48 protein-coding genes and 1 pseudogene (2 of these 49 cut by a window edge) are annotated in these 57671 nt (G+C 57.4%); 16 read left to right on the top strand and 33 right to left on the bottom strand.

Annotated features, from left to right (window positions below; translation table 11 throughout):
- Positions 1–1728, bottom strand: the 5' portion of a protein-coding gene (gene aegA / locus CWM54_RS18380; RefSeq protein WP_100698059.1) for a formate-dependent uric acid utilization protein AegA. 255 nt of this gene lie to the left of the window's left edge; the window shows 1728 of its 1983 coding nt (coding positions 1–1728); the start codon lies at positions 1726–1728; its stop codon lies beyond the left edge, outside the window.
- Positions 1729–2101: 373 nt separating this feature from the next.
- Here aegA and acrD point away from each other — a divergent pair, with 373 nt between their 5' ends.
- Positions 2102–5215: a multidrug efflux RND transporter permease AcrD gene (acrD, locus tag CWM54_RS18385; protein WP_100681089.1), complete on the top strand. Its 3114-nt coding sequence runs from the start codon at positions 2102–2104 to the stop codon at positions 5213–5215.
- A 127-nt stretch (positions 5216–5342) separates the two neighbouring features.
- Here the strand turns inward: acrD and ypfM are convergent, their stop codons facing one another.
- Positions 5343–5402: a protein YpfM gene (gene ypfM / locus CWM54_RS18390; RefSeq protein ID WP_100698121.1), complete on the bottom strand. Its 60-nt coding sequence runs from the start codon at positions 5400–5402 to the stop codon at positions 5343–5345.
- Between the two features lie 366 nt (positions 5403–5768).
- Here ypfM and CWM54_RS18395 point away from each other — a divergent pair, with 366 nt between their 5' ends.
- From CWM54_RS18395 to CWM54_RS18405, 3 genes are read left to right on the top strand one after another with little or no spacing between them, the layout of a single operon-like run.
- On the top strand, positions 5769–6122 hold the full coding sequence (locus CWM54_RS18395; RefSeq protein WP_008803838.1) for an ArsC family reductase: 354 nt from the start codon (positions 5769–5771) through the stop codon (positions 6120–6122).
- Positions 6123–6125: 3 nt separating this feature from the next.
- Positions 6126–7253: a succinyl-diaminopimelate desuccinylase gene (dapE, locus tag CWM54_RS18400; RefSeq protein ID WP_061153699.1), complete on the top strand. Its 1128-nt coding sequence runs from the start codon at positions 6126–6128 to the stop codon at positions 7251–7253.
- Between the two features lie 26 nt (positions 7254–7279).
- Positions 7280–7483 (top strand): YpfN family protein, encoded by a 204-nt coding sequence (locus CWM54_RS18405; protein WP_002913768.1) that lies wholly within the window; start codon positions 7280–7282, stop codon positions 7481–7483.
- Between the two features lie 48 nt (positions 7484–7531).
- Here the strand turns inward: CWM54_RS18405 and ypfH are convergent, their stop codons facing one another.
- From ypfH to dapA, 6 genes are all read right to left on the bottom strand, one after another.
- Entirely contained in the window at positions 7532–8227 is a 696-nt protein-coding gene (gene ypfH, locus CWM54_RS18410; RefSeq protein ID WP_061153698.1) for an esterase, read from the bottom strand.
- A 76-nt stretch (positions 8228–8303) separates the two neighbouring features.
- Positions 8304–10307: a tRNA(Met) cytidine acetyltransferase TmcA gene (locus CWM54_RS18415; RefSeq protein ID WP_100698061.1), complete on the bottom strand. Its 2004-nt coding sequence runs from the start codon at positions 10305–10307 to the stop codon at positions 8304–8306.
- Between the two features lie 9 nt (positions 10308–10316).
- Positions 10317–11192 carry a neutral zinc metallopeptidase gene (locus CWM54_RS18420; protein ID WP_061153696.1) on the bottom strand — a complete coding sequence of 292 codons (876 nt, stop codon included), beginning with the start codon at positions 11190–11192 and terminating at the stop codon, positions 10317–10319.
- Between the two features lie 121 nt (positions 11193–11313).
- Positions 11314–12027 (bottom strand): phosphoribosylaminoimidazolesuccinocarboxamide synthase, encoded by a 714-nt coding sequence (gene purC / locus CWM54_RS18425; RefSeq protein ID WP_061153695.1) that lies wholly within the window; start codon positions 12025–12027, stop codon positions 11314–11316.
- A 231-nt stretch (positions 12028–12258) separates the two neighbouring features.
- The gene (gene bamC / locus CWM54_RS18435) at positions 12259–13293 is read right to left on the bottom strand and encodes an outer membrane protein assembly factor BamC (protein ID WP_061153694.1); all 1035 of its coding nucleotides are present in this window, start codon (positions 13291–13293) and stop codon (positions 12259–12261) included.
- A 16-nt stretch (positions 13294–13309) separates the two neighbouring features.
- On the bottom strand, positions 13310–14188 hold the full coding sequence (gene dapA, locus CWM54_RS18440) for a 4-hydroxy-tetrahydrodipicolinate synthase (protein WP_002913803.1): 879 nt from the start codon (positions 14186–14188) through the stop codon (positions 13310–13312).
- Between the two features lie 153 nt (positions 14189–14341).
- Between dapA and CWM54_RS18445 the strand changes: the two genes are divergently transcribed.
- The gene (locus CWM54_RS18445; RefSeq protein ID WP_002913804.1) at positions 14342–14908 is read left to right on the top strand and encodes a glycine cleavage system transcriptional repressor; all 567 of its coding nucleotides are present in this window, start codon (positions 14342–14344) and stop codon (positions 14906–14908) included.
- Positions 14909–14911: 3 nt separating this feature from the next.
- Positions 14912–15382, top strand: a complete 471-nt coding sequence (gene bcp, locus CWM54_RS18450) for a thioredoxin-dependent thiol peroxidase (protein WP_100698063.1) — start codon at positions 14912–14914, stop codon at positions 15380–15382.
- 61 nt (positions 15383–15443) lie between these two features.
- On the opposite strand, the gene CWM54_RS18455 is transcribed toward bcp, so the two are convergent.
- Together CWM54_RS18455 and CWM54_RS28745 are read right to left on the bottom strand one after the other, a co-directional pair.
- Entirely contained in the window at positions 15444–16508 is a 1065-nt protein-coding gene (locus tag CWM54_RS18455) for an AI-2E family transporter (protein ID WP_012540911.1), read from the bottom strand.
- Positions 16509–16562: 54 nt separating this feature from the next.
- Entirely contained in the window at positions 16563–16679 is a 117-nt protein-coding gene (locus CWM54_RS28745) for a hypothetical protein (protein WP_012540910.1), read from the bottom strand.
- Positions 16680–16730: 51 nt separating this feature from the next.
- On the opposite strand from CWM54_RS28745, the gene bepA reads away from it, so the two are divergent.
- The 3 genes from bepA to CWM54_RS18470 all read left to right on the top strand — a co-directional run bounded on the left by bepA (position 16731) and on the right by CWM54_RS18470 (position 19614).
- Positions 16731–18194, top strand: a complete 1464-nt coding sequence (bepA, locus tag CWM54_RS18460; RefSeq protein ID WP_061153692.1) for a beta-barrel assembly-enhancing protease — start codon at positions 16731–16733, stop codon at positions 18192–18194.
- A 9-nt stretch (positions 18195–18203) separates the two neighbouring features.
- A complete protein-coding gene (arsC, locus tag CWM54_RS18465; protein WP_061153691.1) occupies positions 18204–18563 on the top strand; it encodes an arsenate reductase (glutaredoxin) in 360 nt (119 codons plus the stop codon).
- Positions 18564–18690: 127 nt separating this feature from the next.
- Complete coding sequence (locus CWM54_RS18470) at positions 18691–19614, top strand: Rpn family recombination-promoting nuclease/putative transposase (RefSeq protein ID WP_061153690.1); 924 nt, start codon at positions 18691–18693, stop codon at positions 19612–19614.
- Here the strand turns inward: CWM54_RS18470 and CWM54_RS18475 are convergent.
- The 5 genes from CWM54_RS18475 to bglK all read right to left on the bottom strand — a co-directional run bounded on the left by CWM54_RS18475 (position 19611) and on the right by bglK (position 24973).
- Positions 19611–20312 carry a DnaA inactivator Hda gene (locus CWM54_RS18475; protein WP_020947395.1) on the bottom strand — a complete coding sequence of 234 codons (702 nt, stop codon included), beginning with the start codon at positions 20310–20312 and terminating at the stop codon, positions 19611–19613. The genes CWM54_RS18470 and CWM54_RS18475 overlap by 4 nt on opposite strands.
- A gap of 98 nt (positions 20313–20410) precedes the next feature.
- Positions 20411–21697 carry a uracil permease gene (uraA, locus tag CWM54_RS18480; RefSeq protein ID WP_061153689.1) on the bottom strand — a complete coding sequence of 429 codons (1287 nt, stop codon included), beginning with the start codon at positions 21695–21697 and terminating at the stop codon, positions 20411–20413.
- Between the two features lie 95 nt (positions 21698–21792).
- On the bottom strand, positions 21793–22419 hold the full coding sequence (gene upp, locus CWM54_RS18485) for a uracil phosphoribosyltransferase (protein WP_061153688.1): 627 nt from the start codon (positions 22417–22419) through the stop codon (positions 21793–21795).
- Between the two features lie 217 nt (positions 22420–22636).
- Positions 22637–24070, bottom strand: coding sequence for a 6-phospho-beta-glucosidase (locus CWM54_RS18490; RefSeq protein ID WP_100681096.1), 1434 nt, complete (start codon positions 24068–24070; stop codon positions 22637–22639).
- A gap of 9 nt (positions 24071–24079) precedes the next feature.
- Positions 24080–24973 (bottom strand): beta-glucoside kinase BglK, encoded by an 894-nt coding sequence (bglK, locus tag CWM54_RS18495; RefSeq protein WP_100698065.1) that lies wholly within the window; start codon positions 24971–24973, stop codon positions 24080–24082.
- Positions 24974–25236: 263 nt separating this feature from the next.
- On the opposite strand from bglK, the gene purM reads away from it, so the two are divergent.
- From purM to ppx, 4 genes are all read left to right on the top strand, one after another.
- Positions 25237–26274, top strand: a complete 1038-nt coding sequence (purM, locus tag CWM54_RS18500; RefSeq protein WP_008803825.1) for a phosphoribosylformylglycinamidine cyclo-ligase — start codon at positions 25237–25239, stop codon at positions 26272–26274.
- Positions 26271–26912: a phosphoribosylglycinamide formyltransferase gene (gene purN / locus CWM54_RS18505; protein WP_012540904.1), complete on the top strand. Its 642-nt coding sequence runs from the start codon at positions 26271–26273 to the stop codon at positions 26910–26912. Before purM ends, purN begins: the two co-directional genes overlap by 4 nt.
- Positions 26913–27091: 179 nt before the next feature.
- Positions 27092–29152: a polyphosphate kinase 1 gene (gene ppk1 / locus CWM54_RS18510; protein ID WP_061153685.1), complete on the top strand. Its 2061-nt coding sequence runs from the start codon at positions 27092–27094 to the stop codon at positions 29150–29152.
- A 3-nt stretch (positions 29153–29155) separates the two neighbouring features.
- Positions 29156–30688, top strand: coding sequence for an exopolyphosphatase (gene ppx, locus CWM54_RS18515; RefSeq protein WP_008803823.1), 1533 nt, complete (start codon positions 29156–29158; stop codon positions 30686–30688).
- Positions 30689–30743: 55 nt separating this feature from the next.
- Here the strand turns inward: ppx and CWM54_RS18520 are convergent, their stop codons facing one another.
- On the bottom strand, positions 30744–32972 hold the full coding sequence (locus tag CWM54_RS18520; protein WP_100698067.1) for an EAL domain-containing protein: 2229 nt from the start codon (positions 32970–32972) through the stop codon (positions 30744–30746).
- A 370-nt stretch (positions 32973–33342) separates the two neighbouring features.
- On the opposite strand from CWM54_RS18520, the gene CWM54_RS18525 reads away from it, so the two are divergent.
- Complete coding sequence (locus tag CWM54_RS18525) at positions 33343–33516, top strand: YfgG family protein (protein ID WP_064774528.1); 174 nt, start codon at positions 33343–33345, stop codon at positions 33514–33516.
- 96 nt (positions 33517–33612) lie between these two features.
- Here CWM54_RS18525 and CWM54_RS18530 read toward each other — a convergent pair.
- Positions 33613–34525, bottom strand: a pseudogene (locus CWM54_RS18530) (LysR family transcriptional regulator).
- A 72-nt stretch (positions 34526–34597) separates the two neighbouring features.
- On the opposite strand from CWM54_RS18530, the gene CWM54_RS18535 reads away from it, so the two are divergent.
- Positions 34598–35827, top strand: a complete 1230-nt coding sequence (locus CWM54_RS18535) for an MFS transporter (RefSeq protein WP_100698123.1) — start codon at positions 34598–34600, stop codon at positions 35825–35827.
- Positions 35828–35950: 123 nt separating this feature from the next.
- Here CWM54_RS18535 and guaA read toward each other — a convergent pair whose 3' ends face one another.
- Positions 35951–37528, bottom strand: a complete 1578-nt coding sequence (gene guaA / locus CWM54_RS18540; RefSeq protein WP_016161630.1) for a glutamine-hydrolyzing GMP synthase — start codon at positions 37526–37528, stop codon at positions 35951–35953.
- 67 nt (positions 37529–37595) lie between these two features.
- The gene (gene guaB, locus CWM54_RS18545) at positions 37596–39062 is read right to left on the bottom strand and encodes an IMP dehydrogenase (protein WP_061153681.1); all 1467 of its coding nucleotides are present in this window, start codon (positions 39060–39062) and stop codon (positions 37596–37598) included.
- A gap of 158 nt (positions 39063–39220) precedes the next feature.
- Here guaB and xseA point away from each other — a divergent pair, with 158 nt between their 5' ends.
- On the top strand, positions 39221–40612 hold the full coding sequence (gene xseA / locus CWM54_RS18550; protein WP_100698071.1) for an exodeoxyribonuclease VII large subunit: 1392 nt from the start codon (positions 39221–39223) through the stop codon (positions 40610–40612).
- Here the strand turns inward: xseA and CWM54_RS18555 are convergent.
- The 14 genes from CWM54_RS18555 to CWM54_RS18630 all read right to left on the bottom strand — a co-directional run.
- Positions 40596–40814, bottom strand: coding sequence for a zinc ribbon domain-containing protein (locus tag CWM54_RS18555; RefSeq protein WP_004201901.1), 219 nt, complete (start codon positions 40812–40814; stop codon positions 40596–40598). The genes xseA and CWM54_RS18555 overlap by 17 nt on opposite strands.
- 49 nt (positions 40815–40863) lie before the next feature.
- Positions 40864–41901 (bottom strand): Gfo/Idh/MocA family oxidoreductase, encoded by a 1038-nt coding sequence (locus CWM54_RS18560; protein ID WP_100698073.1) that lies wholly within the window; start codon positions 41899–41901, stop codon positions 40864–40866.
- Between the two features lie 184 nt (positions 41902–42085).
- On the bottom strand, positions 42086–42565 hold the full coding sequence (locus tag CWM54_RS18565; RefSeq protein WP_020317242.1) for an Hcp family type VI secretion system effector: 480 nt from the start codon (positions 42563–42565) through the stop codon (positions 42086–42088).
- 221 nt (positions 42566–42786) lie between these two features.
- Complete coding sequence (locus CWM54_RS18575) at positions 42787–43479, bottom strand: hypothetical protein (protein ID WP_100698075.1); 693 nt, start codon at positions 43477–43479, stop codon at positions 42787–42789.
- A gap of 368 nt (positions 43480–43847) precedes the next feature.
- Positions 43848–45326 carry a ribosome biogenesis GTPase Der gene (gene der, locus CWM54_RS18585; protein ID WP_061153676.1) on the bottom strand — a complete coding sequence of 493 codons (1479 nt, stop codon included), beginning with the start codon at positions 45324–45326 and terminating at the stop codon, positions 43848–43850.
- A 113-nt stretch (positions 45327–45439) separates the two neighbouring features.
- Positions 45440–46618 carry an outer membrane protein assembly factor BamB gene (gene bamB / locus CWM54_RS18590; protein ID WP_002913889.1) on the bottom strand — a complete coding sequence of 393 codons (1179 nt, stop codon included), beginning with the start codon at positions 46616–46618 and terminating at the stop codon, positions 45440–45442.
- Between the two features lie 10 nt (positions 46619–46628).
- Positions 46629–47249 carry a YfgM family protein gene (locus CWM54_RS18595; RefSeq protein ID WP_061153675.1) on the bottom strand — a complete coding sequence of 207 codons (621 nt, stop codon included), beginning with the start codon at positions 47247–47249 and terminating at the stop codon, positions 46629–46631.
- A gap of 34 nt (positions 47250–47283) precedes the next feature.
- Complete coding sequence (gene hisS / locus CWM54_RS18600; protein ID WP_061153674.1) at positions 47284–48558, bottom strand: histidine--tRNA ligase; 1275 nt, start codon at positions 48556–48558, stop codon at positions 47284–47286.
- 91 nt (positions 48559–48649) lie between these two features.
- Positions 48650–49771, bottom strand: coding sequence for a flavodoxin-dependent (E)-4-hydroxy-3-methylbut-2-enyl-diphosphate synthase (gene ispG / locus CWM54_RS18605; RefSeq protein WP_061153673.1), 1122 nt, complete (start codon positions 49769–49771; stop codon positions 48650–48652).
- A gap of 26 nt (positions 49772–49797) precedes the next feature.
- Entirely contained in the window at positions 49798–50778 is a 981-nt protein-coding gene (gene rodZ, locus CWM54_RS18610; RefSeq protein WP_100681103.1) for a cytoskeleton protein RodZ, read from the bottom strand.
- 276 nt (positions 50779–51054) lie between these two features.
- A complete protein-coding gene (locus tag CWM54_RS18615; protein WP_008803802.1) occupies positions 51055–52221 on the bottom strand; it encodes a bifunctional tRNA (adenosine(37)-C2)-methyltransferase TrmG/ribosomal RNA large subunit methyltransferase RlmN in 1167 nt (388 codons plus the stop codon).
- A 289-nt stretch (positions 52222–52510) separates the two neighbouring features.
- Positions 52511–52942 (bottom strand): nucleoside-diphosphate kinase, encoded by a 432-nt coding sequence (ndk, locus tag CWM54_RS18620; RefSeq protein WP_004114414.1) that lies wholly within the window; start codon positions 52940–52942, stop codon positions 52511–52513.
- A 160-nt stretch (positions 52943–53102) separates the two neighbouring features.
- Positions 53103–55427: a peptidoglycan glycosyltransferase PbpC gene (gene pbpC, locus CWM54_RS18625; RefSeq protein WP_100698077.1), complete on the bottom strand. Its 2325-nt coding sequence runs from the start codon at positions 55425–55427 to the stop codon at positions 53103–53105.
- Positions 55428–57671, bottom strand: the 3' portion of a protein-coding gene (locus tag CWM54_RS18630) for an alpha-2-macroglobulin family protein (RefSeq protein ID WP_100698079.1). Its footprint extends 2706 nt past the window's final position; 2244 of the gene's 4950 nt are visible here — the last part of the coding sequence; its start codon lies off the right edge, out of view; it ends in the stop codon at positions 55428–55430.

Here is a 57671-nt window from a genome sequence, read left to right on the forward strand (position 1 = left end):
CGCATCTGCCGGCATAACAAACTCACTGCCGGGGATCGGCGTCGGGCGGCGTCTTCCTCCCGCGTCCGGGGCGCCCAGTTCGGTGCGCAGAAAACGTACCCCATTCACCCGCCCGCTCTCGTCCAGCTCCAGGGTCACCGGCTGGACGTTAAATTCAAAGACCGCCCCCTCTTCGCGGGCATTTTTGACCTCTTTTTTCGAGCCCGGCATGTTGGCTTCATCCCGCCGATAGGCGCAGGTCACCTGGCGGGCGCCGTGGCGCAGCGCGGTGCGCACGCAGTCCATCGCTGTATCGCCACCACCCAGCACGACGACGTTCAGCCCGGCGGTGTTGATATAGGGCTCCTGAGCCGATGCCGCCAGCCCCATCACCTGTTTGGTGTTGGCGATAAGAAACGGCAGCGCATCGTAGACGCCGGGGGCCTCTTCGTTCGGCAGCCCCGCCTTCATGGAGCGATAAGTTCCGGCGCCAACGAACACCGCGTCATAATCGGCCAGCAGCGTCGCCATGGGGATATCTTTCCCCACCTCGCAATTGAGCTCAAAGCGGATACCCATCTCGCTGAAAATCCCCCGCCGCCGGGCCAGCAGCGATTTATCCAGCTTGAACGCCGGGATGCCGAAGGTCAGCAGGCCGCCGATCTCCGGATGACGGTCAAAGACCACCGGCTGGACGCCGTGACGCACCAACACATCGGCGCAGGCCAGCCCGGCCGGCCCGGCGCCGATAATCGCCACCCGCTTACCGCTCGGCGTAATCTGCGAGAGGTCCGGACGCCAGCCGCTGGCCAGCGCCTGGTCGGAAATATAGCGCTCAATGTTGCCGATGGTGACTGCGCCGCTTTCATCGCGCAGGGTGCAGGCACCTTCACACAGCCGGTCCTGGGGGCAGACGCGACCGGTGATCTCCGGCAGGCAGTTGGTCTGATGGGAAAGCGCGACCGCGGCGGCGATATCCCCCGCCTTAACCAGCTCGACCCACTGCGGAATATGGTTATGCAGCGGGCAGGTCCATTCGCAAATACTGTGTTCCCCACATGTGAGGCAGCGGGCGGCCTGCTGCTGCGCCTGCGTCGGGGTGAACGGCTGATAGATCTCCTCAAAGTGGCTCTTACGCACCTCCGCCGCCAGCTTATCCGGCTCCCCGCGCGGCGGCGTCATCGCCATTTGCCTGGCCTTCGCGCCAGCATTGGGCTGGCTGCAGGGCGGCGTACCGCGCTGCCACGGCTGCGCCTCCTGGCATGCCGAGCGCAAACGCCGCTGCTTCGCCAGCGTGGTCAATGTCTCATCGTCGGCGAGGGTCAGCGCCTGCGCGGGACAGTTTTCCACACAGGCCGGTCCCGCCTCGCGGCCCTGGCACAGATCGCACTTCTGCGCGCTGGCCTTTACCTGACCTGCAGCCTGCGGCGTCACCACCACCTGCATCACCCCGAACGGGCAGGCCACCATGCAGGATTTACAGCCAATGCATTTCTCCTGACTGACCTGAACGCTGTCGCCGGACTGGGCGATAGCGTCGTTGGGACAACTGCGGACGCAGGGGGCGTCTTCACAGTGGCGGCAGGTGATAGCGTTACGCTGGCCCTCCGCTTTGATGACGGTGATACGTGGCAAAAAGCGCTGCGGGGTCAGCACGTGTTGCTCCTCGTTATGCGCCATTACGCAGGCCACTTCGCAGGCCTGGCAGCCGATACATTTTCGACTATCGCTCAAAATAAAGTGGTTCATGGCTTCCTTTTGTCTTATTGGTGAATAACCCCTCAATACGCATGCCTATTTATTACCCGACAAGACGGCGCCGGAACAATGTCCAAATGCCCAGGATAAACTTTTTCTGGAGAGAATCCGTTTTGGATCAATTTTTTTGACTTAACTGAAATGAGGTTTCACACCGGCAAGGGATAATGCGCCCCGGCTGCGGCAGAGAAGCTGAATGTCTGCCTGCTGACAGGAAAGTTCGATGTTTCTTTACGATACGGCAAAAGCAACATGATAAATTACACTATCTCCTTAATTTCTCCACGATTGCCGGAGGCGCTGGCGCTAAAGTGGCACAGGCTGTGCAATAACAAAAAAATGTGCATATGAGGTCTTTATTCTGATGGCGAATTTCTTTATCGATCGCCCCATTTTTGCGTGGGTACTGGCAATCCTGTTATGTCTGACGGGCACCCTTGCCATTTTGTCGCTTCCGGTTGAACAGTACCCCGACCTGGCCCCGCCGAACGTGCGGATCACCGCTAACTATCCCGGCGCCTCCGCGCAAACCCTGGAAAATACCGTCACCCAGGTTATCGAGCAGAATATGACCGGCCTCGATAATCTGATGTATATGTCATCCCAGAGCAGCGCCACTGGCCAGGCGACGATCACGCTCAGCTTTACCGCCGGTACCGACCCGGATGAAGCCGTGCAGCAGGTTCAGAACCAGCTGCAGTCGGCGATGCGTAAACTGCCGCAGGCGGTGCAAAACCAGGGGGTGACTGTGCGCAAGACCGGCGACACCAATATCCTGACCCTCGCCTTCGTCTCCACCGACGGCAGCATGGATAAACAAGATATTGCCGACTACGTCGCCAGTAACATCCAGGATCCGCTCAGCCGCGTCAACGGCGTGGGGGATATCGACGCTTACGGCTCGCAATACTCAATGCGCATCTGGCTCGACCCGGCGAAGCTCAACAGCTACCAGATGACCACCAAGGATGTGACCGACGCCATCAGTTCGCAGAACGCCCAGATTGCCGTCGGCCAACTAGGCGGGACGCCTTCGGTCGATAAGCAGGCGCTAAACGCCACCATTAACTCGCAATCGCTGCTGCAAACCCCGGAGCAATTCCGTGATATCACCCTGCGCGTCAATCAGGATGGTTCAGAGGTGACGCTGGGCGATGTCGCCACCGTCGAGATGGGGGCAGAAAAGTACGACTACCTCAGCCGCTACAACCGGCAGGCCGCTTCGGGCCTGGGAATTAAGCTTGCTTCCGGCGCCAACGAAATGGCCACGGCGGAGCGCGTGATCAATCGCCTCAATGAGCTGTCGCAGTATTTTCCTCACGGTCTGGAATATAAAGTTGCCTACGAGACCACCTCCTTTGTGAAAGCCTCTATCACCGACGTGGTCAAAACGCTGCTGGAGGCGATCCTGCTGGTCTTCCTCGTGATGTATCTGTTCCTGCAGAACTTCCGCGCGACCCTGATCCCTACTATTGCCGTACCGGTGGTGCTGATGGGTACTTTCGCGGTGCTGTATGCCTGTGGCTACAGCATCAATACCCTGACGATGTTCGCAATGGTGCTGGCAATCGGCCTGCTGGTGGATGACGCCATCGTGGTAGTGGAGAACGTCGAGCGCATCATGAGCGAGGAAGGCCTGTCGCCCCGCGAGGCGACCCGCAAATCGATGGGGCAAATTCAAGGCGCGCTGGTGGGGATCGCCATGGTGCTGTCGGCGGTGTTTGTGCCGATGGCCTTCTTCGGCGGCACCACCGGGGCCATCTATCGCCAGTTCTCGATCACGATCGTCGCGGCGATGGTCCTTTCAGTGCTGGTGGCCATGATCCTCACCCCGGCCCTCTGCGCGACGCTGCTCAAGCCGGTTAAGCCTGGTGAATCCCATGAAAGAAAAGGCTTCTTCGGCTGGTTCAACCGCACCTTCAACCGCAGCGCCAGCCGCTATGAAACCTTTGTCGGCAAAATTCTTCACCGCTCGCTGCGCTGGATGCTGATTTACGTTGTCCTGCTCGGCGGGATGGTATTCCTGTTCCTGCATCTGCCCACCTCGTTCCTGCCGCTGGAAGATCGCGGGATGTTCACCACCTCGGTCCAGTTGCCGAGCGGCGCTACTCAACAGCAGACGCTGAAAGTAGTGCAAAAAGCGGAAGATTACTTCCTCAATAACGAGAAGCAGAACGTCGAGTCGGTATTTGCCACCGTCGGTTCCGGCCCCGGCGGCAACGGGCAGAACGTGGCCCGCATGTTTGTGCGTCTCAAAGACTGGGACCAGCGCGACCCGGAAACCGGCTCCTCCTTTGCCATTATTGAACGCGCCACCAAAGCGTTTAATCAGATCAACGAAGCGCGAGTCATCGCCAGCAGCCCGCCGGCCATCAGCGGCCTCGGCAGTTCGGCAGGCTTCGATATGGAGCTGGAGGATCACGCCGGTAAGGGGCACGACGCGCTGATGGCGGCACGCGATACGCTGCTTGAACTGGCCGGCAAAAACCCGCTGTTGACCCGCGTCCGCCATAACGGGCTCGACGACAGCCCGCAGCTGCAGGTCGATATCGATCAGCGTAAAGCGCAGGCGCTGGGCGTCTCCATTGACGACATCAACGATACGCTGCAAACCGCGTGGGGGTCGAGCTACGTCAACGACTTTATGGATCGCGGCCGGGTGAAGAAAGTCTACGTCCAGGCAGCGGCGAAATACCGGATGCTGCCTGACGATATTAATCTCTGGTATGTCCGCAACAGCAGTGGCACGATGGTGCCGTTCTCGGCCTTCGCCACCTCACGCTGGGAGACAGGCTCACCGCGTCTGGAACGCTACAATGGCTACTCGGCGGTGGAGATCGTCGGTGAGGCGGCGCCAGGTATCAGTACCGGCACCGCGATGGACATGATGGAGAAGCTGGCCGCGCAGTTGCCAACCGGCTTTGGCCTCGAATGGACCGCCATGTCCTACCAGGAACGCCTCTCTGGTGCTCAGGCGCCGGCACTGTACGCGATTTCGCTGCTGGTGGTGTTCCTGTGCCTGGCGGCGCTGTACGAGAGCTGGTCGGTGCCGTTCTCGGTGATGCTGGTGGTCCCGCTCGGGGTGATTGGCGCCCTGCTGGCGACCTGGATGCGTGGCCTGGAGAATGATGTTTACTTCCAGGTGGGCCTGTTGACGGTGATCGGCCTGTCGGCGAAAAACGCCATTCTGATCGTTGAGTTCGCCAACGAGCTGAACGAGAAAGGCCAGGATCTGCTCAGCGCCACGCTGTCGGCCTGCCGTCAGCGTCTGCGCCCCATCCTGATGACCTCGCTGGCGTTTATCTTCGGCGTGCTGCCGATGGCGACCAGCACCGGTGCCGGCTCCGGCAGCCAGCATGCGGTCGGTACCGGGGTGATGGGCGGGATGATCTCTGCTACCGTACTGGCCATCTTTTTCGTGCCGCTGTTCTTTGTGCTGGTACGCCGTCGCTTTCCGCTGAAAGAGCGTGCGCAATAAAACGTCGGGCGTTGGCGGCGAGGTGTAATAACAGAAAAGGCGACCCTTAAGGTCGCCTTCTTTATGTGTTCAGAACCATGACGCGCTTATTTACTTCGCGTTATTCCCCTGCTCACATTGCGGAAATTTAATTACGAAGCATGCCTTCAATAAAATCTTTCCAGTTCCCCAGTTCATGTTCAATCATAATAGCCTCTCTTATTATTATGGTCGATTCTATATAACTTCATTGCTGATGGGAAGTTGTGCTCCCCTATTGCTCTGATTGTCTAGTGGACCGCTGACAGAGATAAAACCTCTGGATGCCGTCACTATGCCGCCTCGCATGTAAAAATTATGTGACACAGAGCACCCTCAAACCACATTTTTGCAATATTGTTAATGTCCTCACATCACGCCCGTGAGTGGGTAAAATGTCATCACCTGAGTCCATTGTCTGAGATACCCGGTAAAAAGTTATATTTATTCATCTGAATCACGTATTATTTCATTAAGACTTATATATTCGGAAATATCTGAGTTAACCGCTTAATTGAATGTAAAAGGGTTATCTATGCTCACCATGTACGGAATTAAAAATTGCGATACCATTAAAAAAGCCCGTCGCTGGCTGGAAGCGCATCAGATTGCGTATCAGTTTCATGACTACCGCGCCGATGGCCTTGACCGCGCGCAACTGGATACTTTTATTGCCGAACTAGGCTGGCAGGCGCTGCTGAATACCCGCGGCACCACCTGGCGCAAACTCGACGAGTCGCTGCGCAACAGCATCGATAATGCCGACGCTGCCGCCGCATTGATGCTGGAAATGCCGGCGATTATCAAACGCCCATTGCTCTGCGCGCCCGGTCGTCCTATGCTGCTGGGTTTTAGTGAAGCAAGTTATCAGCAGTTTAACGAGGTATAGTCTATGTCTTGCCCGGTCATTGAGCTGGCTCAGCAGCTTATTCGCCGCCCTTCCCTTAGCCCCGATGATGCGGGATGCCAGGCGTTAATGATTGAACGCCTGCGTGCGATCGGCTTTACCGTTGAACCGATGGATTTCGGCGATACACAGAATTTCTGGGCCTGGCGCGGCCACGGTGAAACGCTGGCCTTCGCCGGCCACACCGACGTGGTTCCGCCGGGCGACGCCGACCGCTGGATCAACCCCCCGTTCGAACCGACCATCCGCGACGGCATGCTGTTCGGCCGCGGCGCGGCAGATATGAAAGGCTCGCTGGCGGCGATGGTGGTGGCGGCGGAACGTTTTGTCGCGCAGTACCCGAATCATCGCGGCAGACTGGCGTTCTTGATCACCTCAGATGAAGAGGCCAGCGCCAAAAACGGCACCGTCAAAGTGGTGGAAACGCTGATGGCGCGTAATGAGCGTCTGGACTACTGTCTGGTCGGCGAACCCTCCAGTACCGAGGTGGTCGGCGATGTGGTGAAAAACGGCCGCCGCGGCTCGCTGACCTGCAACCTGACCATTCACGGCGTGCAGGGCCATGTCGCCTATCCGCACCTTGCCGATAACCCTGTCCATCGCGCGGCGCCGATGCTGGCGGAGCTGGTCAATATCGAGTGGGATAAAGGCAATGAATTTTTCCCGCCAACCAGCATGCAGATTGCCAACGTGCAGTCCGGTACCGGTAGCAACAACGTGATCCCCGGCGATATGTTCGTCCAGTTCAACTTCCGCTTCAGTACGGAACTGACGGACGAGATGATCAAAGCCCGCGTGGTCGCCCTGCTGGAAAAATACCAGCTGCGTTACAGCGTGGAGTGGTGGCTCTCCGGCCAACCGTTCCTCACCGGGCGCGGCAAGCTGGTGGATGCGGTGGTGAGCGCAATTGAGCACTATAATGAGATCAAACCGCAGCTGTTGACCAACGGCGGCACCTCTGACGGACGGTTTATCGCCCGCATGGGGGCGCAGGTGGTTGAGCTGGGCCCCGTGAACGCAACCATTCACAAAATTAATGAATGTGTGAACGCCGCCGACCTGCAACTGCTGGCACGGATGTATCAACGCGTAATGGAACAGCTGGTCGCCTGACGAATTGACGTAAAGAGGAAGCGCGCATGGAATGGCTTATTAAACACTGGTGGATTCTGGTTCTGGTCTTTTTGGTGGGGGTGATTATCAACGTGATCAAAGATCTGAACCGCGTTGACCACAAAAAATTCCTTAACAACAAACCCGATCTGCCGCCGCACCGCGATTTTAACGATAAATGGGACGATGACGACGACTGGCCGAAGCACGACCAGTCGAAGAAACCGTAAGTTTGCCTTTATCGCGGTACTGCCCGCCTGTAACCCCGTCCGCCGGGGTTACAGCATTTCGATGATATCGTCCCCTTTTGGCGTACTGCCGCTCAGCGCCTCATCAAAATAGTGCTTCGGCACGGTATAACGCAGACGTTCGATCGCGAACTGCATGCTGCGATCGTCAATGGCATGCCCCAGATCGTCAACAATATCTAACGTCACGTCGCCGCCCGCCTGCTGTAATGCCTCCTGAGCCGACACCGCCCACGCCAGATCGATAACCCGATCTTCGCCCCCGTGGATCAGGTGAATAGTGGTGGCTGTCGTTGCCGTCACCGGCAGCGTCGCGTAGCGGCCATTAAAGGCAATCACTCTTGAAGCCAGAGCCGGCGCCGCTTTGATACTCTCCAGCGACATAATCGCCCCCTGAGAGAAACCGATCAGCGCGGTGGCCAGTGGGCTGACGCCGCTTTTCTCCTGCCAGTAGCGCACAATTTCAATGAAGGTCGGCATAATGGCATCAATACGCTGCTGACGATTCTCTTCCGTCACTCCCTGCACCGAAAACCACTGCCGACCGTTGGGACCGCAAGGTTCGACCCCGCCGATGCTGACAATTAGCGCATCGGGAAACTGCGGCGCGAACCAGCTGCCGATTTGCCCCATAGAGACCGGGTTATCACCCACACCATGAAACAGCAGCAACAGCTGTTGCGCAGGCGTCGCAGGGCTTTGAACAATAAAATGATCGTGTTTCATGGCTGTCTCCTTAGTATATGCGGGCAGTTTACGCCGCTCGCCAGATATGACCATGTCATTTAACTGAATGAGTTAGTTAAAAAAATTGCAGATGTGCCACCTGCTGACGCAGTGCCTCAGCACGCGCTGCATCGAGGAAGCATAAGGCGTCAGCGGCCTCCTGACGCCATCTCGCCAGCAGGGCTTTACGCCCCGTCAGCTGTAGCGCAGCGCACAGTGCGGTTTCCTCTTCTCCCTGCAGACGCCCGCGCAGGGCCGGTAACGGCATGTCGACCTGCATCAGCAGGCGGTTGAGGCAGCCCAGCGCCGCGGCCAGCGGGCGATGGGCGAAAGCAAAGCTCGCCGCTTCCAGCCAGTCCTCATCACTAAGCATAGCGTCTGCGACGGCCGGCAGCGGCGCGGATTCCTCCCGCCACGGGCGAAGCCAGTATTCATCACGCTGCAGCCGTTGCGCCTCCCGCTGCGCGAGCTGGTGCCCCGCCGCGGTCAGTGGGAACAGAGCCATCGCGGTATAGCAGCCGCTGCTGGCCTCGCGATGGGTTCCCAGCCGCACGAGGATAAACCCGCAGCGTTGCCAGAAGCGCCACAGCTCATGGGTATAGCCGAAGCTGACGGACAGATAGTCATAGCCTGCGGCAGCGGCGGCGATATCGGCGATCATCTTCTGCCCGAGACCTTCGCGCTGACGGGCAGGATGGACAGCGATCCGACTGACCCGCAGCCCGGACAGCGTCGCCGCCAGGGGACTGCCGCCATGGGCCGCCAGCGACTGGGCGACCAGATTACCGCGCGGCCGGCGAAACCCTGCCCACACCGCCCGGCTGAGTTCGGGAGAAAGTCCCCCCTCGGCCACCAGCCACAGCGCGCCCGCCACCGCGCCGCCGGCGCGAGCACAGTGAAAAGCCTGGCCCGGGGCATCCATCATGCGCCGCAGATCGAGCGGGGAAGTCCGGTAATGCGCCCCGGACAATAGCTGATACATCGCCTCCGGTAGCGCAGGCAGCGATTGCCAGCAGGACTGATTGACCGCCTCCAGCACCACCTCCCCCGTCGGCGCGTCGCGAAATGCCTCATCATTAAAGATCAGCAGCTGACGGATGGCTGACTCCAGCGGACAGCCCGCCGCCCAGCGGATCGGGGCGCTCAGGCTGAATGACTGCAGATGGGGCAAGCTGGCGCAAAATTTCAGCAGGAATCCGCGACCGGTGCCTTCATAACCCTGTACCGTCGTGGTGAGCAGCGTGCGGGGAAAACGGCTTACCAGCTGCCGGAGAAGCGGAGCCGGGATCGACGCGGCCTCATCGACAATCAGCCAGGCCGCCGTTTCTTTCGACGCCAACAGCGCATCAGGCGCCATAAAGCGAAACGCCTCGCCGGCAAAGCTCGCCAGCACATCAACGGCGCTACGCGTTGGGGCGGTGACGATAGCCTCGCCCTCAAGCTGGCGCAGCAGCATGCCCGCGAGAGCGGATTTCCCTCGCCCGCGCTCTGCGGTCACCGCTGCGATACCGGGCGGCAGCCGCAACAGTTGCTCAAGGATTAGCGCCTGCTCGGCCTGGGGGTGGCCATCGGCAGGATGCCAGTCAGGGCGCGGGGCGGCCAGCGGGAAGCGCGGCCGGTCCGACTGCTGCCAGAGCAGCACCTCCGGATCGGCGATAAACTGCCGGCAGCAGCGATGAACAAAGTTGGGGGTAACGATAGGATCGGGAGTATCGCTCCAGCGCAGGGAGTCCTCATCCGCCCGGGTCGGCCAGTCGGCGAAGGGGGGCGTCAGCAGCACCAGCCAGCTTCCCGCCCGCAGCGTACCGCTCAGGGCCGCCAGGGCCGCCACGTCACACCCGCGCCGGGCATCGAAAAAGGCGTGCATCACTTCCCGCCCCAGCAGCGTCTTCAGGGCGCCAGGCGCCACGCAGGACGCAGAAACCGGATCGGGGCCTACCCACAGACCATCGCCGCCGATCCGCTCCCGTAGCGCCTGCGCCTGCTGCAGCGTCCAGGTCTCATCGCCGCTGAGCACCAGCAGGCGACGGATCCCCTCCCGCGCCATCTGCGCGGTGAGGTTAAGTAGCGTGTCCATCATGGGCGAGGATTACAGCGCGCTGCCGAAAGTATTGCACTGCGCCGGATCGCCACTATCGAAACCGCGTTTGAACCAGGTATAACGCTGTTTTGACGTGCCATGAGTAAAGCTGTCCGGCACCACGCGCCCCTGGCTCTGCTGCTGCAGACGGTCATCACCGATGGCCTCGGCGGCGTTCAGCGCCTCCTGCAGATCGCCGGTTTCCAGAATATCCTGCCGCTGCATGTTATGACCCCAGACGCCGGCGAAGCAGTCTGCCTGAAGCTCCATCTTAACCGACAGGCGGTTGGCTTCGGCCTGAGTGGCATGCTGCTGTTGCTGGCGAACTTTCGGCTCAATGCCCAGCAGTTTTTGCACATGGTGACCCACCTCATGGGCAATAACGTACCCCTGGGCAAAGTCGCCGTCGGCGCCCAGTTTATTTTTCATCTCATCGTAGAAGGACAGATCGATATAGACCGTGCTGTCGGCAGGACAATAGAACGGCCCCATCACCGACTGGCCGGTGCCGCAACCGGTACGGGTCGCGCCGCGGTAGAGCACCAGTTTTGGCTGCGGGTACTGGCGGCCCATCTTTTCAAAGATCGGTCCCCAGGTATCTTCGGTGGTGGCCAGAATCACGGAAGTAAACTTCGCTGCTTCATCGTCTTTCGGACTGATGGAGCGCTGCGTGGAGGTCTGCTGCTGCGGCATCGGCTCCCCGGTCAGCATACCGGTCAAATCCACGCCGTAGTAGCCCGCAACCAGTACGATAATCAGCAGCACAATGCCGCCCTTCCCGCTCGGCAGACGGAAGCCACCGCCTCCACCACCGCCAAACGGCGAGCCTGATTGACCACGTCGATCTTCAACATTGTCGCTTTCGCGACGCCCTTGCCAGCGCATAAGCACCTCATTCCCTGTTATGTATCAATAGCAGAGATCGTAGGCGGTTCAGCGCAGGATTACCACAGGAAACAGCAGGAAGCGCGCCAGAAGATGAAGCTATCTTCTGGCGGCGGGCGGGTTAGTCGAGCTTAACACCCAGGCGGTGAGCCACTTCTTCGTAGGCTTCAATCAGGCCGCCAAGACTCTGGCGGAAGCGGTCTTTGTCCATTTTATCGAGGGTGTTTTTGTCCCACAGGCGGCTGCCGTCCGGCGAAAACTCATCGCCCAGCACCACTTCGCCTTTGAACAGACCAAACTCCAGCTTAAAGTCCACCAGAATCAGACCGGCGTCATCGAACAGCTTTTTCAGCACGTCGTTGGCTTTGTAGGTCAGCTCGCGCATCCGCGCCAGATTCTCTTTGCTCACCCAGCCGAAGGTTTCGCAGTAGGAGTCGTTGACCATCGGATCGTGCATAGCATCGTTTTTCAGGAACAGGTCGAACAGCGGCGGGTTCAGCTCGATACCTTCTTCAATACCTAAACGTTTTACCAGCGAGCCTGCCGCACGGTTACGCACCACGCACTCTACCGGCACCATATCCAGTTTTTTCACCAGACATTCGGTATCGGAAAGCAGCGCTTCCATCTGGGTAGGGATGCCCGCTTCTGCCAGTTTGCTCATAATGAAATGGTTGAACTTGTTATTCACCATGCCTTTACGATCGAACTGCTCGATGCGCGCGCCATCACCTGCTGACGTATCGTTACGGAATTCCAGTACCAGCAGGTCCGGATTATCGGTGCTGTAAACGGTCTTCGCTTTACCACGATACAACTCAGCTAGCTTTTTCATCTTTCACCACTCCAGTGATATTAAGCCCAAAAAAATACGTCGCAGCCTATACACAAAAGCATTCAAAGTGCATCGAGGCGGCAACTGAGCGAATCCCCGGGAGCTTACAGAAGTAAGTGACTGGGGTGAACGAAGGCAGCCAACAAAGAGGCGATTTGAAGGATAATGCGTATACGCACACGTTTGCGTCACTATACATTAAAAAGGGCCGGATTGCTCCAGCCCTTTTGATTACTTGTTAAATGCGGCCTGGAATACGGCTACCAGGGCGTCATTTTGCGACTGCGTCAGGGTGTGACCTTTCGGGTCGATGAACTGCAGGCTACTGCGGTTATCGAGGTCGCCGACCTGCAGTTTGTAGTCACCGGAAACCAGCTGCGGATCGCGTGCGCCCAGCTCCTGCCAGCTGCTGTCAGACAGCGGCTTATAGGTCAGCGCCATGCTGCCCTGAGAGCGTGTGCTGTCGGTCACTTTCATCCCCACTTTCTCGAGAGCGCCCGGCAGACGTTGCCATACCATGTTAAACGGTGCGCGAACGACAAGCATCGGCAGGCCGGTATCGTCGGCAGCGCTCTGCACGTCGAAGGTGGCGCCAGCACTGCGCTGGGCCGCGTTCTGGGCGCTGGTGGCGCTCGCATCAAGGCCTTCCGAAATGACGTTCAGCATGGCGGTGCTGTAGCGCTGCAGGGACGCCGGATCGGCAACCGGTTTACCCGCCTGCTCCAGATTCACCAGCTTGACGACTACCGCTTGCTGATAGCCCTGCGGTTTGACGGAGATTTGATAACGACCGCGATACTGCTGATCTTCATCAAGGCGGTTCCACTCAACCCAGTCGGTGTTCAGCGTCTGGCTCGCATCATCGCGTTTCGCGATAACGTAGTTCTTCGACTGAAGGATACTGGTGACCTGCGCCCACAGCGAACCGCTGCGGCCGTTCTCAACCATCAGCGTCGCGGTATCGCCGTTAAACTGGGTCCGCGCACCGCTGACCAGCGCCAGCGGTTGCGCCGGTGGGCGAATGTCCAGCGCTTTACCCACCGCGCCGGTGCTGTTGGCCACCGGAATGTTGTAATCACCCACCTGAATCGGCAGGATCATCCCCGCCGGCGCGTGAAGTTCGCTCAACGGTGATGCCTGTAAATAGGCCTCATCACCGCTCACCTGACGCTTATAGCGCGAGTCGGAACTACAGGCCGCGAGGAGTAGAACCAGCGAAACACCCGCAACCTTCGCCAGGCGCGACTTCTGTACTGAGTAAGCCATCAAATCTCCCTAAACTTTACAGCAAACCGGCATGCTTCAGCGCGGCGGTGACGGCTTCACGACCGTGGTCAGTGATGGGCGTCATCGGCAAGCGCAGCGTATCGGTCGCCACAAGACCCAACGCCTTGCATCCCCATTTCACCGGGATAGGATTGGGTTCGACAAATAATTTTGTATGCAGTGGCATCAGACGCTGATTAATCGCACGCGCTTCGGCAAATTGACCCGCCAGCGCCAGACGGCACATGTCGGCCATTTCGCGCGCCGCCACGTTGGCCGTAACGGAAATCACGCCCACACCGCCGAGCTGCATGAAGTCCATACCGGTCGCATCGTCACCGCTCAGCAGGATAAAGTCGTCTGAAACCAGCTCTTTGATCTGGTGAACTCGACTTAAGTTCCCTGTTGCTTCCTTAATACCGACAATATTTTTAATTTCCGCCAGACGGCCAACGGTTTCCGGCAGCATATCGCAACCGGTACGGGACGGCACATTATACAGAATTTGCGGCAGGTCAGTATGTTCAGCGATAGCTTTAAAGTGTTGGAACAGGCCTTCCTGGGTCGGACGGTTATAGTAAGGAGTGACCGTCAGGCAGCCGACAACACCGCTGTCGTTAAAACGTTTGGTCAGGCTAATCGCCTCTGCGGTTGCATTGGCTCCCGTTCCAGCGATAACCGGGATACGCCCGTCAGCCAGTTCCAGCGTCATCATCACCACGTCGCCATGCTCTTCATGGCTCAGCGTTGCGGATTCACCGGTAGTCCCTACCGAAACGATCGCCGAGGTTCCGTTGGCGACATGGTAATCAATCAGTTTTTTCAGGCTTGTCCGGCAGACATTACCGTTTTCATCCATCGGCGTGACAAGCGCTACAATACTTCCCGTGAACATGGGCCATCCTCAGAGCAGAAGTGCGACAAGATTCTCAATGTTACGTTTGGAGCTGCAATAAAAGCAAGAGACCCGACGCCATCAGGGATGTTGTATGGCGGTTTTTTTTATGCTTTCCTAATGTTACCTCACCTTTTTAAAGGAAGAACAGGTTTGACAGCCTCATTACAACACTATCTGGTTATTACCGCCCTGGGGGCTGACCGTCCCGGCATCGTGAATACGATCACTCGCCACGTCAGCAGCTGCGGTTGTAATATCGAAGACAGCCGGCTGGCCATGCTCGGTGATGAGTTTACGTTTATCATGCTGCTTTCCGGGTCGTGGAATGCGATTAACCTGATCGAATCAACCCTGCCGCTGAAAGGTGCGGAGCTGGAACTGTTGATCGTGATGAAACGCACCACCGCGCGCCCGCCGCAGGCTATGCCAAACACCGTTTGGGTCCAGGTTGAGGTGCCGGACTCACCGCATATCATCGAGCGCTTTACTGCCCTGTGCGATACATGGAATATGAATATCGCGGAACTGGTGTCCCGCACTCAGCCGGGAGACGGCGATTCCGCGCAGCTTTTTATCCAGATAACTGCCCACAGTCCTGCGACGCAAAATGCAGCAAATATCGAACAAGCGTTCAAAGCCCTATGTACAGAACTCAACGCACAAGGCAGTATTAACATCGTTAATTATTCACAGCATGATGAACAGGATGGAGTTTAACCCATGACCCCACTGAAAGCCGGTGATATCGCACCGAAATTTAGCTTACCGGACCAGGACGGCGAGGAAGTAAATTTAACCGACTTCCAGGGACAACGTGTCCTGGTTTATTTTTACCCGAAAGCCATGACCCCGGGCTGCACCGTACAGGCGTGCGGCTTGCGCGATAATATGGACGACCTGAAGAAAGCCGGTGTAGAAGTGCTGGGTATCAGCACCGATAAACCGGAAAAGCTTTCGCGTTTCGCCGAAAAAGAGTTACTGAACTTCACGCTGCTGTCTGATGAAAACCATCAGGTGTGCGAGCAGTTTGGCGTCTGGGGCGAAAAATCCTTTATGGGGAAAACCTACGACGGTATTCACCGTATTACTTTCCTCATCGATGCCGATGGCAAAATCGAACATGTCTTTGATGACTTCAAAACCAGCAATCACCACGACGTGGTGCTGAACTGGCTGAAAGAAAACGCCTGATGCAAAGCAAGACGCCGGGGGAGGAAATCCTCGCCCGGCGTCTTTTTTTATCCCGACCCCGTCAGTCGTCGTCAACCACCAGACCATCCGGCCAGGCATGCACCACCGCTTTAATCAGCGTGGCCAGCGGAATGGCGAAGAAGACGCCCCAGAACCCCCACAGTCCGCCAAAGATCACCACCGACAGGATAATCACCAGCGGGTGTAAATTGACCGCCTCAGAGAACAGCACCGGAACCAGCAGGTTGCCATCCAGTCCCTGAATAATCAGATAGACCGCGAACAGGCTCCAGAACTCGGTGCCAGCGCCAAACTGAAACAGCGCCACGCCCACCACCGGGATGGTCACCACAAACGCGCCAATATAGGGGATCAGCACCGAGAAGCCCACCAGCACAGCCAGCAGCAGCGAGTAGTTGAGGCCAAACAGAATAAAGCCTATCCAGGTGGCGACGCTGACGACAATCATCTCCAGCACCTTACCGCGAATGTAGTTGGTGATTTGCTGATTCATCTCCTTCCACACCTGCCCGGCAAGCCCGCGGTTGCGCGGCAGCACACGGCGCACCGCGTTGAGCATTTGCTCTTTATCCTTCAACAGGAAGAAGACCATCAGCGGCACCAGCACCAGATAGACCGCCAGGGTGAGCAGCCCAACCAGCGAGGCCAGGGAGTACTTCACTACCGAGTCGCCCACCGTCAACATCCGATTGCGCATATTTTCCGCCATCGCATCGATGATGCCGGCATCCATTAACGCCGGATAGCGCCGCGGCAGCGTGGCAGCGAAATCAGAGAGTTTGTTGAGCATACCCGGCATATCGCGGATAAGATAGATCCCCTGCTGCCAGGCCACCGGCATCACCACAAAGGCCAGCAACAGCAGGATGCCCACGAACAGGATCAGCACCAGCGAGGTCGCCCAGGTGCGCGACAGGCCAATCCGCTCCAGACGAACCGTCGGCCACTCCAGCAGATAGGCCAGTACGATAGCCACCAGTAACGGGGCTAACAGACCGCTGAAAAAGAACATGATGCCGAAACCGGCAAGCAAAATAACCAGCAGCGCTATCGCCTCAGGGTCGCTGAATCGACGGCGGTACCACTGCATTAACATCTCAAGCATAAAACCTTCCCTGAAGGGCCAAGCGGCGACAATCCGGGGAATTGTATCGAAATGTCACAAAAAAGACTTCGCTTTTTGATGCGCCGCAGACAAACCGTTCTCCGCCGTGAAGATCATATTTTCAAGGCGGCCAACGCCAGCTAAACTCGCTGGGATGCGGCCAGGGAACATTGCGTCGCACAATCGGTCAAACTGGCACACCCACATTACAGGACAGAGGTTATGTTCAGGCAGTTGAAGAAAACGCTGGTGGCGACCGTCATCGCCTCGCTGACGCTGGGTTCGATAGGCCCTGCTTTTGCTGACTCCGCAGATACGCTGCCGGACATGGGGACCTCTGCAGGAAGCACGCTGTCGATTGGTCAGGAAATGCAGATGGGGGATTACTATGTGCGCCAGCTGCGCGGCAGCGCGCCGCTGATTAACGATCCCCTGCTGGTGCAATATATCAACGGGCTGGGCATGCGTCTGGTGGCACACGCCAACTCAGTACGCACCCCGTTCCATTTCTATTTGATTAATAACGACCAAATCAACGCCTTCGCCTTCTTTGGCGGCAACGTGGTCCTCCACTCCGCCCTGTTCCGCTACTCTGATAATGAGAGCGAACTGGCCTCTGTCATGGCGCACGAAATCTCCCACGTTACGCAGCGGCACCTCGCCCGCGCGATGGAAGATCAGAAGCGCAATGCGCCGCTCACCTGGGTCGGTGCCCTGGGTTCGATTCTGCTGGCGATGGCCAGTCCACAGGCCGGAATGGCGGCGCTGACCGGGACGCTGGCCGGGACCCAACAGGGCATGATCAGCTTCACCCGCCAGAACGAAGAAGAGGCCGACCGGATTGGCATTCAGGTCCTGCAGCGCTCGGGATTCGACCCGCAGGCCATGCCGATGTTTATGGGTAAACTGCTTGATGAGTCGCGCTACTCGACACGGCCGCCGGAAATGCTGCTCACCCACCCCCTGCCGGAAAGCCGACTGGCCGATGCCCGTAACCGCGCCAATCAGATGCGTCCGGTGGTCGTGCAGTCCTCGGCAGACTTCTATCTGGCGAAGGCGCGTACCCTTGGGATGTACACCAATGGCGACAATAAACTGGGCACCGATCTGCTTAACGCCTGGGATAAGGGTAATATCCGCCAACAGCATGCCGCGCAGTACGGCCGCGCTCTGCTGGCGATGGAAAGCAACAACTTTGACCAGGCACGCAAAACGCTGCAGCCTCTGCTCAGCGCCGACCCGCAAAACGCCTGGTATCTCGACCTGGCCACGGATATCGACCTCGGGCAGAAGAAAACCAGCGACGCCATCAACCGTCTTAAAAACGCCCGCGAGCTACGCACGAGTCCGGTGTTGCAGCTGAACCTGGCCAACGCCTTGCTGCAGGGCGGACAGCCCGGGGAAGCGGCGACCATTCTGAACCGGTATACCTTTACCAATAAAGAGGATGGCAACGGCTGGGACCTGCTGGCGCAGGCGGAAGGCGCGCTGGGCAATCGCGATCAGGAGCTGGCGGCGCGGGCAGAAAGCATGGCGCTGGTCGGTCAGTTGGATCAAGCCATTTCCCTGCTCAGCAGCGCCAGCTCGCAGGTGAAACTTGGTAGCCTGCAGCAGGCGCGTTACGATGCCCGTATCGACCAGCTACGCGATCTGCAGGCCCGCTTCCGCCCCTATCAAAAAATGTAAGGAGACCCCATGACCGACGCGGTAAAAATTTACCATAACCCACGCTGCTCGAAGAGCCGCGAAACGCTGAGCCTGCTGCAGAGCCGCGGCATCGATCCAGAGGTGGTACTCTATCTCGACACACCGCCGGATGCCGATACGCTGCGTCAGCTGCTGCAGCTGCTGGGTATGGAGAGCCCCCGCGAGCTCATGCGCCAGAAGGAGGATCTGTACAAATCGCTCAATCTTGCCGACCAGGCGCTTAGCGACGCGGCGCTGATTCAGGCGATGGTCGACAATCCTAAGCTCATCGAACGCCCTATCGTCGTCAGCCATGGCCAGGCGCGTATTGGCCGCCCGCCGGAGCAGGTCCTTGAGATCGTAAGCTAACCCATCTGCGCCGCGCTTTCGCGGCGCTTTTTTTACGTGGCCGATTCCAGATCTTCCGCGCCAATCCCTCCCGCCCGCCGGGTAGTGCTACTGTTCATCTATCGCTCAATCCACTGGACGGATGAACATGAAAAAACCAACCTCCACGCCCCATGACGCGGTGTTTAAGACCTACCTCTCCCATCCCGATACCGCCCGCGATTTCCTGCAACTGTATCTGCCCGAAACGCTGCTTAAAGTATGCGATCTGCGCACGCTGCATCTCGAGTCGGGGCATTTTGTCGAAGACGATCTGCGTCCCTTTTATGCCGACATTTTGTATTCCCTGAAAACCACGGCGGGAGACGGCTATATTTATGCGCTTATCGAACACCAGAGCACGCCCGACCGGCATATGGCCTTTCGTCTGATGCGCTATGCCATCGCCGCCATGCAGCGTCATCTCGATGCCGGTCACGATCGTCTGCCGTTGGTGATCCCTGTCCTCTTCTATCATGGTCTGGTAAGCCCCTATCCGTTCTCACTGCGCTGGCTCGATGAATTCGCCGCCCCGGAGCTGGCCAGCCGTCTTTATCACGAAGCGTTTCCGCTGGCGGACATTACCGTCATTCCGGATGACGACATTGCCACCCACCAGCGCATGGCAACGCTGGAGTTACTGCAAAAACATATTCGACAACGCGATCTGGCGCAGCTCCTCGACAAACTGGGCGAATTATTATTGACTGGACTGGCGACGGAATCGCAGGTACAAGCCCTGATGCACTATCTGGTACAGGCAGGCAATACGCGCGAGCCGGTCAAGTTCATTCGCGAACTGGCGTTACGTACGCCGCAGCATAAGGAGACGTTGATGACGATTGCGGAATATCTCGAGCAACAGGGACTGGAGCGGGGACTGGCGCAGGGACGACAGGAAGGCCGACAGGAAGGCCGTAAAGAAGAGGCACAGCGTATCGCCGCCGCCATGCTACACAGTGGCCTGGCGCGCGATCTGGTCGCTCACCTGACCGGACTGACGGAGCAGGAGCTGGCCCCACTGGCGGACTAGAGCTTAAGGATCTCTTTCACGAAGGGGATCGTCAGCTTGCGCTGGGCGGTAATCGAGGCATGATCCAGCTGATCGAGGGTCATAAACAGCGAGCGCATCTCGCGATCCAGCCGCTTCAGCAGGAAGCGGCACACGTCTTCCGGCATCTCGAAGCCGCGTAATCTGGCGCGCAGCTGCAGCGCCTGCAGTTTGTCTTCATCCGACAGCGGCTGCAGCTTATAGATCTGCCCCCAGTCCAGCCGCGAGGCGAGATCCGGCAGACCAAGATTTAACTGCCGCGGTGGCCGATCGCCGGTGATCAGCAGTCGGGTTTTGCCTGATTCAAGGATCCGGTTGTAGAGATTAAAGATAGCCATTTCCCAGGGCTCATCCCCGGCAACGCATTCAATATTATCAATGCAGACCAGCGCCAGCTGTTCCATCCCCTCCAGCACCTCCGGCACAAACCACGTCCGTTTATCCAGCGGCACGTAGCCCACCGCATCCCCGCGCTGGGAAAGCTCGGCGCAGGCGGCGTGTAACAGGTGGCTGCGACCTGCCCCTTCACGTGACCAGATATAAATGTACCCGCTGTGTTCCTGCCGCAATACGTTCTGGAGGGCAGCAAGTAGGGAAGGATTATCACCCGGCCAGAAACTCGCGAAGGTTTCGTCGTCAGGAAGATACAGTGGCAAAGAGAGCTGTGCCGGTGCGTTCAGATGGACCTCAACATAGGCTTACAGAAAAACGCGGAGAGTTTACCACAGATTTAGGTCAGGAGAGAACCGGGCGGGATCGCCGCCCGGTCAGGAGATCGTTATTTAGCCTCTTCGCTATCAGCGGCGTCGAGGACCACCTCTTCCGGACGCAGGACGCTGATAAGCTTGAAAATCAGGCTGAGCGCGATGCCCACGATGGTCGCCAGCGCCATCCCTTTCAGCTCAGCAGCACCGATGTGCACTTTAGCACCGCTGACGCCGATGATCAGGATCACGGAGGTGAGGATCAGATTCTGCGCTTTGCTGTAATCCACCTTCGATTCAATCAGTACACGGATCCCCGAGGCGCCGATCACCCCGTACAGCAGCAGCGAAACGCCCCCCATCACCGGTACCGGGATGATCTGGATAGCCGCCGCCAGTTTGCCAACGCAGGAGAGCAGAATCGCAATGATCGCCGCGCCGCCGATAACCCAGGTACTGTAGACCCGGGTAATCGCCATCACGCCGATATTTTCACCGTAGGTGGTGTTGGGCGTCGAACCGAAGAAACCGGAGATGATCGTCGACAGGCCATTGGCAAACATCGAACGATGCAGGCCCGGGTCGCGGATCAGATCGCGTTTAACGATATTGGCGGTCACCACCAGGTGCCCCACGTGCTCGGCAATCACCACCAGCGCGGCAGGCAGAATGGTGAAGATGGCGAACCACTCAAAGCGCGGCGTGTAGAAGGTTGGCAGGGCGAACCAGTGCGCTTCGGCAATCGGGGTGGTATCGACCACGCCCATCACAAACGACAGCGCATAGCCCACCAGCACGCCGATCAGGATCGGGATAATCGCCAGGAAGCCGCGGAACAGCACGGAACCAAACACCGTCACCCCCAGCGTCACCATCGAAATAATGATGGTTTTGCTGTCAGGTGATTGGCCATCCGCCGGCAGCAGCCCGGCCATATTGGCCGCCACGCCCGCCAGTTCGAGGCCGATAACCGCCACAATGGCGCCCATCGCCGCCGGCGGGAACATCACATCCAGCCAGCCGGTACCGGCTTTTTTGACAATAAAGGAGACGATGCAGAACAGCACGCCGCACATAATAAAACCGCCCAGCGCCACTTCGTAGCCCAGCGGCAACAGCAGCAGCACCGGGGAGATAAAAGCGAAGCTCGATCCCAGATAAGCGGGAATTTTGCCTTTACAAATAAAGAGGTACAACAGCGTACCGATGCCGTTGAACAGCAGGACGGTGGCCGGGTTAATGTGGAACAGAATAGGCACCAGTACCGTTGCGCCAAACATGGCGAACAGATGTTGCAAACTAAGCGGGATTGTCTGTAAAAGCGGCGGTCTTTCACTCACCCCGATGGCACGGCGCGTCATAGTGTATTCCTCTGAGAGTCGTCTGTTATTTGCTGTGGATTACTTTTATTCAAAAAAAAGCCGACTCTCAAAGTCGGCTTTTTTCGCGGTATGTTTTATTTCGTTCCAAAAATCTTGTCGCCGGCATCGCCGAGACCGGGAATGATATACCCGTGTTCGTTCAGCCCCTTATCGACAGAGGCGGTATACAGCTCAACGTCCGGGTGGGCTTTCTCCAGCGCGGCAATCCCTTCCGGCGCCGCTACCAGTACCAGCACCTTAATACTGGTGCAGCCGGCGTTTTTCAGCAGATCGATAGTGGCGATCATCGACCCACCGGTTGCCAGCATCGGGTCAACCACCAGCGCCATACGCTCATCGATGTTGGACACCAGCTTCTGGAAGTAAGGTACCGGCTCGAGAGTCTCTTCATTACGATAGATACCGACCACGCTAATGCGCGCGCTGGGGACATGCTCCAGCACCCCTTCCATCATGCCAAGGCCTGCGCGGAGGATAGGCACAACGGTAATTTTCTTGCCCTTGATCTGCTCAACTTCCACCGGGCCATTCCAGCCTTCGATGGTCACTCTCTCGGTCGCCAGATCGGCGGTGGCTTCATAAGTCAGTAAGCTGCCCACTTCTGAGGCGAGTTCACGGAAGCGTTTGGTGCTGATGTCGTGCTCGCGCATCAGGCCCAGCTTGTGTTTGACGAGTGGGTGTTTGACTTCCACAATCTTCATTCTCTTTCTCCTCTGAGGGGCGGCCACAAAAAAAATCGCGGGATTATACCGCTTTTTGCGGATTGTGCCATACCCATCTTGCTTGACGTATATCAAGCAAAGTGATTTAGAGACAAAAAAACCGGAGGCAAGGCTCCGGCTTGGGTGCGGGGTGCAGTCCATACGCTTACGCGGGCCTACGTGTATTGTAGGTCGGTTAAGCGTTAGCGCCACCCGACTACGACAGGTTCTCCCCGTTGCTGGCAATCACCTGTTGATACCAGGCAAAGGACTTTTTCCGGCTGCGAGCCAGCGAGCCATTGCCTTCATTATCTTTATCGACATAAATGAAGCCGTAGCGTTTTTTCATTTCCCCTGTGCCGGCGGAAACCAGATCGATACAGCCCCACGGGGTGTAGCCCATCAGATCAACGCCATCCTCGACTACTGCCTTTTTCATCTCCGCGATATGAGCGGAGAGATAATCGATACGATATTGGTCATTGACGCTGCCGTCCGCTTCACGGACATCGATCGCGCCAAAACCGTTTTCGACAATAAACAGCGGCAGTTGGTAGTGGTCCCAGAACCAGTTCAGCGAATAGCGCAGGCCGACCGGATCAATCTGCCAGCCCCAGTCCGACTTTTTGACGTACGGGTTGGAGACCAGGCTGGTGGTTTCATCATAATCAAGCAAGGGGTTGTCTTCAGTGGCTTTGGTAGCGAACGACATATAGTAGCTAAAGCCAATGTAGTCGACACAGCCCTCGGTTAACGCCTGACGATCAGCTTCGGTGATATCCAGGGTAAAGCCGCGGCGGGCAAAATAGTTGAGCAGATGCTGCGGATAGTGGCCGCGCACGTGAACGTCGGTAAACCAGTAACGGCGGTGCATGGCGTTCATCGCCATCATCATATCGTCCGGCGCGCAGGTCAGCGGATAGATGGGGCACATAGCGATCATGCAGCCAATCTGCAGTGCAGGGTTAATCTCGCGCGCCGCTTTCACCGCCAGGGCGCTGGCCACCAGCTCATAGTGCGCAGCCTGGTACATCACCGGCTCCCGGTCTTCACCCGGCAAATATCTCAGACCAGAGTTGGTGAAGGGAGCAAAGTCCTCATGGAAGTTGGCCTGGTTGTTGATCTCGTTAAAGGTCATCCAGTACTTCACTTTATGTTGATAGCGGGTGAAAACGACCCTGGCAAAGCGCACGAAAAAGTCGATCAGCTTCCGGTTGCGCCAGCCGCCGTACTCAGTGACCAGGTGATAAGGCATTTCAAAATGCGACAGCGTAATCACGGGCTCAATGCCGTGTTTCAGGCATTCGTCGAACAGGTCATCGTAAAACTGCAGGCCAGCCTCGTTGGGCTCCAGCTCATCACCCTGCGGGAAAATACGCGTCCAGGCAATCGAGGTGCGAAAACATTTGAAGCCCATCTCGGCAAACAGCGCCAGGTCCTCCGGATAGCGATGATAAAAATCGATCGCCTCATGGTTCGGGTAGTTTTTCCCCGCCACCACGCCGTCGGTAATTTCCCGCGGCACGCCGTGGGCACCGGCGGTCATCACGTCCGCCACGCTGATCCCCTTGCCGCCCTCCTGCCAGCCGCCCTCTAACTGATGCGCCGCGACCGCGCCGCCCCACAGAAAACCTTCTTTAAATCCGGACATAGTCTCTCCCTAATGTCGATCGTCGCCAGGCGAACGATAGTGCTGATTGAAATGGTAAACCGCGCCAATCAGGCCGGCATCGTTGCCGTGACTGACGGTATCGAGATAGTCGGCAATGCCGAACCAGGCCAGATGCTCCTGTAGCAGCGCCAGAAATCCTGGACGTTCCACAATGCCGCCACCGATAAAGATGGCCTGCGGATCGAAGATATTGACGAGGTTATAAAGGCCATGACCCAGGCCATTGAAGAACTCAGCGACCAGACGCTGACAAACCGGGTCGCCGGCATCATAGCGGTCAAAAATCATTTCGCCTGTCACGCTGTCCAGCGGCGCACCGATATGTTCCGCATAGCGATAGCGTAGCACTCGCAGGGTGCAGTTCTCATTCATCGAATAGCGACGAGAATCGCGCCCGCCGGGACGGTCGGTGAGCATGTAACCGAACTCACCGGCGCGAAAACGCGCCCCGTGAACCAACTGATGATGGCAATAAATCGCCCCGCCAATGCCAGTGCCAATGGTGAGTACCAGAAAATGGGCCATTTCCGCCGCTTTGCCCTGCCAGCGCTCGGCCAGCAACACACAGTTGGCATCATTTTCAACTGAGACCGGCAGTCCGGTCCGGGCTTCAAGCCATGCTTTCATGGCGAAGTTATCAAATCGACGAATAGCGCCGCCCATGGTGATAAAGCCGCTGTGCGGATCAACATAACCCGGCGCGCTGATGGCTACCCCTTCACACGACGGGTGGGCCGCCAGCCACGACAGCATTGCCTGTAAAATATGATCGCCATCGCTGTCATTGATCGACTGCTTCGCGCTTTCCAGCAGCCTGCCGTCGCGGGTCATCACGCCCATCTTTAATGCGGTGCCACCAATATCGAATGCCGCAATTTTCATTCATCCCTCTCCTGACCAGCGTCAATCACCGGAAAAATGCATGGCAAACCAACACAGAAACCGGTTTCAGTCGTATGATGAGGATTCCTTTACGCTGAGGCAAGCACAAGACTGTACCCGGTTTCATTTTCGTGAGCAGTATCAAATCTGACCATCCATCCGCTGTTTCACGCCGACTGTAAAGCAGGCTCGCAAACGTTTGCTTTCCCTGTTAGAATTGCGCCGATTTTTCTTGCTTACCGCAAACGCGTGGAGACTTCGCAGTGACCGACAAAACCTCTCTCAGCTATAAAGATGCCGGCGTGGATATTGATGCAGGCAACGCTCTCGTCGACCGTATTAAGGGCGTGGTGAAGAAAACCCGTCGCCCGGAAGTGATGGGGGGACTGGGCGGATTCGGCGCGCTGTGCGCACTGCCGCAGAAATACCGCGAGCCGGTACTGGTCTCCGGCACCGACGGCGTCGGTACCAAGCTGCGTCTGGCAATGGATCTGAAGCGTCACGACACCATCGGCATCGACCTGGTCGCCATGTGCGTGAACGACCTGGTGGTTCAGGGTGCTGAGCCGCTGTTTTTCCTGGATTATTACGCCACCGGTAAACTGGACGTCGATACCGCGGCCAGCGTCATTAACGGCATCGCCGAAGGCTGCCTGCAGTCCGGTTGCGCGCTGGTGGGCGGTGAAACCGCAGAAATGCCGGGGATGTACCACGGTGAAGATTACGACGTAGCGGGTTTCTGCGTCGGGGTGGTGGAAAAATCAGAAATCATCGACGGCAGCAAAGTGGCCGACGGCGATGTGCTGGTGGCGCTGGCCTCCAGTGGCCCGCACTCTAACGGTTATTCTCTGGTGCGTAAGATTATTGAAGTCAGCGGTGTCGACCCGCAGACTACCGACCTTGACGGCAAACCACTGGCCGACCATCTGCTGGCACCAACCCGCATCTATGTGAAATCGGTGCTCGATCTGATCGCCAGCGTTGACGTTCACGCCATCGCCCACCTGACCGGCGGCGGTTTCTGGGAAAATATTCCGCGCGTGCTGCCGGATAACACCCAGGCGATCATTGATGAGTCCTCCTGGCAGTGGCCGTCCGTCTTCAACTGGCTGCAAACCGCCGGTAACGTCAGCCAGCATGAAATGTACCGTACCTTTAACTGCGGCGTGGGGATGGTTATCGCCCTGCCGGCTGCAGAAGCAGACAAGGCCATTGCCCTGCTGAACGAGAAAGGTGAAAACGCGTGGAAAATCGGTTATATCAAAGCTTCCGATTCCGAACAGCGTGTGGTCATTGCATGAAAAACATCGTGGTGCTGATTTCCGGTAGCGGCAGCAATTTGCAGGCGATCATCGACGCCTGCGGCCGTAAACAGATAAACGGTACCCTGCGTGCGGTATTCAGTAATAAGGCCGATGCGTTCGGTCTTGAGCGCGCGCGCGCGGCCGGCATCCCGGCCCACGCGCTGGCGCAAAGTCAGTTTGCCGACCGGGAAGCTTTCGATCGTCAGCTGATGCATGAAATCGACGCCTACGCCCCGGATCTGGTGGTGCTGGCGGGTTATATGCGTATCCTTAGCCCGGCGTTCGTCAGCCACTATCAGGGACGTCTGCTGAACATCCATCCCTCATTACTGCCGAAGTATCCTGGCCTGCATACTCATCGTCAGGTGCTGGAAAACGGTGATGAGGAGCATGGGACCTCGGTGCACTTCGTCACCGATGAGCTGGACGGTGGTCCGGTTATCCTGCAGGCCAAGGTGCCGGTCTTCGCTGGCGACAGCGAAGATGAGGTGACGGCGCGGGTTCAGGCCCAGGAACATGCCATTTATCCGCTGGTCATTAGTTGGTTCGTCGATGGGCGTCTGCGCATGGCAGGTAACCACGCCTGGCTGGATGAACGACAACTTCCGCCTCAGGGCTATGCCGCCGAAGAATGAACAACAGCCCCGCCTGTCCCTGTCGCGGGGCTTTTTTTTAATTAAAATTGTTTATTAATCAAACATCTCACAGAAATAATTCTTCTTACTGTCATATAGTTGTGACACAGTAAATCGCTATGCAGAAAAATTCGTCATAATAGTCTACGTCCTGTGAGTAAAACGGAGTGTGAGCGGTAATGGGCCAGGAAAAGCTATACATCGAAAAAGAACTCAGCTGGTTGTCTTTTAACGAGCGCGTGCTGCAGGAAGCGGCGGACAAGAGTAACCCGCTGATTGAGCGCATGCGCTTTCTGGGGATCTACTCCAACAACCTTGATGAATTTTACAAAGTGCGCTTCGCTGAACTTAAGCGGCGGATTATTATCAGTGAAGAACAAGGCAGTACCGCCCATTCTCGCCACCTGTTAGGCAAAATTCAGGCCCGCGTTCTGAAGGCCGATCAGGAATTCGATAGTCTGTACAACGAGCTGCTGCTGGAGATGGCGCGTAACCAGATCTTCCTGATCAACGAGCGCCAGCTGTCCGTCAATCAGCAGGCCTGGCTGCGCAACTACTTCAAACAGTATTTGCGTCAGCATATCTCGCCGATCCTGATTAACCGCGAAACGGACCTTGTGCAGTTCCTGAAAGATGATTACACCTATCTGGCGGTGGAGATTATCCGCGGGGAAAACATCAACTATGCCCTGCTGGAAATTCCGTCAGACAAAGTGCCGCGCTTCGTAAACCTGCCGCCGGAAGCGCCTCGCCGCCGTAAGCCAATGATCCTGTTGGATAACATCCTGCGTTACTGCCTGGATGATATCTTTAAAGGCTTCTTTGATTACGATGCGCTGAACGCCTACTCGATGAAAATGACCCGTGACGCCGAGTACGATCTGGTGCATGAGATGGAGTCGAGCCTGATGGAGCTGATGTCTTCCAGCCTCAAGCAGCGTCTGACCGCCGAGCCGGTTCGCTTCGTCTACCAGCGCGATATGCCGGATGCGATGGTCGAAATGCTGCGCGATAAGCTCTCCATCTCCAACTACGACTCAATGCTGCCGGGTGGCCGCTATCACAACTTTAAAGACTTTATCAGCTTCCCGAACGTAGGTAAGGCCAATCTGGTCAATAAGCCGATGCCGCGCCTGCGTCATCTGTGGTTTGATAAATTCCGCAACGGCTTCGACGCCATTCGCGAACGCGACGTGCTGCTTTACTATCCCTATCATACTTTTGAACATGTGCTGGAGCTACTGCGTCAGGCCTCGTTCGACCCCAGCGTACTGGCGATCAAAATCAACATCTACCGCGTGGCCAAGGATTCGCGCATCATTGACGCAATGATCCACGCCGCCCACAACGGTAAAAAAGTCACCGTGGTGGTAGAGCTGCAGGCGCGCTTCGATGAAGAGGCGAACATTCACTGGGCGAAACGCCTGACGGAAGCGGGTGTCCACGTTATCTTCTCCGCGCCGGGTCTGAAGATCCACGCCAAGCTGTTCCTTATCTCGCGTAAAGAAGGCGATGAGGTGGTGCGCTACGCCCACATCGGTACCGGTAACTTTAACGAGAAGACCGCGCGGATCTACACCGACTATTCGCTGTTAACCGCCGATGCGCGTATTACCAATGAAGTTCGCCGCGTGTTTAACTTTATTGAAAACCCCTACCGCCCGGTCAGCTTCGATTACCTGCTGGTGTCGCCGCAGAACTCGCGCCGCCTGCTGTATGAGATGATCGATCGCGAGATCGCCAATGCGCAGAACGGGCAGCCCTCCGGGATTACGCTGAAGCTGAACAACCTGGTGGATAAAGGGCTGGTGGACAGACTGTACGCCGCCTCCAGCTCCGGCGTGCCGGTCAATCTGTTGATCCGCGGCATGTGCTCGCTGATCCCTGGACTGGAAGGTATCAGCGAGAATATCCGCGTCATTAGCATCGTTGACCGTTTCCTCGAGCACGACCGGGTCTATTGTTTTGAAAACGGTGGCGATAAACAGGTCTGGCTCTCCTCTGCCGACTGGATGACGCGTAACATCGATTACCGTATTGAAGTTGCTGCCCCGCTGCTCGACCCGCGTCTGAAACAGCGAGTGCTGGATATTTTTGATATCTTGTTCAACGATACGGTAAAAGCACGCTATCTTGATAAAGAACTGAGTAATCGCTATGTGCCGCGCGGCAATCGCCGTAAAGTACGCGCACAGATGGCGATTTACGATTATCTCAAATCACTCGAACAACCCGACTAACCTATGCCAATAAACGAAATAACCCCTCGGCCGCAGGAATTCGCTGCGGTCGACCTTGGTTCGAACAGTTTTCATATGGTGATCGCCCGTGTCGTCGATGGCGCCATGCAGATCATTGGACGCCTGAAACAGCGCGTGCATCTGGCCGATGGCCTTGATGAAAACTCGGTGTTGAGCGAAGAAGCGATGACCCGCGGGCTGAACTGCCTGTCGCTGTTTGCTGAACGTCTGCAAGGGTTCTCCCCTTCCAGCGTCTGCATCGTCGGGACGCATACGCTGCGTCAGGCGACCAACGCGGCGGAGTTTCTTAAACGCGCGGAAAAAGTGATCCCCTACCCGATCGAGATCATCTCCGGCAATGAAGAAGCGCGCCTGATTTTTATGGGCGTTGAGCATACACAGCCGGAGCGCGGCCGTAAGCTGGTGATTGATATCGGCGGCGGTTCGACCGAGCTGGTCATCGGTGAAGATTTTGAACCCCGCCTGGTGGAAAGCCGTCGCATGGGCTGCGTGAGCTTCTCGCAAGCCTACTTCCCTGGCGGGACAATCAATAAAGAAAATTTCCAGCGTGCTCGCCTGGCGGCGGTACAAAAACTGGAAACCCTGGCCTGGCAGTTCCGTATTCAGGGCTGGACCGTGGCGCTGGGCGCCTCCGGCACCATTAAAGCCGCGCAGGAAGTGCTGGTGGCCATGGGTGAGAAGGATGGGTTTATTACGCCGGAACGCCTCGAAATGCTGGTCAGTGAACTGCTGAAGCATAAAAACTTCGACGCGCTCAGTCTGCCTGGTCTTTCTGAAGATCGTAAAGCGGTCTTTGCCCCGGGGCTGGCGATTCTGTGCGGCGTGTTTGACGCGCTAGCCATTAAAGAGCTTCGTCTGTCCGATGGCGCCCTGCGTGAAGGCGTGCTGTACGAGATGGAAGGCCGCTTCCGCCACCAGGATATTCGTAGCCGCACAGCGCAGAGTCTGGCGAATCAGTACAATATCGATCGCGAACAGGCACGCCGGGTGCTGGAAACCACCACCCATATGCTGGAACAGTGGCAGGAACAGAACCCCAAGCTGGCCAATCCGCACCTTGCGGCGCTGTTGAAGTGGGCGGTGATGCTCCATGAGGTAGGGCTGAATATCAACCATAGCGGTATGCATCGCCACTCGGCCTACATTCTGCAGAACAGCGACCTGCCGGGCTTCAACCAGGAGCAGCAGATGCTGATGGCCACCCTGGTGCGCTATCATCGCAAAGCGATAAAACTCGACGACCTGCCGCGCTTTACGCTGTTCAGGAAAAAGCAGTTTCTGCCGCTGATCCAGCTGCTGCGCCTGGGCGTGCTGCTGAATAACCAGCGTCAGGCCACCACCACGCCGCCGACCCTGCGGCTGCAGACGGAAGCTCACCACTGGACGCTGACCTTCCCGCACAACTGGTTTAGCCAGAATGCGCTGGTGCTGTTAGATCTGGAAAAAGAGCAGCAGTACTGGGAAGGTGTGCCGGAATGGCTGCTGAAGATTGCTGAAGAAGAGCCAGACGCCTGAGCCGCGCTCCTGAATATTCTCCAGGCCGGGCCATCACGCCCGGCTTTTTTCCGCTTCAGGCAGTCATCCCCTCCGCCAGCTGCGCCAGTGGCACCGGTACACCGATATCGTAGCCCTGCAAATAATCGATCCCCAGCGCGATAACCGCCTGGCGTATCTCCGGCGACTCGACATATTCAGCCACCACCTGCATGTTCTTCATGCGCGCCAGACGACAAATAGAGTCCACGACCTGATAATCGAGGCTGCTGGCAAGCAGATTGCGAATAAAGCTGCCGTCGATTTTAAGAATGTCGACGTTCATCGTTTTTAACCGGGCGTAGCTGGCGTAGCCAGTACCAAAATCATCGATCGCCACCCGGCAGCCCAGCGCCCGCAGATGCTCTAATGTCTGACAGACCAGCTCAGGGTTACTGAGCGCATAGTTCTCGGTCAATTCGAAAATAATCTGCCATGGCTCAATGTTGTACGTCTGCAGCAGCGCTTCGACCTCCTGAGGAAACTGGCTGCGGCTCAGCGAGACCGGAGAGAGATTGATCGCCAGCCGCAGACCGGGCAGTGCCTCGCGGTGGGTATCCATAAAGGCCAGCGTGTGCTCGATGACCCACTGATCCACACGCGAGGAGAGTCCAAACTCGTGCGCCACTGGCAGGAACGCGTTTGGCCCCGTCAGTTCGCCTGATACCCCTTCCATCCTCAGCAATACTTCATGGTAGTTATCGCCGCGGATGCCCTGAATAGGTTGCGCCATCAGGACAAAATGGTCTTGCTCCAGCGCCTTCAGGATACGGTTCATCATCACCACTTTATCTTTCAGATCCTGCTGGACATGGCCGGCGCCACGGCGCTGCATATTCTCTGGATGGCCGCTGGCCAGCGACATGTCGGCAATCGTGTTTAGTTCGCCAAGCAGCAAATACAGATGCTTGACCGGTGAGCGAACGTTGCAATAGCTCATGCCGATCCGCGGCTGCAGCGGGACGCCATCCCAGTGAAAACGGAACTGTCGGAGCGAGCGGTCGATTAAATGAATGCGGGCCTGATGCCCTTCGCTGTTAAGGCGAAAAACCAAATCATGGCCGGCAAGGTGATACACCGCTTCGTTGGGCTGCAGCAACGCACTCAGGTGGTTCGCCAGCATTTGCTTATACTGAATGCGTAACAAAACCCCGTAGTGGCGCCCCAGTAGTTCAAGTTCAGGAATGCGCAGAAAACAGAGCGTCGACCAGCTCGTGCCATTTAGCGCCCGACTCAGCGCCCGCAGATTAGGCATATGTACGACCGGGTCGAGGAAAGCCATCTGCCGGACGCGAGCGTAGATCAGACGCTGCTGTGTTGCCAGCATCGCCGTGTAGGCGACAATAAACGAGAACACCAGATAGCTTGACGAGGTGATCGCCAGTTGGGTGTTATAGCTCGGATAAACCGGTAAGTAACGGTAATGAAAATGGATCACAGCGATCAGCACCGGCGTCCAGATCAGCGAGATAAAACGATAGCCAAAACGCATGGCTCCCCAGAGCATGACCGGCATAAGTAATGATAACGTATAATTCGTGCTAAATATGGTGCTGGTATCATTAAGTGGCATCAATAATAGCCCCAGCAGCAGGATTAATATCGCTGCCCAGCAAATGATTTCAATTGTTTTTATTTTTGGATCAATTTGTAAGCGAACCTGAGAAATAAATCCGCGAAAATGAAAAGGGTTGCGTATTAAACGCAGCAGAAAATAACACAGCGGCACGCCCGTCAGACACCCCACCATCAGCGCCTGAAAGGTGATTAACGAACGTAAACTAAAGGGCGTAATACCCGTCATCTCCGTTGTACGCGGATGCAGTCCCAGGTATTCAGCGATCTGTGACAGAATCAGAAAAATGACCGAGGGGAGTAGCATTTGCCAGAACAGACGATGCGGCATCAGTTTGACGTTACCATGCGAGACCTGCTGGCGCCGGGGGACAAAGATGCGATACCCACCCCAGCACAGCACGCAGGGAATGAGAAAATGAAACAGCACGCCGATAGCCTGCTCGGGCGTCATTCCTCGGGCCAGCGTGAGCAGCAGGCCAATGATGATACCCGGGATCGCCGCCCAACCGAAAAACATCATCAGGCTGAGTACCAATGCCAGGGGAAGATAATAGAGAAATACCATGTGACCATTCAGCATGGTGTAGGTATTCGCCAATCTGGCAAGAGGTAATAACAGCGCAGGCAGGACAAGCGGTAAAGCCCACCACTTGTCGCGATATTGTTGATAGTATTTTAATAAATTCATAGGTGCTCTACAGGGAACCTCTGCTCCTGCGAGGCATATTCAGGCAGGCATCCAACCACCCCATGCTGACCGCATAAGTAATAACGATACGGTAATGTCCGCTGATTTTAGTGGTCAAGAAAATGGGGCTGTTGATATAAATCAACAAATACTGACGCTAACATTAATAAAACTTATTTTTTTACCTTTTCATAGCCAATAAAGTGAGCATGTAAATACGATTATTATCTTATATAACATTAATTAATGTTTTCACTGTGGCACTTTTACATCTACATCAATTGACCCCACTTCGTTCCTGTGCCTTAATACCCCCATCGCCCATCTTCGGGTATACTTCAAGGAACCTTTTGTGAGTCAGGCACCCAGTATGCGTAAACGACATCGATTTAACCGTCGCATGACCCGTATCGTACTGCTTATCAGTTTTCTCTTCTTCTTTGGACGCTTTGTCTACTCCTCCATCGGCGCCTGGTACCATCACCAGGATAAAAAAACGTCGCAGGAGTCTTCACTCACCGTCGAGCCCTCCGCCCGCGAGTAATTCTTTGATTCTGATACAGGAAGCACCACACTCCGCAGTCAGAGCAACCTGCGGCTGATGTCCTGCCTTTGATACAGTCGTTTTGCCGTCGGCGATTTATAAGCGCACGGCATGCAGCAGGCGCAGCATTTCCGCGATACCTTTTGTCACAATTTTGTCCTGACGCATGACTACCGCCAGCTGTCGATATAGCCGCGGCGCCAGCGAGTGCACGCTTAATCCGTCGCGATCCTCCTCCTGCTCCACCGCCATGCGGGGCACGATGCTGTAGCCCAGTCCTGCCCGCACCATCCGTTTAATCGCCTCGATGCTGCCCAACTGCATCACCGGCGTGACCGCCAGTCCCGCCGAGCGGAACCAGCGGTCAATCAGATCCCGGGTGCCGCTGCCGGCTTCGAAAGCAATGAGCGGCAGCGCCTGCAGCTCGGCAGGGGTACAAACCGCCGACATCGCTGCTTCGTGGCGAGCATGGATAACCACGAACTCCTCGTCAACCACTGAGGTCACCGCCAGACTGCGCCCCTGTACGGGCAAGGTAACCAGCCCGAGATCGAGGCGATTTTCCTCCACCGCCCGGACGATATCCAGCGTGTTGCCGGTGGTCACCCCCACCGTCAACAGCGGATGCTGCTGACGAAGATGCTGCAGCAGCGGCGGGAGAAGATGAATGCAGGCCGTCGCGCCGGTCCCCAGCGTTACCGCCCCATTAACTTCCTGACTGAATACACTGACCGACTGCATTGCGTTATTCACCGCCCGATCGATCTGCTCGCTGTGGGCCAGCAGTGCCATTCCCGCCGCCGTCGCCTTGATCCCGCGGCCGGTACGCTCCAGCAAACGGGTCTGTAAAAACTGCTCCAGCTGACGCACCTGCAGGCTAACGGCAGGTTGGGAGATCCCCAGCGCGTCGGCGGCGGCAGAAAAGCTGCCGCGCTGTACGACCAGCCGGAAGGTCGCCAGGTTTCCCAGGTTCAGTGTTGTCATGCAAAGTTTCTCTTATACCGCGCATAAGGTGGCCGCTATGCCAGAACAATAGCCTGCCGGGTATGCTCAGGACAACTGCCTTAACGGAATGAAAACCATGGAAACGCCAGCTATTCCCCGACGCCTCGCCTTCACCGCGGGCGGTCAGCAACTGATCAACTGGGGTATCTCTTTTTATATGCCCGGCACCTTTGCCCAGGCCATCGCTGCCGACATGGGGTGGACGTCACCGCAGATCTATCTTGGCCTGACGCTCGCCATGCTGATGATGGCCGTTGTTTCTCCGTTCGTCGCCAGACTGCTGGCTCGCTTTGGCGGGCGACACGTGGTCACCAGCGGAACCTTACTGATAGCCGCCAGCTGCGCTGTCATGGCCTGGCATCCTTCACTTGCCGGCTGGTACGGCGCCTGGCTGCTAACCGGAATTGGCATGCGGCTCTCGCTGTATGATGCGCTGTTCGCCGCGGTGGTGAATCTGTACGGCCAGCAGGCGCGGAAAACCATTTCCCACATTACCCTTGCCGGCGGCCTGGCTTCGGCCCTCTTCTGGCCGCTGGGCGAAGCGTTATTAACCGTCATGTCCTGGCAGGATGCCCTGCGGATCTATGCGCTGTTTGGCGTACTGAGCGCCTGTCTGAGTTATCAGTTGCCGCGCCAGCGACTCAGTACATCGGTGAAAATGATAGCCCCAACGACGACAGCAGAGGGCGATCGGCGTAACGGAGTGCGTTACGCGATCTTTATTGCGCTGATCACCTTCATCTCCAACGGTACCTCCACCCATCTGCCGGAGTTTATCAGCCACTTTGGTTTGCCGGTTGCCGTCGGTATGCTGTGGGGGTTCGGCCAGACCGGCGCCCGGCTGGGGGAAGTGCTGGCCGGTCCCCGGGTCACCCCACTCACGCTGACGCGTTTTACGGCGCTCGCCATGCCGCTCTGTTTTCTCCTTGGATTGAGCAGCACGGCTTATGCCGGGTTCGCAGCCGGGTTTGTGCTGGGCTATGGCGCGATTAACGGGCTGGTGACGATTGTCAAAGCGACGCTACCGCTGGCGCTGTTTAGCGCAGAAAGCTATGCCAGCCGCACGGGTATCCTGCTGATCCCCGGGCAACTGATGGCGGCTGCCTCACCCTTTGCCTACGCATGGCTGAACCACCGGCTGGGCATTATCGGCGGAATGTGGGTGTCCACCGGGTTAACGTTGATAGTTGCCTGCCTGGCGCTGGCGATGGTGCGTGGAGCGGGCAAGGCACAGCCGGGCAAACTTCCCACACTCCACCCGGCGGCAGCAAAAAATGGGCCAGCTGAACATCTGCCGGAACCGTAAACGGGGAATTCACAGGCCCCCCTGCCAGATAGCGTCCAGGGATGATGGGGTTGATGAGAGGCATAAAGTAAAAAACCCTCTGTAAAAACAGAGGGTTTCGTTTCATTCAACTAACGCCGGGGATTACTCCCACTCAATCGTTGCTGGCGGCTTACCGCTGATGTCATACACCACGCGGGAGATACCGTTCACTTCATTGATGATACGGTTAGAGACGCGGCCGAGGAAATCATACGGCAGGTGCGCCCAGTGCGCGGTCATAAAGTCGATAGTTTCCACTGCACGCAGGGAAACGACCCAGTCGTATTTACGGCCATCGCCCATCACGCCGACGGAACGAACCGGCAGGAACACGGTAAACGCCTGACTCACTTTGTTGTACAGGTCAGCTTTGTGCAGCTCTTCGATGAAGATAGCGTCCGCACGACGCAGCAGGTCGCAGTACTCTTTCTTCACTTCGCCCAGCACGCGCACGCCGAGGCCAGGGCCCGGGAACGGGTGACGGTAGAGCATATCGTACGGTAGGCCCAGTTCCAGACCGATCTTACGCACTTCGTCTTTGAACAGCTCACGCAGCGGCTCAACCAGCCCCATCTTCATCTCTTTCGGCAGGCCGCCCACGTTGTGGTGAGATTTGATGACGTGCGCTTTACCGGTAGCGGAAGCAGCAGATTCGATAACGTCAGGGTAGATGGTACCCTGCGCCAGCCATTTGACGTCGTCCAGCTTCAGCGCTTCTTCGTCGAACACTTCCACGAAGACGCGGCCGATGATTTTACGTTTCGCTTCCGGATCGTTCTCGCCTTTCAGTGCGTCGAGGAAGCGCTGCTCGCCTTCGACGTGAACAATGTTCAGACCGAAGTGGTCGCCGAACATGTCCATGACCTGTTGCGCTTCGTTCAGGCGCAGGAGACCGTTATCCACGAATACGCAGGTCAGGTTTTTGCCGATGGCGCGGTGCAGCAGCATCGCGGTCACCGAGGAGTCCACGCCGCCGGAGAGGCCAAGGATCACTTTGTCATCGCCAACCTGCTGGCGGATACGCTCAACGGCGTCGTCGATGATTTTAGCCGGGGTCCACAGCGCTTCACACTGGCAGATGTCGCGCACGAAGCGTTCCAGCATGCGCATACCCTGACGGGTGTGGGTGACTTCCGGGTGGAACTGCACGCCGTAGAAGCGTTTTTCTTCATTGGCCATGATGGCGAACGGGCAGCTATCGGTGCTGGCAACGGTCACGAAGTCCGCCGGGATCGCGGTGACCTTGTCGCCGTGGCTCATCCACACGTCCAGCAGCGGTTTACCGTCTGCGGTCAGGGAGTCTTCGATACCACGCACCAGCGCGCTGTCGTTAACCACTTCAACCTGCGCGTAGCCAAACTCACGCTCGTTAGAACCTTCTACATGGCCGCCCAGCTGCATCGCCATGGTCTGCATGCCGTAGCAGACGCCAAATACCGGCACACCGGCTTCGAACACATACTGCGGCGCGCGCGGGCTGTTCTCTTCGGTAGTACTTTCCGGGCCGCCGGAAAGAATGATGCCGCTTGGATTGAATTCGCGGATCTGTGCTTCCGTGACATCCCACGCCCACAACTCACAGTAGACGCCCAGCTCACGCACGCGACGCGCCACCAGCTGAGTATACTGAGAGCCGAAGTCGAGGATGAGAATGCGATGTTTATGAATGTTTTCCGTCATTGACGCTAATTCCGAGGCAAGTGAAACAGAGTAAATAAATCGCCCGACGCTAGGTCGGGCGAAGAAATCAGGAGCCCAGACGGTAGTTCGGGGACTCTTTGGTGATGGTCACGTCGTGAACGTGGCTTTCCTGAATGCCCGCACCGCTGATGCGTACGAATTCAGCTTTGGTACGCAGCAGGTCAATGGTACCACAGCCGGTCAGACCCATACAGGAACGCAGACCGCCCATCTGCTGGTGAATGATCTCTTTCAGGCGACCTTTATAGGCCACGCGCCCTTCGATACCTTCCGGCACCAGTTTGTCAGCAGCGTTATCGCTCTGGAAGTAGCGGTCAGAGGAGCCTTTAGACATCGCGCCAAGAGAGCCCATGCCGCGGTAGGATTTGTAAGAACGGCCCTGGTAGAGTTCGATTTCACCCGGGGATTCTTCGGTACCCGCCAGCATAGAGCCGACCATCACCGCGGCTGCGCCGGCAGCGATCGCTTTGGCAATATCGCCGGAGAAACGGATACCGCCGTCAGCGATAACCGGAATACCGGTGCCTTCCAGCGCTTCCACCGCGTCGGAAACGGCGGTGATCTGCGGCACACCTACGCCGGTAACGATACGGGTCGTACAGATGGAGCCCGGGCCGATACCGACTTTCACCGCGCTGCAACCGGCTTCCGCCAGCGCGCGCGCGCCTGCACCGGTGGCCACGTTGCCGCCGATGATTTGCAGGTCTGGGTATTTCGCGCGGGTTTCACGAATGCGCTGCAGGACGCCTTCTGAATGACCATGCGAGGAGTCGATCAGCAGGACGTCAACACCCGCGGCGACCAGCGCGTCTACGCGCTCTTCGTTGCCCGCACCGGCGCCGACCGCTGCGCCTACGCGCAGACGACCCTGCTCATCTTTACAGGCGTTCGGTTTACGTTCCGCTTTCTGGAAGTCTTTAACGGTGATCATTCCGCGCAGGTGGAAGCTCTCATCCACAACCAGCGCCTTCTCAACGCGTTTTTCGTGCATCTTAGCGAAGACCACTTCGCGGCTTTCGCCTTCACGAACGGTAACCAGACGCTCTTTCGGCGTCATGTAGACGCTGACCGGCTGGTTCAGATCGGTGACGAAACGCACGTCGCGGCCGGTAATGATACCGACCAGTTCGTTGTCTTCAGTCACCACCGGGTAACCGGCGAAGCCGTTACGTTCAGTCAGCTCTTTCATTTCGCGCAGGGTGGTGGTCGGCAGAACGGTCTGCGGGTCGGTGACCACGCCGGACTCATGTTTCTTCACGCGACGAACTTCTTCCGCCTGGCGCTCGATGGACATGTTTTTGTGAATAAAGCCGATGCCGCCTTCCTGTGCCAGGGCAATAGCCAGACGCGCTTCCGTTACGGTATCCATGGCTGCGGAGAGCATAGGAATATTCAGACGAATGGTTTTCGTCAGCTGAGTGCTGAGATCGGCAGTATTCGGCAGAACGGTAGAATGAGCGGGAACGAGGAGGACGTCGTCAAACGTCAGGGCTTCTTTAGCGATACGTAGCATGGGCAATATCTCGACCAGGGTGGATAAATATTGCCGTGGCATTATACAGAGCGTAACCGATTGCATCTACCCTTTTTTGCAAATAATACTTGCCATCCCCTCTGAGCGCGTTACTATCGACTGAATAACCTGCTGATTTAAAGTTTGATCTTGCTCACATGTTACCCTCTCAATCCCCCGCAATTTTTACCGTAAGCCGCCTGAATCAGACGGTGCGTTTGCTGCTTGAGCACGAAATGGGCCAGGTGTGGATCAGCGGCGAGATCTCTAACTTCAGCCAGCCTTCTTCCGGCCACTGGTACTTCACCTTAAAAGACGATAACGCCCAGGTGCGCTGCGCGATGTTCCGCAACAGCAACCGCCGGGTCACGTTTCGCCCACAGCACGGGCAGCAGGTGCTGGTTCGCGCCAACATCACGCTGTATGAGCCGCGCGGTGACTACCAGATTATCGTCGAAAGCATGCAGCCCGCCGGCGAAGGGTTGCTGCAGCAGAAATATGAGCAGCTTAAAGCACAGTTAATGGCGGAAGGACTGTTCGAGCAAAAACATAAGCAGGCGCTCCCCTCCCCCGCCCACTGCGTCGGCGTCATCACCTCGAAAACCGGTGCGGCGCTGCACGATATTCTCCATGTCCTCAAGCGCCGCGACCCCGGACTGCCAGTGATTATCTACCCGACTGCGGTCCAGGGTGACGACGCTCCCGGGCAGATTGTGCGCGCCATCGCGCTGGCCAACGCGCGCCAGGAGTGTGACGTGCTGATTGTCGGGCGCGGCGGCGGTTCGCTGGAGGATCTGTGGAGTTTTAACGATGAGCGGGTGGCACGGGCTATTTTCGCCAGCCAGATCCCGATCGTCAGCTCGGTTGGCCATGAAACCGACGTCACGATCGCCGATTTTGTTGCCGACCTGCGAGCGCCGACCCCTTCTGCCGCCGCGGAGATCGTCAGTCGCAATCAGCAGGAGCTGCTGCGCCAGCTTCAGTCCGGGCAACAGCGGCTGGAGATGGCGATGGACTATTTCCTCGCCAGTCGTCAGCGCCGCTTTACCCAGCTGTTCCATCGCCTGCAGCAACAGCATCCGCAGCTGCGGTTGGCCCGCCAGCAGACCGCCCTGGAACGCCTGCGCCAGCGGATGCGCATCGCCGTAGAATCGCAGCTTAAGCGCGCAGAACAGCGGCAAAAGCGCACCGTTCAGCGTCTGAATTACTACAATCCGCAGCCGCGGATCCACCGGGCGCAATCGCGGATCCAGCAGCTGGAATACCGGCTGGCGGAAACTATGCGTGGCCGCCTCAGCGAGCGGCGCGAACGGTTTGGCAACGCGGTGACCCATCTGGAGGCGGTAAGTCCCTTAGCCACCCTGGCGCGCGGCTATAGCGTCACCTCGGTGAATGACGGTACGGTGCTGAAACAGACAAAACAGGTCAAAAACGGCGATCTGCTCACCACCCGCCTGAAAGACGGCTGGGTCGAAAGCGAAGTGAAGCAGATCGCGCCGGTAAAAAAAACACGAGCCAGAAAGCCTTCACCCACTAAACCAGCGGAATAAACTCCACCCGTTTTTTCGAGATCAGGCCATGCCCATGCTGGCAAAAGTAATCCACCGCGCCGCACGCCTTGAGCACCTCCAGCGGCTGGTGGCATTCCGGGCAGCGGGCCTCGAGGGCAAATACCCTTTCGCACTGGGCGCAATGCGCGCTGCTGCCTTTGACATCTAACGGCGCGTGGCACAGAGGGCAATCAAGTTCCATAACCATTCCTTTCAACGTTTATCTGCACCTATTTTATCATGTTCCGGGTTTAATGAGGGCCGCGTAATTGCTGCTGCAACCTGAGCAGCCATTCCACTTCCTCAAGCCGACGTCGCGTCAACCCGGCCACGCTGTCGGGCGCCCGGATAAACAGATTATCCGCGCCGAGGATCTGCTCATCGAGACAGCGCGCATAGATCGTCCCGGGTCGGGTCCAGCGCTGGATCCGCTCGCCGTCGTTCAGCGTCACCACTTCCCCCTCAGGGGAGCGGTCAAGGGTGAGGGTTCGCCCGTCCCGCAGCCCTATCCGCATTCCCTTTTGCCCGCCCGCGGGGCCCGCGTATTTGTTGAGCCAGATATTGAGCGGGATAGTGCCCAGGGTCCCCTGCAGATGCGCCTCCCCCTCGGCAGTGCTCGTATCCCCAGGGGCAATGTCATGGCCGAGGCGGTCTTTCGCCACCCGAAGGGAAAGGCTCAGCGCCGTATCGCTTCCGCTGGCGTGCAGGGTTTCGCGCAGCATCGCCAGGACATGGGTGCCGATATCGAGGATCACCCCGTCAGGGTGACGCAGCTGCCGGGTATCCAGCTCCCCGGTGGCAAAATTGAGTGCAACCGGCTCACCGGCGGCGTTAAAGCCACTTGGCTCCTGTAAATAGCCTTCGAGCCAGACGACCTCTTCCGCCCGCCACGGCGGGGTAATCGCATTCAGCGCAACGCCCCGCGCCATCCAGTGGTCAAGGGCCAGCACCCGCGTGGCCTGCTCAGCCGGCGCCAGCAGCGCCCGCAGCCGGGCGGCCTGCTCAAGGTTGGCCACAATCGGCTTTTCCACCACAATGCGGGAAATGCCGCTGGCTAACGCCCTCTCCAGCACGGGCAGATGCTGAAGTGATGAGGTGGTAATGAAGAGCGTATCCAGGGGTTTGGCCAGCAGTGCCGACAGCGAACTACAGCGCTGGATCCCCGGCAGCGCTCTGCTGCTGTCGAGGTCATAACCCCAGCAGTTGTCGATGGCGTACCCCAGGCGACGCAGCACCGGTAAATAGGCGGTTTCCACCACCGCGCCGAGGCCGATAAAACCAATCTGCATAGTAAGTCCACCTTTGAGCCGCTCTGTTCCCCGCAAAGTATCGCGGGATTATGGCGGAAGGTTTTGACATTTACCGGCATGGCGGCCACAAAAAACCCGCCAATATGAATTTCAATTTTGAAATGATGTATAAAATTGTACCTACTGCGAGATACCTGGCATTTTTTGCGTGAAAATAATGGAGTCATGCGCAACAACGGTCATTCCATGAGTCGCGGTAGTAAATATTTCCGTCCATGTATTTCCAGGTGATCGCCTCATAACGCATCTCGAGCGTTTCCAGGTGGGTACTGCTCATACCAGTAGGTGATAAATACGGCGCAACCGTAGTGACTTTGACGTTCTCCAGGATGATGTTGAAATACTCGGCCTCAATGCCCGCCTCCAGAATGCGATACATCTTTATAATCGCCTTCTTCATCGGGCGCCCCTCACACACGGCACGATACAAAAGCGGTGTTGTCTGATCGAATTCCTTCACTATCGACACAGGACGATGTATACGCGTACCTGTCAGTTTTCCCCAGCTTGGATCAACTGGAATAGTAATACCATGAGAGAATGATTTTAACTCAATAGATCCAAGACGCGTTGGCATCATGCAGCTTCCAATGATCGGAGAACCGTTTTCATCTTCAAGCCATAAATGTGCGGGAGTAGACATACAATTTCCTTATCATAAATAACGTTAGAATTACCATTTCACATAGCGCCCAAAGATAATAATTATAAGTACAGCGAATATACCAACAGGCCAAACTGGCCCCTCAGGAAAAATTTGAAAAAAAACCACTGCAAATATGACAATGCAAAGTGGTGGGGCATACAGCGAAATTAATTGCTGGAACAACCACAAAAGCGCTCTTTTAATAAATGACATCATCACTACCTAATCATTCTTTCGATGATATTAGCGATCTCTGCCTCTGAAGCCCATTGAGCTTTAAAAGCGTCGGCATGTTCAAATAATGGCGCCACCAGGAAATACATCATTTCAAGTTCTTGTTTGTATAGTATAGAAAAGAATGCAGGATAACAGATTCGGAGACGCTCAGCGCTATCTGCAGCCTTCTGCACAACGCCATACACGCCAGCCACTGTAACGGCGACCCCCGCAGAACGCCCAGCAATCGCTCCCATATCAAGGCTTAGTTTCATGCCTACCGAAACACAGGTAGCAGTAGCTAAAACAAATCCAGATTTGGTTAGAGAGTCTGCAGCGATATGAATGTTAACAGCCATCAGAATTCTTTTAATATGCTCTAACTGCTCTGTTGTTTTGTTCCTAAAGATTTCTTCAAAATATATTTGAAGCATTTCATATACAATATCATTACGCTGTAAAAGCTGGTAGATACCTTTAGCAAATCTAACATCCTCATTCTTCTGCTTTTTACATACATCCTGATACTCATCAGTAAAACAGGATGTATAATACAGGGTCCGAGTTACGCCAGCGCCTATTGTTTTAACCTGACTGGAAACCCGTTGTTCTATGCCTGAAACAGCGCGTTCAAGTTTCATTGCGAGAATTTTATTGGCCTGCAAATAGCTGATGACGACATTGCTGTAATACATTATCACTCCTTGCTGATTAATTTCACCATCCTGTGAAGAAACCTAACTTACCATAATACTCAGCCATAAAGTAGACTCTCCAGTTTCTCCCGCCTTACAGGAAAGCGGCACCGTGGAATTCCCCCAACATATCCAGATGCGTTTTCTCTCTTATCATTGCGATAACTTTCTACGTATATATTATCAAAGCGTACTCAAAAAATTGCTTGAGCAAGCGAAGCTAACAAATGAGAAATTTCATAGGATACGTGCAGTTATACATACCAAACATGCGCGTTGATGCGTCGTTACGATCGCCCTTAATAAAAAAAGCCCGGCAGATGCGGGCTTTGAAGGATTCATGTTGGTGAGTAAATCTTGCTGATAGCTTATTTGCTTTTCTTGATGTGCTTGATCAGGCGCTTACGTTTACGCATCTGGTTCGGCGTCAGGGTGTTGCGCTTGTTGGCGAACGGGTTTTCCCCTTCCTTGAACTGGATCCGGATTGGCGTTCCCATCACGTCCAGGGATTTACGGAAGTAGTTCATCAGGTAGCGCTTATACGAATCCGGCAGATCCTTCACCTGGTTACCGTGGATCACCACGATAGGCGGGTTGTAGCCCCCGGCGTGGGCATATTTCAGCTTCACGCGACGGCCACGCACCAGCGGCGGCTGATGATCTTCCGCCGCCATGTTCATGATCCGGGTCAGCATCGCGGTGCTTACGCGGCGGGTGGCGCTGTCGTAGGCTTCGCGTACCGACTCAAACAGGTTGCCGACGCCGCTGCCGTGCAGGGCGGAGATGAAGTGCACCCGGGCAAAGTCGATAAAGCCCAGACGATAGTCGAGGGTCTCCTTCACCTGCTCCTTCACTTCCTGACTCAGGCCGTCCCACTTGTTGACGACAATCACCAGCGAACGGCCGCTGTTGAGAATAAAGCCCAGCAGCGACAGGTCCTGATCGGAGATCCCTTCGCGAGCATCGATCACCAGCATCACGACGTTGGCGTCTTCAATCGCCTGCAGCGTTTTGATCACCGAGAACTTTTCCACGACATCGGTGATTTTCCCGCGCTTACGTACCCCGGCGGTATCGATGAGCACGTATTCACGCTCGTCACGCTGCATCGGGATGTAAATACTGTCACGGGTGGTGCCCGGCATATCGTAGACCACCACGCGATCTTCACCGAGGATGCGGTTAGTGAGGGTAGATTTACCGACGTTAGGGCGTCCAACAATCGCCAGCTTGATCGGCAGATCCTGCGGATTGAAGTCGTCCTCCGGCTCTTCTTCCGCTTCGCCATTCTGCTCGGCTTCGAATTTTGCCCAGTATTCGGCGTCTTCATCCACCTCTTCCTGCGGGCTGATCTCATCTACCCATGGCAGCAGGGCCTGTTCCAGCAAGCTGGTCACGCCGCGGCCATGCGAAGCAGCGATAGGATAGATATCGCCCAGGCCTAAGGACCAGAAATCCGCCATCGCCTGGTCGACGTCGATGCCGTCGGTTTTATTGGCCACCAGAAAGGTGGGCTTTTCACGAGAGCGCAGATGTTTAGCGATCGCGGTATCCGCCGGCATCAGGCCCGCGCGCGCATCGACCATAAACAGCACCACATCGGCCTCTTCGATAGCCAACAGCGACTGCTCCGCCATCCGGGTTTCCACGCCCTCTTCCGTACCATCAATACCACCGGTATCGATACAGATGAATTCGCGGCCTTCGACTTCGGCCCGACCGTACTTACGGTCACGAGTCAGCCCCGGGAAATCCGCAACCAGCGCATCACGAGTGCGCGTCAGGCGGTTAAAGAGCGTGGATTTTCCAACGTTAGGGCGCCCGACAAGCGCGACCACAGGTATCATGTTAAATGCCTCATACAATCACTAAGCAACATCGTCTTAACGACGTTTTTAAAAAAGTCAAAACGGCCCCTGTCTGCCAGGGGCCGTTTCTTAATCACTCACGACAGCGGTAATTAACGCGTAATCGCGTACAGCGTACCGTCTTTCGCCTGGATCAGCAGTCGACCATCAGCAACCACCGGGTCGGTCAGGAAGCCGGAACTATCGACTTTCTGCTGCGCCACAAAATGGCCATCTTCCGGATTCACCCAGTGCATATAGCCTTCGCTATCACCGACCACCAGATTGCCATTATACAACACCGGCGCGGTCAGCAAACGGTGCAGCAGATCGCTCTGCGTCCACAGGGTCACACCACCATCGGTGGTCAGTGCCAGCAGGCGATCGTTCTGGTCAACCAGGTAGATACGGTTACCATCGACGATGAAATCATTCACCGAACCCAGCTCGCGTTTCCACATAATCTGGCCGCTACGCAGATCCAGCGCGGTCAGGTTACCGTTATAAGCCAGCGCATAAACCACACCGTTGACGATGATCGGCGTCGTGTCGACGTCGTTCAGACGATCAATTTCCGTCGGCCCGGTGGCCGTAGAAATACGCTGCTGCCAAATCATCTGCCCCTGCTGCATCAATACCGCGCTGACGCGGCCGTTGTCACCGCCGACGATCGCCGCGCCATAAGCGGTCGCAGGCGCAGACTCGCCGCGCAGGGAGAGTGCTGGCATATCGAGGTTAACGGTCCACTTCACGGCACCATCGGTCTCATTCAACGCCTGCAGCTGGCCGTTACTGGTATGCACCAGCACCATGCCGTCGCTCACCACTGGACGCGACAGCGCCTCACCGGCGACACGGGTTTGCCAGGCAACGGTACCATCGCTGGTATTCAGCGCATACAGCTGCGCTTTCTCACTGCCGATATAAACATGGCCGCCAGAGACGGTCACACCGCCGGAAAGCAGCGCTGGCGTGCGCGAGAACCAGCCATCTTTCTCCGCCAGGTTCACAGACCACACCTCTTTGCCGTCGTCCGCATTCAGCGCTTTGACGGTGCCTTTACGGTCAGCAGCATACACTACGCCGTCGGCGAAGGCCGGATGGAGGTTAGAGTAAAATTCGCCGATACCATCGCCAACCGAGGTGCTCCAGGACGTGGACGGCGTAAACTGGTTTTCTACCGTCGGCAGCGGTGACATTTTCACCACATCTTCTTCGCTATTAAACAGCGAACACCCGCTCAGCAAGGTAACGGAAAGCAGCCCTGGCAAAAGTAATTTACGCAATTGCATCGAGTCCCTCTCAGATGGACAAATTATTCATTTTCATACGCATCATTTCGCTGAGCGCAGGAGAAGCATCGCTTTTCACGCCAGCTTCCCACGCCGCACGGGCCCCTTGCTTATCGCCTTTGCTCAACAGAATTTCGCCGCGCAAATCAGCCACAATCGCGGTCCAGCCTTCACCTTTGATGCTGTCGAGGGTTTTCAGCGCCGCATCAGCCTGTTTCATCTGCAGCTGAACGCGGGCAAGACGCATATTGATAACCGATTTCAGATTATCATCAGACGCGGCCGCCAGCCCCTGCTGAAGCTGCTTTTCAGCGTTCGGCAGATCGTTCTGTTCAACAAAATGTTGTGCCAGCTCGAGGGAAGCGAAGGCGCCGTAGGTATTTTTATTATCAGCCGCGAACTTCTCCGCCCCTGACAGCACTTCTGGCGTATTCGATTTCAGCGCGGAAGTTGCCTGTTCGTAAGCCAGCGAAACGTCTCTGGCCGTATCCTGCTGATGGGAGGTCCAGTAGCGCCAGCCAACCAGCGCACCAACCCCTAAAATCACCCCGACCGCCAGCGCTTTGCCGTTTTCGGCAAAGAAACGCTTCAGCGCATCGACCTGATCGTTCTCGTTGTTAAAAGTTTCCACGCAGTCCTTCTCCTGACTAATAATTCCCGGGAGATTAACCCAGAAGTGTGCGCAAATGCGCGGCAACGCTCTCCTGCGTTACGGTAGTTTGCTCACCTGAGCGTAAATCCTTCACTACCACGTTTCCGTCAGCGATCTCTGACTCACCGACCACCAGGGCGATACGGGCGCCCCATTTATCGGCGCGGGCAAACTGCTTCTTAAAGTTGCCGCCGCCGTGGTTGGTCATCAGCTTCACGCCGGGCAGCGCATCGCGAACCTGCTCAGCCAGACGCATTGCAGCAGACTGAGTATCGGTCCCGGAGGCTACCAGGTATATATCGACAACAGGATCGGCTTTAAATTCCGGATTCACTGCCTGGACCAGTAAAACAAGGCGCTCTAACCCCATAGCAAAGCCCACGCCCGGGGTAGCACGACCGCCAAGCTGCTCAACCAGACCGTCATAGCGGCCGCCGGCGCAGACGGTGCCCTGGGATCCGAGGCTGGTGGTCACCCACTCGAACACGGTGCGGTTATAGTAGTCGAGGCCGCGCACCAAACGCTGGTTGACGCTGTAGCGGATCCCCGCATCATCGAGCAGCGCGCACAGGCCGGCAAAGTGGGTTTTCGACTCTTCGTCGAGGTAGTCGCCAAGCGCCGGCGCGTCGTTCAGCAGCGCCTGCACATCCGGGTTCTTGGAGTCCAGCACCCGCAGCGGGTTGGTGTACATCCGGCGTTTGCTGTCTTCATCCAGCTTATCGGTAAACTGCTCCAGGTAAGCCACCAGCGCGTCGCGGTAGTTGGCTCGCGCTTCCAGCGAACCGATGGAGTTCAGCTCAAGGCTGACGTGATCGGAAATGCCCAGCTCACGCCACCAGCGCGCGGTCAGCATAATCAGCTCGGCATCGATGTCCGGGCCCTGCAGGCCAAACACTTCGGCGCCGATCTGGTGGAACTGGCGGTAGCGACCTTTCTGCGGACGCTCGTGACGGAACATTGGCCCGACGTACCACAGACGCTGTTCTTGATTGTACAGCAGACCATGTTCGATGCCGGCACGTACGCAGCCCGCCGTCCCTTCCGGACGCAGCGTCAGGCTGTCGCCGTTGCGGTCCTCAAAGGTGTACATCTCTTTCTCAACCACGTCGGTCACTTCACCGATCGCGCGTTTGAATAACGGGGTCTGCTCTACAATCGGCAAACGGATTTCGCTGTAACCGTAGCTACCGAGCACCTGCTTCAGTGAGCCTTCAATGCGCTGCCAGAGAGCGGTTTCGCCCGGCAGATAATCGTTCATGCCACGGATGGCTTGAATGTTCTTTGCCACGTTTATTCTCTTTATATATACAAAAATGAACCCCGGCGCCTTGCGCCCGCAGGTTCAATCATACACGGGAAGCGTATCGCTTCCCAACACGTTATTTTGCTTCAAGCTGTTGAACGTCAATACGACGGGCTTCATCGAGCATCGAGGCTTTGGCACGAATACGCGCTTCCAGCTGGTCGATCATGTCGTCGTTATCCAGTCGATCTTTACGCACGCCGTCCTCATACAGACCGCTTTTCTTGTTGCCGCCGGTCACGCCGAGGGTGGAGACCAGCGCTTCGCCCGGACCATTCACCACGCAGCCGATGATCGAAACATCCATCGGAGTGATAATGTCTTCCAGACGCTGCTCCAGGGCGTTTACCGTACCGATAACGTCAAACTCCTGGCGCGAGCAGGTTGGGCAGGCAATGAAGTTAATGCCGCGAGCACGAATGCGCAGGGACTTGAGGATATCGAAGCCGACCTTGATCTCTTCTACCGGATCCGCCGCCAGCGAGACGCGCAGCGTATCGCCGATCCCCTCGGATAACAGCAGGCCCAGACCGATCGCGGACTTCACTGCGCCGCTACGTGCGCCGCCCGCTTCAGTGATCCCGAGATGCAACGGCTGATCGATTTGTTTCGCCAGCAGACGATAGGATTCCACCGCCAGGAAGACGTCAGACGCTTTAACACTGACTTTAAACTGATCGAAGTTCAGACGATCGAGATGATCGACGTGACGCATGGCGGATTCAAGCAGCGCCTGTGGCGTCGGCTCGCCGTATTTTTCCTGCAGATCTTTTTCCAGCGAGCCGGCGTTGACGCCGATGCGGATAGGAATGTTTTTATCGCGCGCGCAGTCCACGACCATGCGGATGCGCTCTTCGTTGCCGATGTTGCCCGGGTTGATACGCAGGCAGTCAACACCGTATTCCGCGACTTTCAGCGCAATACGGTAGTCAAAGTGGATATCGGCGACCAGCGGCACGTTAACCTGCTGTTTGATAAGTTTGAACGCTTCGGCGGCGTCCATCGTCGGAACAGAGACGCGGACGATGTCCGCGCCCACGCGCTCTAACGCTTTGATTTGGTTTACCGTCGCGGCCACATCGGTGGTGCGCGTATTGGTCATTGACTGGACGGCGATGGGAGCCCCATCGCCAATTGGCACATTACCAACGTAAATACGTTTAGATTTTCTACGTTGAATCGGAGCCTGGTTATGCATGAAAAATCTCCCGCGTTACCCGTCTGTTACTGCGCCGGTGATTGTTCGGCATTGAGGGTCAGACGCGCAACCTGGTTAGTTCTGATAAAACGACTCAAATCGACAGGCTTGCCGAGGAACTGGATCTGTACCGCGGCCGGAGCGCCAATTTTCAGTTTATACGGCGCCTGCCCGCTCAGGTTCAGGTTGCCGCCTTTACGCTGCAGGCCGCTGAACAGTTTTTTACCGGTGGCATCGCTCACTTCCAGCCAGCAGTCGGCGGAAAAGTTCATCACCAGGTCCTGAGCCGCCGCAGCCGCCGTCACGTTCGCCTGATCCGTCGGTAATGGCGCGGCTGGCGTTGCCGGGGCCGTCGCGGCGGTATCGACATTCGCCTGAGAAGGCGCCACGACAGCGTTATTGTCCGCTGGCGTCTGAGCCGGGGCGCTGGTCGTCGGAGCACTGGCGGTATCGGTTGGCGCACTGTTCGCGGCGCTATCGGTGCTTGAGGCTGCCGGCGCGCTGGTATCCAGCGGCACGTTCTGGCTGTTGGCATCACTGCCGTTCAGCTCAGCGGAAGACTGATCGGCCATGGTCGAGATCTCTTCCTGCTGCGCCTTGTGGTCTTGCCACCACCAGGCGCCGCTCAGGCCAATGACCACAAACAGCACCAGCCAGGTAACGCTCATCAGCCAGCCATCGCGCTTTTTGCGACGCTTGCCTAAAGAGAAGCTCTGCATTGGCGCCACCTTCGCCGCCCTGATAGGCGCCTGCTTGGCCATCATCGGCAGCAGCTCTTCTTCAGGGATATGTACGAGGCGAGCGTAGGAGCGGATGTACCCGCGCAGGAAGGTGGAGGCGAGGTCGGCAGGTGCCTTATCGTCTTCAATATCACGAACCGTGGACACCTTCAGGCATAAGCGTTCAGCCACCGCTTGCTGGCTAAGTCCGAGTTGTTCGCGGGCGTGACGCAGACGCGCGCCCGTGGTGTTTGCTTCTTGATGATCTTGAGTGGCTTCAGTATTCATTCGCTACAACTACTGGTACGTGAAATTTAAAGTTCAGCGCGGGAAAACGCCGGCGCCGCGAGACATCTGTGGTACGTCAGCCTCACAGTATAGGACTGTCAGGCGCGCGATCACAGAGACGAATCAAAATTGAATGCTAAGCGGTTGTTGAGCCGCTACATACTGCCTCAAAGTCGACAAAAACGCACCGTAATTATTAACCGAATCAGTGTATTTCGCCTGGTTATTGGTCATAAATATGACCCGCGCCGCCTGTGCCGCGCGGGTCATCATTTATCAGACCGCTTTTACGTCAATCGCTTCACCCTGCATCCGCTTACGCAGCGTACGCTTGGTACGGTCAATAACATCGCCCGCCAGCTGACCACAGGCGGCATCGATATCGTCGCCGCGAGTTTTACGCACGATGGTCGTAAAGCCGTACTCCATCAGTACCTTGGAGAAACGGTCAATGCGGCTGTTGGAGCTGCGACCATACGGTGCCCCCGGGAAGGGGTTCCATGGGATCAGGTTGATCTTGCACGGGGTGTCCTTCAGCAGCGCCGCCAGTTCGTGAGCGTGCTCGGTACCGTCGTTGACGTGATCCAGCATGACGTACTCGATGGTCACCCGACCCTGGTTGGCGTTGGACTTCGAAATATAACCACGCACCGAGTTGAGGAACGTCTCGATGTTGTATTTTTTGTTGATCGGTACAATTTCGTCGCGGATGGTATCGTTCGGCGCGTGCAGGGAAATCGCCAGCGCAACGTCGATCATATCGCCGAGTTTATCCAGCGCCGGCACCACGCCGGAAGTCGACAGGGTCACGCGACGTTTGGAGAGACCAAAACCGAAGTCATCCAGCATGATTTCCATCGCCGGGACGACGTTGTTGAGGTTCAGCAGCGGCTCGCCCATGCCCATCATTACCACGTTGGTGATAGGACGCACGCCAGTGGTCTTCACCGCGCCGACGATTTTCGCCGCGCGCCAGACCTGGCCGATAATTTCGGAAACCCGCAGGTTGCGGTTAAAGCCCTGCTGAGCAGTGGAGCAGAATTTACATTCCAGCGCGCAGCCTACCTGAGAAGAGACGCACAGGGTGGCGCGGTCTTCTTCCGGGATATAAACGGTCTCGACGCGCTGATCGCCAACGGCAATCGCCCACTTGATGGTCCCGTCGGTTGAGCGTTGCTCTTCAACCACTTCCGGGGCGCGGATCTCGGCGACTTCTTTCAGTTTGCCGCGCAGGACTTTGTTGATGTCGGTCATTTCATCAAAGTCGTCGCAGCAGTAGTGATACATCCATTTCATCACCTGATCGGCGCGGAAAGGCTTCTCGCCCATGTTTTTGAAAAACTCGCGCATCTGCTGACGGTTTAAATCCAGCAGGTTGATTTTGGCATCTTTGTTCGGCACCGTCAGAGCGGCGGTATCAGGCGTGACAATTTGTTCAGACATAATATTTTCCGGCCTCGTTATTACACGTTATGGCCCCATGTGGGTTGAAAAAGAAACGCCCCGGAGAGCGACTGCTCGTCCAGGGGCGCTATATTCTACAAATTCTGGCGCATCATTGCCACGTTTGCACAGAGCAATGAAAAAAAATCTGTTACGGACTGCTCAATCCTCTAAGGCTTTTCGATTGTCGCAAGGCGGCAAGCAAGTGAATCCCCGGGAGCATAGATAACTATGTGACCGGGGTGAACGCGCGCAGCCAACGCCGCGACGGTCGAAAAGACGACGAGGATTAGCGAGTGCGCGGGCAAACCTCGCCTTCAGCAAAGAAGAACGCGATTTCGCGAGCAGCGGACTCTACAGAATCGGAACCGTGGGTGCCGTTCTCGGTGAAGCTGTCAGCGTAGTCAGCGCGCAGGGTACCGGCCAGAGCGTTCGCCGGGTTGGTGGCGCCCAGCAGGTCACGGTGACGCTGAACCGCATTTTCGCCTTCCAGTACGGAAACCACGATCGGGCCGGAGGTCATGAATTCAACCAGACCGTCGAAGAACGGACGACCTTCGTGCTCAGCATAGAAACCACGAGCCTGCTCAACGGTCAGATGCAGCATTTTGGTGCCGACGATTTTGAACCCTGCAGCTTCAAAGCGAGAAAAGATGCCGCCAATAACGTTTTTTGCCACCGCGTTTGGTTTGATGATGGAAAAAGTACGTTCAATAGCCATGATTACCTCTAATTAAATGTTCTGTTGTTGCGCATACGATCGTATGGCCTGGCGCGCATTATAATGAGCAACGTCGGCGATGCCTACGGATGAAGGTAACATTTTGTTAAAATAAGATGAGTATTGGAAACACAAACTGCCAACAACAAATTTACCCTGGTTATTGCAGGGTGAAACTGGCGGCCGCCGTTTGTCCTGCCTCATCCATGACCACCAGCTGCCACTCGCCGGGCTTATCCAGCGTTAGCGTGGTTGTCGCACCGGTAGCGTCTAACGGCTGGCCGTTGATAAACCACCAGCGTCGCCCTTCCCCACCGCTGGTTTGCAGGGGTAACACCACCCGCACCTCGCCCGGCAGACGTTTTATCACCGCCCCTTCACGAATACCTGACAGCACCAGCGGCGCGGCATCCTGAGTTTGCAGCGGCGGACACGCTGTCGATACCGGTCCCAGACGCGCACGTCGGCGCTCGCTGGCCGGCAGCCAGGGTTCCAGCGGTAGCGGCCAGACATCAACAGAAGTTTCTGTCGCACCCGGACAATCCGCGGCCACCCTTTCCCCTGCTGCGTTGCGCCACACCGGGAAGCGGATCCCGCGCACGCCCTCCTGCCCGGGCAGCAGCAGCGTCGGTGGCTGGCTGGCATCCAGCAGCCAGCTGGCTAAGCGCCGGCGGCAGTTGCTGTCACCGGCCGGTAGATCCTGCCCGCCTGGCCAGCAAATAGTCCCGCGGCTCACCGTTTGCGGGCGCGGGTCGACCGGCAGACCGCCGCGGCTCATCGCCTGGCGCGCCAGCAACAGATTATTGACCTGATTGAGCAGCGGCACGGCGCTGGCGAAGCCAAACTGGCCCACCACCGGTGTACCGTCAGGCCGTCCGGTCCAGATACCTATCAGATATCGCGCATTGAGGCCGACCGCCCACGCATCGCGATAGCCATAGCTGGTGCCGGTTTTCCACGCCAGCGGGACCACTTGCGGCAGTGAGGCATCGGGAACCGGTTGCGCTTCGCTGGCCATAATGCGCCGGACAATCCACGCCGCGCCGGGTGACATCAGCGCCCGTTCCACCAGCGGCGCGTCAGGTTTCATGCGCAGCCGCGCCGCCTTGCCGTGACGGGCAAAGGCGCTGTACGCCGCGACGATATCTTCCAGCCGTGCCCCGGCCCCACCGAGGATCAGCGACAGATTCGGCTCAGCGCCAGCGGGCAGCATCAGGGGCAGCCCGGCGTTGCGTAAATTCGCCGCGAAACGTTTGGGCCCATAGGCTTCGAGCACCTGAACCGCAGGGAGATTCAGCGAGCGCACCAGGGCTTCGCTGGCGCTCACCGGGCCATGAAAACCACTGTCAAAATTGCCGGGGCGATAGTCGCTAAAACGCCGTGGAACATCCTGTAACAACGATGCCGGATGAATCAGCCCGTCATCCATTGCCATCGCGTAGACAAAGGGTTTCAGTACCGATCCCGGCGAACGCACCGCCGAGACCATATCAATATGACCGAAGCGGCTGTCGTCGGTGATATCCGCCGAGCCCACCCAGCCGCGGACTTTCATATCCGTGTGGTCGACGACAACAATCGCCAGTGAGCTGCGCGGCGGCAGGCGCGATTTCCAGTTCAGCGCCAGATCCTCAAGCTGACGCTGGAGCCCGGCATCAAGAGTCGTCACCACCTTTTCATCCCGACTGGTCGCCAGCGCCCGGCGTGAAAAAAGCGGCGCCAGCTGCGGCATCTGGCGCGGAAACAGCCACACCGGCTCCTCCATCGCTTCCTTCACCGCCCGTTGCGGCCAGACGCCCTGGCTGACCATGCGCGTAAGGACTTTATCGCGCGCCGCCTGGGCCCGCTGCGGCCAGCGGTCCGGACGTAAACGGCTGGGCGCCTGCGGCAGGACCGCCAGCAGCGCCGCCTCGCCGTAGCTGAGCTGAGTGGGCGGTTTACCGAGATAAGCCCAACTGGCCGCGCCGATCCCCTGCAGGGTGCCGCCAAACGGCGCGCGGTTCAGATACAGAGTTAGAATATCGCTTTTTGACAGATGCCACTCCAGCTGCAGCGCCCGCCATAGCTGGCGCAGCTTGCCGCCGAAGGTGCGTGGATGAGGGTCGAGCAGACGCGCGACCTGCATGGTGAGCGTGCTGCCGCCGGAAATGACCCGCCCGGAGGTTAAATCCTGCCAGGCGGCGCGCAGCACCGCGAAGGGATTGACCCCTGGATGTTTCCAGAACCAGCGGTCTTCATACTGGATGAGCGCCTGCAGATAGCGCGGCGACACATCGGCGAGAGTCACCGGATAACGCCAGACGCCCTGCGCATCGGCAAAGCGCCAGAGCGGCGTGCCGTCTTCCGCCACTACCACCCGAGCAGGGGTGACCTCCTGCAGCGGCAGCGGCCACAGGCGATCGGCGGCCAGCACCGCCAGCCACAGCAGAAAAATAAACGCCGCCAGCCAGTGCCAGCGGCGTTTTACCCGAGGCAATACGCGCATTTACGGCGTCACGGTGAGCGGACCGCTGGCCGCCCCGGTCGCCCGCCACTGCGGCACATACATCGATTCCACCTGCGGCTGCGGAACCTGATAAGTGCCCGGCGTCACCGCCCGCGCCAGATAGACCAGCGTCACCGGCTGGCCTTCATTGACAGCGACAGCGGCGACGAAACGGTCGTCACGGAACTCGATATGCTGAATATCCGCCTGCTGCATCTGGTTGAGCAGGTTTTGCACCGCGTCGCCATTTTCCTGCAGACTGGCGCTGCTGTTGGCCAGACTCTGGTTTTCCAGCTCGAGACCGGCTGGCAGCAGGTCGACGATCAGCGCGTCAGGCACGTTGCGTTTGGCGGTCACCTCCAGCTTCACCAGCACCAGTTCGCCGCTGCGCAACGACGTCAGCGATTTCTGCTGACCCTGGGTATCGAAAATAGTGCGTTCAATCCCCAGGACGTTACCGCCTGGCTGCGGCGCGCTTTGTGGATAGCCGCTGCTGTCCAGGCGCAGCCACAGCGGCTGACTGCCGGTATTGCTCACCTGCAGCGCCGCCAGCCGATCGCCGTCGAGGTTGCGGGTTTGCGCTTTGTCGCCGGCCAGCGGCTCGGCCTGCAGTGAGGTTTGCGCCTGCCAGTTGCCCGGCAGGTCCGCCAGCGAACGTCCGGCAAGGAACAGGGCATTGGTTTCCTGGGTCGACAGCCAGCGCTGACCGTAGGCTTCTTCCGACAGCATGCTCAACAGCTTATTTTGCACCTCCGGCAGCAGCTTGTTCTCTTCCAGCAGCGCCAGCTTCAGGGCGTCATCGCGAAGCGGGCTGCCGTAATCACCCAGCCAACGATTCTCATCCTGGCGCGGGGTGGTCACCGCCAGCTTCATGGCCTCATCGCCGCGCGGCGCATCGCCCATGGTTTTCAGCGCAATGCCGAGCTGCAGCAGCGGCAAGCCGGAGCGCGCCTGGTCGTAACGGCTCCAGATTTCACGCAATGCGCCAAGCGGGGCTTTTTGCTGACGTGCCAGCACCAGCGCGGCATACGCCTGGGCGGCAAAGCGGCTGGCCTGGGCATCATCGCTGTAGCGCACGGTCATCAGCCCCGGCTCCTGCAGATAGCGCAGCAGGCGTTCGTTACCTTTATTAATGGCGTTGACCGGTACGCTATAGCCCTGCTCGCCCGCGCGGACGAGGAAGTCCATAGCGTAGGCGGTCAGCCAGTACTCTTCCGGCCCCTCTTTATCCCACAGCGCAAAACCACCGTTTTCCAGTTGCATCTGCAGCAGGCGCGAGATACCAACATCGATTGCCGCGCGGCGTTTTTCATCGCTATCGCCGCTGATGCCCAACGCTTTTAGCTGCGCCGCGCTGGTGTACAGCGACGGGAACAGGCCGCTGGCGGTCTGCTCAAGGCAGCCGTAAGGATAGGCTTTCAGCTCACGGATATAACGGGCAAGGTTCAACGGCGGTTTACCGCTGAGCAGCAGCTGGCCCTGCAGCGTTTGCGGGGCAAAGCCCTGGCTCTGCGCCGCCGGCGCCTGCCAGCTTTCGCCGGGCTGCAGCACCGCGCCGCTGTTGACGGTCTGGGCCGGGAACGCCGGACGGACGCCGATTTTCCACTGTTTTTGCAGCGGGGCGAAGGTTTCACCCGGCAGGCTCAGGCCGCTGATGGTCGCGCTCACTTGACCATCGCCGAAGCCCGCCAATGCGCTGACCGGCACGAATAGCGTGCTGCGCGCCCCTGGTGCCAGTTGCACCGGCGGCAACTGACCCTCGGTCAAGGTCACCAGCCCGCTGGCGGCAAGATGTACCTGCAGAGTTTGCGGTTTATCGGTCAGATTGCTGAGATCAAGCGCCAGACGCGTGGTATCGCCGCTGGCGAGGAAGCGCGGGGTATTCAGTTCGGCGATAACCGGGGCGGCCACCACCACTTTATCTTCGCTGCTGCCGAAGTCATCGGCCGTCCACGCCTGGGCCATCACCCGCAGCTCGCCGTTAAAATCACCGATGGGTAACGTCACCGTGCCTTCGCCCTGATCGTTCAACACCACCGGCTGCGCCTGCTGGGCGACGATCGTCACGTGGTTGACCGGCGGTTTGCCGCCGCGTTTTAACTCGTCGCCATCGCCGCCGAAGCGCAGGCTGGCCACACGCCCCTGCCCTTCAATCACCTGGCCGTAGATGTCATAGATATCTGCGCCGTAACGCTTCTGGCCAAAGAAGGCGTTCCACGGATCCGGGGTGGCGTAATCGGTAAT

It is taken from the genome of Klebsiella sp. D-Nf1 (assembly GCF_002810515.1).
Lineage (GTDB): Bacteria > Pseudomonadota > Gammaproteobacteria > Enterobacterales > Enterobacteriaceae > Klebsiella > Klebsiella variicola.

Coding starts and splice junctions, on each gene's coding strand:
- CWM54_RS18415 (WP_100698061.1), bottom strand. CDS start 10,307: ATGATGGACACGCTACTTAACCTCACCGCGCAGATGGCGCGGGAGGGG.
- ndk (WP_004114414.1), bottom strand. CDS start 52,942: ATGGCTATTGAACGTACTTTTTCCATCATCAAACCAAACGCGGTGGCA.
- dapA (WP_002913803.1), bottom strand. CDS start 14,188: ATGTTCACGGGAAGTATTGTAGCGCTTGTCACGCCGATGGATGAAAAC.
- arsC (WP_061153691.1), top strand. CDS start 18,204: ATGACCGACGCGGTAAAAATTTACCATAACCCACGCTGCTCGAAGAGC.
- bcp (WP_100698063.1), top strand. CDS start 14,912: ATGACCCCACTGAAAGCCGGTGATATCGCACCGAAATTTAGCTTACCG.
- CWM54_RS18565 (WP_020317242.1), bottom strand. CDS start 42,565: ATGTCTACTCCCGCACATTTATGGCTTGAAGATGAAAACGGTTCTCCG.
- purN (WP_012540904.1), top strand. CDS start 26,271: ATGAAAAACATCGTGGTGCTGATTTCCGGTAGCGGCAGCAATTTGCAG.
- CWM54_RS18575 (WP_100698075.1), bottom strand. CDS start 43,479: ATGTATTACAGCAATGTCGTCATCAGCTATTTGCAGGCCAATAAAATT.
- ppx (WP_008803823.1), top strand. CDS start 29,156: ATGCCAATAAACGAAATAACCCCTCGGCCGCAGGAATTCGCTGCGGTC.
- bepA (WP_061153692.1), top strand. CDS start 16,731: ATGTTCAGGCAGTTGAAGAAAACGCTGGTGGCGACCGTCATCGCCTCG.
- CWM54_RS18525 (WP_064774528.1), top strand. CDS start 33,343: ATGCGTAAACGACATCGATTTAACCGTCGCATGACCCGTATCGTACTG.
- CWM54_RS18405 (WP_002913768.1), top strand. CDS start 7,280: ATGGAATGGCTTATTAAACACTGGTGGATTCTGGTTCTGGTCTTTTTG.
- CWM54_RS18470 (WP_061153690.1), top strand. CDS start 18,691: ATGAAAAAACCAACCTCCACGCCCCATGACGCGGTGTTTAAGACCTAC.
- xseA (WP_100698071.1), top strand. CDS start 39,221: ATGTTACCCTCTCAATCCCCCGCAATTTTTACCGTAAGCCGCCTGAAT.
- guaA (WP_016161630.1), bottom strand. CDS start 37,528: ATGACGGAAAACATTCATAAACATCGCATTCTCATCCTCGACTTCGGC.
- CWM54_RS18490 (WP_100681096.1), bottom strand. CDS start 24,070: ATGTCCGGATTTAAAGAAGGTTTTCTGTGGGGCGGCGCGGTCGCGGCG.
- ppk1 (WP_061153685.1), top strand. CDS start 27,092: ATGGGCCAGGAAAAGCTATACATCGAAAAAGAACTCAGCTGGTTGTCT.
- purC (WP_061153695.1), bottom strand. CDS start 12,027: ATGAAAAAGCTAGCTGAGTTGTATCGTGGTAAAGCGAAGACCGTTTAC.
- der (WP_061153676.1), bottom strand. CDS start 45,326: ATGATACCTGTGGTCGCGCTTGTCGGGCGCCCTAACGTTGGAAAATCC.
- bamC (WP_061153694.1), bottom strand. CDS start 13,293: ATGGCTTACTCAGTACAGAAGTCGCGCCTGGCGAAGGTTGCGGGTGTT.
- guaB (WP_061153681.1), bottom strand. CDS start 39,062: ATGCTACGTATCGCTAAAGAAGCCCTGACGTTTGACGACGTCCTCCTC.
- CWM54_RS18520 (WP_100698067.1), bottom strand. CDS start 32,972: ATGAATTTATTAAAATACTATCAACAATATCGCGACAAGTGGTGGGCT.
- acrD (WP_100681089.1), top strand. CDS start 2,102: ATGGCGAATTTCTTTATCGATCGCCCCATTTTTGCGTGGGTACTGGCA.
- pbpC (WP_100698077.1), bottom strand. CDS start 55,427: ATGCGCGTATTGCCTCGGGTAAAACGCCGCTGGCACTGGCTGGCGGCG.
- dapE (WP_061153699.1), top strand. CDS start 6,126: ATGTCTTGCCCGGTCATTGAGCTGGCTCAGCAGCTTATTCGCCGCCCT.
- bamB (WP_002913889.1), bottom strand. CDS start 46,618: ATGCAATTGCGTAAATTACTTTTGCCAGGGCTGCTTTCCGTTACCTTG.
- ispG (WP_061153673.1), bottom strand. CDS start 49,771: ATGCATAACCAGGCTCCGATTCAACGTAGAAAATCTAAACGTATTTAC.
- bglK (WP_100698065.1), bottom strand. CDS start 24,973: ATGAAAATTGCGGCATTCGATATTGGTGGCACCGCATTAAAGATGGGC.
- CWM54_RS18615 (WP_008803802.1), bottom strand. CDS start 52,221: ATGTCTGAACAAATTGTCACGCCTGATACCGCCGCTCTGACGGTGCCG.
- uraA (WP_061153689.1), bottom strand. CDS start 21,697: ATGACGCGCCGTGCCATCGGGGTGAGTGAAAGACCGCCGCTTTTACAG.
- CWM54_RS18555 (WP_004201901.1), bottom strand. CDS start 40,814: ATGGAACTTGATTGCCCTCTGTGCCACGCGCCGTTAGATGTCAAAGGC.
- CWM54_RS18535 (WP_100698123.1), top strand. CDS start 34,598: ATGGAAACGCCAGCTATTCCCCGACGCCTCGCCTTCACCGCGGGCGGT.
- CWM54_RS18560 (WP_100698073.1), bottom strand. CDS start 41,901: ATGCAGATTGGTTTTATCGGCCTCGGCGCGGTGGTGGAAACCGCCTAT.
- upp (WP_061153688.1), bottom strand. CDS start 22,419: ATGAAGATTGTGGAAGTCAAACACCCACTCGTCAAACACAAGCTGGGC.
- CWM54_RS28745 (WP_012540910.1), bottom strand. CDS start 16,679: ATGTTCCCTGGCCGCATCCCAGCGAGTTTAGCTGGCGTTGGCCGCCTT.
- CWM54_RS18395 (WP_008803838.1), top strand. CDS start 5,769: ATGCTCACCATGTACGGAATTAAAAATTGCGATACCATTAAAAAAGCC.
- CWM54_RS18420 (WP_061153696.1), bottom strand. CDS start 11,192: ATGCGCTGGCAAGGGCGTCGCGAAAGCGACAATGTTGAAGATCGACGT.
- CWM54_RS18455 (WP_012540911.1), bottom strand. CDS start 16,508: ATGCTTGAGATGTTAATGCAGTGGTACCGCCGTCGATTCAGCGACCCT.
- ypfH (WP_061153698.1), bottom strand. CDS start 8,227: ATGAAACACGATCATTTTATTGTTCAAAGCCCTGCGACGCCTGCGCAA.
- rodZ (WP_100681103.1), bottom strand. CDS start 50,778: ATGAATACTGAAGCCACTCAAGATCATCAAGAAGCAAACACCACGGGC.